This is a genomic window from Vulcanococcus sp. Clear-D1, assembly GCF_014654725.1.
In the GTDB taxonomy this organism is placed as follows: Bacteria; Cyanobacteriota; Cyanobacteriia; order PCC-6307; family Cyanobiaceae; genus Vulcanococcus.
Genome location: NZ_JACVZV010000038.1, coordinates 1 through 54,502 on the forward strand (window position 1 = coordinate 1; position 54,502 = coordinate 54,502).

59 protein-coding genes, 1 tRNA gene and 1 pseudogene (1 of these 61 cut by a window edge) are annotated in these 54,502 nt (G+C 65.3%); 19 read left to right on the forward strand and 42 right to left on the reverse strand.

The features are described 5' to 3' along the window. The 3 genes from H9532_RS14715 to H9532_RS14725 form a co-directional block, all read right to left on the reverse strand. A partial coding sequence (locus H9532_RS14715; RefSeq protein ID WP_296369902.1) for a DUF1156 domain-containing protein occupies window positions 1-271 on the reverse strand: 271 nt, incomplete at its 3' end. Then, window positions 268-696, reverse strand: a complete 429-nt coding sequence (locus H9532_RS14720) for a type II toxin-antitoxin system VapC family toxin (RefSeq protein WP_296369904.1) — start codon at window positions 694-696, stop codon at window positions 268-270. The genes H9532_RS14720 and H9532_RS14715, both read right to left, overlap by 4 nt. An 11-nt stretch (window positions 697-707) precedes the next feature. After that, window positions 708-965, reverse strand: coding sequence for a plasmid stabilization protein (locus H9532_RS14725; protein WP_296369906.1), 258 nt, complete (start codon window positions 963-965; stop codon window positions 708-710). A 100-nt stretch (window positions 966-1,065) separates the two neighbouring features. Here H9532_RS14725 and H9532_RS14730 point away from each other — a divergent pair, with 100 nt between their 5' ends. Continuing rightward, window positions 1,066-1,299, forward strand: a complete 234-nt coding sequence (locus H9532_RS14730; RefSeq protein WP_296369908.1) for an addiction module protein — start codon at window positions 1,066-1,068, stop codon at window positions 1,297-1,299. After that, window positions 1,280-1,582, forward strand: a complete 303-nt coding sequence (locus H9532_RS14735; protein ID WP_296369910.1) for a type II toxin-antitoxin system RelE/ParE family toxin — start codon at window positions 1,280-1,282, stop codon at window positions 1,580-1,582. Before H9532_RS14730 ends, H9532_RS14735 begins: the two co-directional genes overlap by 20 nt. An 11-nt stretch (window positions 1,583-1,593) precedes the next feature. Here the strand turns inward: H9532_RS14735 and H9532_RS14740 are convergent, their stop codons facing one another. The 3 genes from H9532_RS14740 to H9532_RS14750 all read right to left on the reverse strand — a co-directional run bounded on the left by H9532_RS14740 (window position 1,594) and on the right by H9532_RS14750 (window position 6,152). After that, window positions 1,594-2,466: a DUF3883 domain-containing protein gene (locus tag H9532_RS14740; protein WP_296369912.1), complete on the reverse strand. Its 873-nt coding sequence runs from the start codon at window positions 2,464-2,466 to the stop codon at window positions 1,594-1,596. 44 nt (window positions 2,467-2,510) lie between these two features. Then, entirely contained in the window at window positions 2,511-5,120 is a 2,610-nt protein-coding gene (locus H9532_RS14745; protein WP_296369914.1) for a helicase-related protein, read from the reverse strand. Between the two features lie 156 nt (window positions 5,121-5,276). Next, complete coding sequence (locus H9532_RS14750; protein ID WP_296369916.1) at window positions 5,277-6,152, reverse strand: hypothetical protein; 876 nt, start codon at window positions 6,150-6,152, stop codon at window positions 5,277-5,279. Window position 6,153: 1 nt separating this feature from the next. Here H9532_RS14750 and H9532_RS14755 point away from each other — a divergent pair, with 1 nt between their 5' ends. Beyond that, window positions 6,154-8,463: an AAA family ATPase gene (locus H9532_RS14755; protein ID WP_296369918.1), complete on the forward strand. Its 2,310-nt coding sequence runs from the start codon at window positions 6,154-6,156 to the stop codon at window positions 8,461-8,463. A gap of 19 nt (window positions 8,464-8,482) precedes the next feature. Here H9532_RS14755 and H9532_RS14760 read toward each other — a convergent pair whose 3' ends face one another. The 4 genes from H9532_RS14760 to H9532_RS14775 all read right to left on the reverse strand — a co-directional run bounded on the left by H9532_RS14760 (window position 8,483) and on the right by H9532_RS14775 (window position 11,475). Further along, window positions 8,483-9,115 carry a hypothetical protein gene (locus H9532_RS14760; protein WP_296369920.1) on the reverse strand — a complete coding sequence of 211 codons (633 nt, stop codon included), beginning with the start codon at window positions 9,113-9,115 and terminating at the stop codon, window positions 8,483-8,485. Window positions 9,116-9,668: 553 nt separating this feature from the next. Further along, entirely contained in the window at window positions 9,669-10,034 is a 366-nt protein-coding gene (locus tag H9532_RS14765) for an AbrB family transcriptional regulator (RefSeq protein ID WP_296369925.1), read from the reverse strand. 169 nt (window positions 10,035-10,203) lie between these two features. After that, the gene (locus tag H9532_RS14770) at window positions 10,204-10,371 is read right to left on the reverse strand and encodes a hypothetical protein (protein WP_296369926.1); all 168 of its coding nucleotides are present in this window, start codon (window positions 10,369-10,371) and stop codon (window positions 10,204-10,206) included. A 42-nt stretch (window positions 10,372-10,413) separates the two neighbouring features. After that, on the reverse strand, window positions 10,414-11,475 hold the full coding sequence (locus H9532_RS14775; RefSeq protein ID WP_296369927.1) for a glycoside hydrolase family protein: 1,062 nt from the start codon (window positions 11,473-11,475) through the stop codon (window positions 10,414-10,416). Window positions 11,476-11,546: 71 nt separating this feature from the next. Here H9532_RS14775 and H9532_RS14780 point away from each other — a divergent pair, with 71 nt between their 5' ends. After that, window positions 11,547-11,897: a hypothetical protein gene (locus H9532_RS14780; protein ID WP_296369928.1), complete on the forward strand. Its 351-nt coding sequence runs from the start codon at window positions 11,547-11,549 to the stop codon at window positions 11,895-11,897. A gap of 9 nt (window positions 11,898-11,906) precedes the next feature. Here the strand turns inward: H9532_RS14780 and H9532_RS14785 are convergent, their stop codons facing one another. From H9532_RS14785 to H9532_RS14795, 3 genes are all read right to left on the reverse strand, one after another. Next, on the reverse strand, window positions 11,907-12,167 hold the full coding sequence (locus tag H9532_RS14785; protein ID WP_214340527.1) for a helix-turn-helix domain-containing protein: 261 nt from the start codon (window positions 12,165-12,167) through the stop codon (window positions 11,907-11,909). A 247-nt stretch (window positions 12,168-12,414) separates the two neighbouring features. Continuing rightward, window positions 12,415-12,488: transfer RNA gene (locus H9532_RS14790), tRNA-Pro, on the reverse strand. Window positions 12,489-12,500: 12 nt separating this feature from the next. Further along, the gene (locus H9532_RS14795; protein WP_296369942.1) at window positions 12,501-12,746 is read right to left on the reverse strand and encodes a hypothetical protein; all 246 of its coding nucleotides are present in this window, start codon (window positions 12,744-12,746) and stop codon (window positions 12,501-12,503) included. Between the two features lie 94 nt (window positions 12,747-12,840). Between H9532_RS14795 and H9532_RS14800 the strand changes: the two genes are divergently transcribed. Continuing rightward, window positions 12,841-13,509 (forward strand): M23 family metallopeptidase, encoded by a 669-nt coding sequence (locus H9532_RS14800; protein ID WP_296370165.1) that lies wholly within the window; start codon window positions 12,841-12,843, stop codon window positions 13,507-13,509. Further along, window positions 13,506-14,096 carry an alpha-ketoglutarate-dependent dioxygenase AlkB gene (locus H9532_RS14805; RefSeq protein WP_296369945.1) on the forward strand — a complete coding sequence of 197 codons (591 nt, stop codon included), beginning with the start codon at window positions 13,506-13,508 and terminating at the stop codon, window positions 14,094-14,096. The genes H9532_RS14800 and H9532_RS14805 overlap by 4 nt, the downstream gene beginning before the upstream one ends. A gap of 1 nt (window position 14,097) precedes the next feature. Here the strand turns inward: H9532_RS14805 and H9532_RS14810 are convergent, their stop codons facing one another. Next, window positions 14,098-14,496, reverse strand: coding sequence for a Rid family detoxifying hydrolase (locus tag H9532_RS14810; RefSeq protein WP_296369947.1), 399 nt, complete (start codon window positions 14,494-14,496; stop codon window positions 14,098-14,100). Window positions 14,497-14,539: 43 nt separating this feature from the next. Here H9532_RS14810 and H9532_RS14815 point away from each other — a divergent pair, with 43 nt between their 5' ends. Then, complete coding sequence (locus H9532_RS14815; protein WP_296369949.1) at window positions 14,540-15,667, forward strand: ABC transporter ATP-binding protein; 1,128 nt, start codon at window positions 14,540-14,542, stop codon at window positions 15,665-15,667. 4 nt (window positions 15,668-15,671) lie between these two features. On the opposite strand, the gene gloB is transcribed toward H9532_RS14815, so the two are convergent. Beyond that, window positions 15,672-16,445, reverse strand: a complete 774-nt coding sequence (gene gloB, locus H9532_RS14820) for a hydroxyacylglutathione hydrolase (RefSeq protein WP_296369951.1) — start codon at window positions 16,443-16,445, stop codon at window positions 15,672-15,674. Between the two features lie 29 nt (window positions 16,446-16,474). Here gloB and hisG point away from each other — a divergent pair, with 29 nt between their 5' ends. Both hisG and H9532_RS14830 read left to right on the forward strand, forming a co-directional pair. Next, window positions 16,475-17,122, forward strand: a complete 648-nt coding sequence (hisG, locus tag H9532_RS14825) for an ATP phosphoribosyltransferase (protein WP_296369953.1) — start codon at window positions 16,475-16,477, stop codon at window positions 17,120-17,122. Next, on the forward strand, window positions 17,122-18,921 hold the full coding sequence (locus H9532_RS14830) for an ABC transporter ATP-binding protein (RefSeq protein WP_296369955.1): 1,800 nt from the start codon (window positions 17,122-17,124) through the stop codon (window positions 18,919-18,921). The genes hisG and H9532_RS14830 overlap by 1 nt, the downstream gene beginning before the upstream one ends. On the opposite strand, the gene H9532_RS14835 is transcribed toward H9532_RS14830, so the two are convergent. Further along, complete coding sequence (locus H9532_RS14835) at window positions 18,873-19,694, reverse strand: alpha/beta hydrolase (RefSeq protein WP_296369957.1); 822 nt, start codon at window positions 19,692-19,694, stop codon at window positions 18,873-18,875. The genes H9532_RS14830 and H9532_RS14835 overlap by 49 nt on opposite strands. Window positions 19,695-19,727: 33 nt before the next feature. Between H9532_RS14835 and H9532_RS14840 the strand changes: the two genes are divergently transcribed. After that, window positions 19,728-20,222, forward strand: a complete 495-nt coding sequence (locus H9532_RS14840) for a GNAT family N-acetyltransferase (RefSeq protein WP_296369959.1) — start codon at window positions 19,728-19,730, stop codon at window positions 20,220-20,222. 11 nt (window positions 20,223-20,233) lie between these two features. Here H9532_RS14840 and H9532_RS14845 read toward each other — a convergent pair whose 3' ends face one another. Genes H9532_RS14845 through H9532_RS14865 form a run of 5 tightly spaced genes read right to left on the reverse strand, consistent with a single transcriptional unit; the run spans window position 20,234 to window position 25,895 of the window. Then, window positions 20,234-22,423, reverse strand: coding sequence for an EAL domain-containing protein (locus H9532_RS14845; RefSeq protein ID WP_296369962.1), 2,190 nt, complete (start codon window positions 22,421-22,423; stop codon window positions 20,234-20,236). A gap of 19 nt (window positions 22,424-22,442) precedes the next feature. Then, entirely contained in the window at window positions 22,443-23,168 is a 726-nt protein-coding gene (locus tag H9532_RS14850) for a TIGR04283 family arsenosugar biosynthesis glycosyltransferase (RefSeq protein WP_296369963.1), read from the reverse strand. Then, on the reverse strand, window positions 23,165-24,082 hold the full coding sequence (locus tag H9532_RS14855) for a bestrophin family ion channel (protein WP_296369966.1): 918 nt from the start codon (window positions 24,080-24,082) through the stop codon (window positions 23,165-23,167). Before H9532_RS14855 ends, H9532_RS14850 begins: the two co-directional genes overlap by 4 nt. Before the next feature lie 24 nt (window positions 24,083-24,106). Then, complete coding sequence (locus H9532_RS14860) at window positions 24,107-24,772, reverse strand: TIGR04282 family arsenosugar biosynthesis glycosyltransferase (RefSeq protein ID WP_296369968.1); 666 nt, start codon at window positions 24,770-24,772, stop codon at window positions 24,107-24,109. A 4-nt stretch (window positions 24,773-24,776) separates the two neighbouring features. Continuing rightward, the gene (locus tag H9532_RS14865) at window positions 24,777-25,895 is read right to left on the reverse strand and encodes a trypsin-like peptidase domain-containing protein (protein WP_296369969.1); all 1,119 of its coding nucleotides are present in this window, start codon (window positions 25,893-25,895) and stop codon (window positions 24,777-24,779) included. Window positions 25,896-25,949: 54 nt separating this feature from the next. On the opposite strand from H9532_RS14865, the gene dnaA reads away from it, so the two are divergent. Further along, window positions 25,950-27,386, forward strand: coding sequence for a chromosomal replication initiator protein DnaA (gene dnaA / locus H9532_RS14870; RefSeq protein ID WP_296370167.1), 1,437 nt, complete (start codon window positions 25,950-25,952; stop codon window positions 27,384-27,386). Between the two features lie 30 nt (window positions 27,387-27,416). On the opposite strand, the gene cbbX is transcribed toward dnaA, so the two are convergent. From cbbX to H9532_RS14905, 7 genes are read right to left on the reverse strand one after another with little or no spacing between them, the layout of a single operon-like run. Continuing rightward, window positions 27,417-28,367, reverse strand: coding sequence for a CbbX protein (cbbX, locus tag H9532_RS14875; RefSeq protein ID WP_296369971.1), 951 nt, complete (start codon window positions 28,365-28,367; stop codon window positions 27,417-27,419). After that, complete coding sequence (locus tag H9532_RS14880; RefSeq protein ID WP_296369973.1) at window positions 28,354-28,608, reverse strand: 4a-hydroxytetrahydrobiopterin dehydratase; 255 nt, start codon at window positions 28,606-28,608, stop codon at window positions 28,354-28,356. Before H9532_RS14880 ends, cbbX begins: the two co-directional genes overlap by 14 nt. A 10-nt stretch (window positions 28,609-28,618) precedes the next feature. After that, the gene (locus H9532_RS14885; RefSeq protein ID WP_296369976.1) at window positions 28,619-29,785 is read right to left on the reverse strand and encodes a CO2 hydration protein; all 1,167 of its coding nucleotides are present in this window, start codon (window positions 29,783-29,785) and stop codon (window positions 28,619-28,621) included. A 1-nt stretch (window position 29,786) separates the two neighbouring features. After that, window positions 29,787-31,295, reverse strand: coding sequence for an NADH-quinone oxidoreductase subunit M (locus H9532_RS14890; protein ID WP_296369978.1), 1,509 nt, complete (start codon window positions 31,293-31,295; stop codon window positions 29,787-29,789). A gap of 4 nt (window positions 31,296-31,299) precedes the next feature. After that, entirely contained in the window at window positions 31,300-33,162 is a 1,863-nt protein-coding gene (locus H9532_RS14895; protein WP_296369980.1) for an NAD(P)H-quinone oxidoreductase subunit F, read from the reverse strand. 38 nt (window positions 33,163-33,200) lie between these two features. Next, a complete protein-coding gene (locus tag H9532_RS14900) occupies window positions 33,201-33,710 on the reverse strand; it encodes a ferritin-like domain-containing protein (protein WP_366664577.1) in 510 nt (169 codons plus the stop codon). Window positions 33,711-33,715: 5 nt separating this feature from the next. Further along, a complete protein-coding gene (locus H9532_RS14905; RefSeq protein ID WP_296369983.1) occupies window positions 33,716-34,285 on the reverse strand; it encodes a BMC domain-containing protein in 570 nt (189 codons plus the stop codon). Between H9532_RS14905 and H9532_RS14910 the strand changes: the two genes are divergently transcribed. Beyond that, entirely contained in the window at window positions 34,206-34,409 is a 204-nt protein-coding gene (locus H9532_RS14910) for a hypothetical protein (protein ID WP_296370173.1), read from the forward strand. The genes H9532_RS14905 and H9532_RS14910 overlap by 80 nt on opposite strands. A 61-nt stretch (window positions 34,410-34,470) precedes the next feature. Here the strand turns inward: H9532_RS14910 and H9532_RS14915 are convergent, their stop codons facing one another. From H9532_RS14915 to H9532_RS14955, 9 genes and pseudogenes are all read right to left on the reverse strand, one after another. Continuing rightward, the gene (locus H9532_RS14915) at window positions 34,471-34,722 is read right to left on the reverse strand and encodes a carboxysome peptide B (RefSeq protein WP_296369985.1); all 252 of its coding nucleotides are present in this window, start codon (window positions 34,720-34,722) and stop codon (window positions 34,471-34,473) included. Continuing rightward, complete coding sequence (locus H9532_RS14920; RefSeq protein WP_296369988.1) at window positions 34,722-35,036, reverse strand: carboxysome peptide A; 315 nt, start codon at window positions 35,034-35,036, stop codon at window positions 34,722-34,724. Before H9532_RS14920 ends, H9532_RS14915 begins: the two co-directional genes overlap by 1 nt. 1 nt (window position 35,037) lies before the next feature. Continuing rightward, window positions 35,038-36,768 carry a carboxysome shell carbonic anhydrase gene (locus H9532_RS14925; protein ID WP_296369990.1) on the reverse strand — a complete coding sequence of 577 codons (1,731 nt, stop codon included), beginning with the start codon at window positions 36,766-36,768 and terminating at the stop codon, window positions 35,038-35,040. A gap of 13 nt (window positions 36,769-36,781) precedes the next feature. Next, window positions 36,782-39,145: a CsoS2 family carboxysome shell protein gene (locus H9532_RS14930; RefSeq protein WP_296369992.1), complete on the reverse strand. Its 2,364-nt coding sequence runs from the start codon at window positions 39,143-39,145 to the stop codon at window positions 36,782-36,784. 161 nt (window positions 39,146-39,306) lie between these two features. Next, on the reverse strand, window positions 39,307-39,648 hold the full coding sequence (locus tag H9532_RS14935; RefSeq protein ID WP_296369994.1) for a ribulose bisphosphate carboxylase small subunit: 342 nt from the start codon (window positions 39,646-39,648) through the stop codon (window positions 39,307-39,309). Window positions 39,649-39,729: 81 nt separating this feature from the next. Next, complete coding sequence (locus H9532_RS14940; RefSeq protein WP_029552865.1) at window positions 39,730-41,142, reverse strand: form I ribulose bisphosphate carboxylase large subunit; 1,413 nt, start codon at window positions 41,140-41,142, stop codon at window positions 39,730-39,732. A gap of 71 nt (window positions 41,143-41,213) precedes the next feature. Continuing rightward, window positions 41,214-41,528, reverse strand: coding sequence for a BMC domain-containing protein (locus tag H9532_RS14945; protein ID WP_094587519.1), 315 nt, complete (start codon window positions 41,526-41,528; stop codon window positions 41,214-41,216). 251 nt (window positions 41,529-41,779) lie between these two features. Further along, window positions 41,780-42,061, reverse strand: coding sequence for a transcriptional regulator (locus tag H9532_RS14950; protein WP_296369999.1), 282 nt, complete (start codon window positions 42,059-42,061; stop codon window positions 41,780-41,782). Continuing rightward, window positions 42,058-43,043, reverse strand: a pseudogene (locus H9532_RS14955) (sodium-dependent bicarbonate transport family permease). The gene H9532_RS14950 and the pseudogene H9532_RS14955 overlap by 4 nt, the downstream one beginning before the upstream one ends. Before the next feature lie 232 nt (window positions 43,044-43,275). Here H9532_RS14955 and rdgB point away from each other — a divergent pair. Beyond that, on the forward strand, window positions 43,276-43,872 hold the full coding sequence (rdgB, locus tag H9532_RS14960) for an RdgB/HAM1 family non-canonical purine NTP pyrophosphatase (RefSeq protein WP_296370001.1): 597 nt from the start codon (window positions 43,276-43,278) through the stop codon (window positions 43,870-43,872). A gap of 2 nt (window positions 43,873-43,874) precedes the next feature. Here rdgB and H9532_RS14965 read toward each other — a convergent pair whose 3' ends face one another. Continuing rightward, window positions 43,875-44,609 carry a BMC domain-containing protein gene (locus H9532_RS14965; protein ID WP_296370169.1) on the reverse strand — a complete coding sequence of 245 codons (735 nt, stop codon included), beginning with the start codon at window positions 44,607-44,609 and terminating at the stop codon, window positions 43,875-43,877. 173 nt (window positions 44,610-44,782) lie between these two features. Between H9532_RS14965 and H9532_RS14970 the strand changes: the two genes are divergently transcribed. After that, window positions 44,783-45,205 carry a hypothetical protein gene (locus H9532_RS14970; RefSeq protein ID WP_296370171.1) on the forward strand — a complete coding sequence of 141 codons (423 nt, stop codon included), beginning with the start codon at window positions 44,783-44,785 and terminating at the stop codon, window positions 45,203-45,205. Between the two features lie 5 nt (window positions 45,206-45,210). Here H9532_RS14970 and H9532_RS14975 read toward each other — a convergent pair whose 3' ends face one another. After that, complete coding sequence (locus H9532_RS14975) at window positions 45,211-45,594, reverse strand: hypothetical protein (RefSeq protein WP_296370003.1); 384 nt, start codon at window positions 45,592-45,594, stop codon at window positions 45,211-45,213. Between the two features lie 109 nt (window positions 45,595-45,703). Here H9532_RS14975 and H9532_RS14980 point away from each other — a divergent pair, with 109 nt between their 5' ends. The 5 genes from H9532_RS14980 (at window position 45,704) to H9532_RS15000 (ending at window position 52,763) form a co-directional block, all read left to right on the forward strand. After that, window positions 45,704-47,563, forward strand: coding sequence for an APC family permease (locus tag H9532_RS14980; RefSeq protein WP_296370005.1), 1,860 nt, complete (start codon window positions 45,704-45,706; stop codon window positions 47,561-47,563). A 116-nt stretch (window positions 47,564-47,679) separates the two neighbouring features. Beyond that, a complete protein-coding gene (locus tag H9532_RS14985) occupies window positions 47,680-49,551 on the forward strand; it encodes an NAD(P)H-quinone oxidoreductase subunit F (RefSeq protein WP_296370007.1) in 1,872 nt (623 codons plus the stop codon). A gap of 10 nt (window positions 49,552-49,561) precedes the next feature. Beyond that, on the forward strand, window positions 49,562-51,061 hold the full coding sequence (locus H9532_RS14990; protein WP_296370009.1) for an NADH-quinone oxidoreductase subunit M: 1,500 nt from the start codon (window positions 49,562-49,564) through the stop codon (window positions 51,059-51,061). Next, window positions 51,058-52,362, forward strand: coding sequence for a CO2 hydration protein (locus H9532_RS14995; RefSeq protein WP_296370011.1), 1,305 nt, complete (start codon window positions 51,058-51,060; stop codon window positions 52,360-52,362). Before H9532_RS14990 ends, H9532_RS14995 begins: the two co-directional genes overlap by 4 nt. Then, complete coding sequence (locus tag H9532_RS15000) at window positions 52,362-52,763, forward strand: fasciclin domain-containing protein (protein ID WP_296370013.1); 402 nt, start codon at window positions 52,362-52,364, stop codon at window positions 52,761-52,763. The genes H9532_RS14995 and H9532_RS15000 overlap by 1 nt, the downstream gene beginning before the upstream one ends. 2 nt (window positions 52,764-52,765) lie before the next feature. On the opposite strand, the gene H9532_RS15005 is transcribed toward H9532_RS15000, so the two are convergent. The 3 genes from H9532_RS15005 to H9532_RS15015 all read right to left on the reverse strand — a co-directional run. Continuing rightward, on the reverse strand, window positions 52,766-53,008 hold the full coding sequence (locus H9532_RS15005) for a hypothetical protein (protein ID WP_296370014.1): 243 nt from the start codon (window positions 53,006-53,008) through the stop codon (window positions 52,766-52,768). A 64-nt stretch (window positions 53,009-53,072) separates the two neighbouring features. Next, a complete protein-coding gene (gene bioA, locus H9532_RS15010; RefSeq protein ID WP_296370016.1) occupies window positions 53,073-54,344 on the reverse strand; it encodes an adenosylmethionine--8-amino-7-oxononanoate transaminase in 1,272 nt (423 codons plus the stop codon). 11 nt (window positions 54,345-54,355) lie between these two features. After that, window positions 54,356-54,502, reverse strand: the 3' portion of a protein-coding gene (locus H9532_RS15015) for a sigma-70 family RNA polymerase sigma factor (protein ID WP_296370018.1). The gene runs 825 nt beyond the window's last position; the window shows 147 of its 972 coding nt (coding positions 826-972); its start codon lies beyond the right edge, outside the window; the stop codon is at window positions 54,356-54,358.

Below are 54,502 nucleotides of genomic sequence, written 5' to 3' on the forward strand. Positions count from 1 at the left end.
CGACTGAGACCCGTTCTGTCGCAGCGGGTCTCGCACTTGTGTCGGTCAGCCAGGTTGGGAACTCTTCCGGCACTGCCGATGGGTCGTCCACCATCTGGCAGAAGATCACTGCTCGTGCTGCCGCCAGTGGCCGCCTGGCCCACCACAAATGCAAGGTGCTCGGGTGCCCATGGCGAATGCTCTTCTCCCGTGCCGATGCCGCATTGATCGCTTCCAGCGGGATGGCGACCTCGATCAGCTTCTTGCGGCGTTTGACGGGGTAGTCGCTCATGGGATGGTCCAGGGATTGATCAGCTGCAGGCCGAGATCGGCGAAATCAGGGGTATTGCGGGTGGCCAGCGGTGCTGCGTGGGCCAGGGCGATGGCGGCGATCACGGCATCGGCGGTGGCGATCGGCCGGGCCAGTCGTTCGCGGTGGCTTACCAGCTCGCCATACCAATGGGCGGCCTCGCTGGTGAAGGCCCACACCCGGCCTGCAAACAGTTCGGCCGCCAGTGCATCCCAGCTCTCGCGCAGCGCCTGCTTGCGGCGTCCATCCGGCAGGCGCGCCAGGCCATGCAGGATCTCCGCTTCGTTCATGGCGGTGATCGCTGCGCCCTCGGGATCGAGGCTGTTGGCCCAGGCCAGTACCTGTTGATCCGGCTGCGGACGCATCAGCTCGGAGATCACGTTGGTGTCGAGAACGATCACCGGCATCGCCTTGGCTCTCAGCGTGGCTCGAACTCAGCTGCTGCGGGGCTTGAGCTGCGTTCCGGCAGATCGAGCTCCAGGCCACCCAGTTCAGCGAAATGGGCATGGATGCGGCTGCCCAGGCGCTCCACCTGAACCTCAGCCTGGCTGGATTCGATCGCTGTTCGCAGGATGGTGCGCGCTTCCTCTTCCATGGATCGGCCATGGCGGGCGGCCTGCACGCGCAGCTGCGCCTTGGTGCGCTCGTCGAGATTGCGGATGGTGAGGGTGGCCATCGGAGTTGCCTGCCTGCAATGCCAGCAATGCAGTCAACGCTAGCCCTTGCGGGCCTGGCTGATCTGCCTAAGGTTTTGGTGTGGTCTGTTTGGGAGAGCCATGCCCGTTGAGCTGCCCCTCGCCCAGATGACGCACGACGAAAAACTCCAGGCCATGGAACTGCTCTGGGCGGAGCTGTCCAAGACGCCAGAACAGTTGACCTCTCCTGCTTGGCACCGCGACGTGCTCCGCAGTCGACGCGGGCAGGTGCAGCAGGGCCAGGCCAGGTTCCAGAGCTGGGGCACGGCCATGGATGAACTGAGGGCTGAGCTGCGTGGACATCAGGCTCCTTGAGGGCGCCAAGGAAGACCTCCGCAATGGCTGGCTGTTCTATGAACGCCAGGCTCCAGGCCTGGGCGATCGCTTTCTGGATGCCGTCGAGGCTGATGTTCGTCTTCTTCCCACCTACGCCGGGATCCACCTGGAGGTGGATGGCTTCCACCGGATGCTGATTAAACGGTTTCCATTCGCCCTCTACTACCTGATCGAGGCGGCCACGATCGACATCTACGCGATCCTTGATTGCCGCCGCGATCCCAGTTGGACTGCGCAGCGGCTGACTGACTCGCGCGCCTAGACAACGCTTCATCAATGCGGTGCCCTCCCTGCGGCGAGCAGCTGCTGCAGGTTCTTGGTGATCTGCGTGTCGCCAAAGCCCGGCAGCCCCCAGTCCACCCCGCTCACGTACACCGGTGCAGCGGCCTGATCACCAGCCACGCTCACCAGGGCGAGCCGGAAGCGGTGCGGGGCGTTGCGGCCGGTGTTCACCTCATTGATCGTGAGCGTCACCGTGTCGGCCCCATCGGCGCGGCCCTTCACCTCAATGAAGAAGAGGTTGCCGTCGGCATCGATTGATTCGATGTCGTAGCCCCGGCCTCGCTCGGCGCTCACATCTTTGGGCATGCGGCCCAGGGCTTTCTCGGCGTCGAACACGGCGTTCATCGCCAGTAGTTCCACCCGTTTGCGCGCCGCTGCATCCACGCCCTGCGGATCGCTCTTCCCCTGCTGCGCCAAGAGCCAGCCCGCCGGGATCACCAGGGAGCCGCCTTTGAGGTTGGGCACCTTGGCGGTGATCTGCGCTTCCGCCTGGAGTTGGGCCAGCCGTTTTTCGAGCCGGCTGGTGAGCACCTCGGCGCGGTCTTTGGCCACCTTGGCCGGTAGCCGCACCTGTTTGCCCGCCTGTTCCTGCAGCTTCAGTTCTTCGTAGCGGCGGCTCCAGTGGTTGATCTCCCGCTGCATGCGCGCCTTGATCTCCCGCTCGGCCTTGGCGATCCGCTCCAGACGTTCCGCCGACACTTCTTCCAGATGCCTGGGCACCAGCGTGGTCATTGCGTGTTGGAGCACCAGCGCATCCCAGTCCTGCGACAGCCAGCTCTCCTGCAGCAACGGCGCCACCAGCTCCTGCTCGCCATCGCGCAGAGGGCGGTAGTCGAGGTATGGAGCCGAACCTGCAGGGCTCACCACACCCGAGCGGCTGATCTCCAGGAACTGCAGACGATTCGAGATCAGTTGCTGTTGGCCGGCGCGGGTCTTGCGCCCGTCTGCAGGCCATGCTCCAGGCAGAACAGCAGGCGCGGTTCGCTGCCCAGATCGCGCTCATCGATGAGCACTGCTCCCTGGCCGAGCACCGAGCCATCGCGCTCCAACACCAGCGAGATGCAGGCCTCCAGCAGGGGGTGGCCCGGACTCACCAATTCAGCACGTGGACTGTCGGCCACGTGCTCCTTTTCAAAGCAGATCCGCTCGTAGCGGCCCTGCACGGGCACCCCCACCCCGATCTGTTGGTTCCGGTCGAGGAGCAGTGGCGGCACGTAGGTGATCTCGTAGCGCCCTTTCTCCCGGGGATTCACCTTGCCGCCCAAGCGCCGGAAGGCCTCAATGAAGAAGTCGTGCACGTAGTGCGGGTGGATGCGGCGCGCCATGGCCCGCTCCATCTGCTGCCGCAACTGCTCCACCGTGGCGGCATCCATGCCCTGGCGCACCAAGGCCCGCTGCGCCAGCAGATCCTCCAGGTGGCGCTGATCCACGGCCCCCTCGATCTCCAGCTCCAGCTGGGCTTTCACATCGGGGCGCTCGTTGTAGCGGACGGCATCCATCAACAACTCCCGCAGCGAACGGCCCGAGAACAGTTGGCCGAGCACGTCGAACACCTTGTCGCCTAAGGCTTCACGGGCAGCTTCGAGCTTGCGCAGCAGCTGGATGTAGACGTCGCCCTCGCGGGTGTCTTTAGCCAGGAGGTTCCACAGATGGCACACCTCCTTCTGGCCGATCCGGTGGATGCGGCCAAAGCGCTGCTCCAGCCGGTTGGGGTTCCAGGGCAGGTCGTAATTCACCATCAGGTGTGCCCGCTGCAGGTTCACGCCCTCCCCAGCGGCGTCGTTCGCCAGGAGCACCACCACCTCGGGGTCGTTCATGAAGGCGTGCACGATCTGGCGGCGCCGATCGCGCGCCACACCGCCATGGATCTCCACCACCGCCTCCGGCCGGCCCAGCCGGTCGCGGATCTTGGCGGCCAGATCCATCAGCGTGTCTTTGAACTCGGTGAACAGCACCAACTTGCGCCGCGCTCCATTGGCCTGCTTCATCAGCGGGTCATCGAGGATCCGATCGAGCTCCTGCCATTTGGCATCGGTGCGCTGATCCACCACCTTCTTGCTCAGCTGCTCCAACTCCTTGAGCGTTTGGATCTCGAACTCCAGTTCCGCCAGGGTCTGGGCTGAGGTGGCGTTATCGGTGAAGGCGTCTTCTGTGTTTTCGATCTCGCCGGCGGTGTCTTCTTCGTAGAGGTCGTCGATGTCGTCGTCGCTGAGCCCGCCGGGTTGAAACTTGGCGTCCAGCCCCAGGCGCGCTTCGGCCCCGCGCCCCTCCAGCAACAACCGCTCTTCCTTGAGCCGGCTCTCCAGGCGTTCGCGCCGGCGTTCCAGCGAGCGATGGATCGCAAACGGACTGCTCGCCAGACGCCGCTGCAGGGTCATCAAGGCAAAGCCCACATTCACCCGCTTCTTGCCGCCGCCTTGTTCGTTGGCATTGCGGTCGGCGCGGTTCATCTCCTCGCGCACGTATTCGGTGACCCGCTCATAGAGCACCTTCTCCGCATCGGAGAGCTCGTATTCGGCGGTGTAACTCTTGCGCTCTGGGAATAGCTTCGTGCCCGCGAAGGTGTAGAGGTCTTCCTTCACCAGGCGGCGCATCAGGTCGGTGGGATCGCTGCGGTGCACCGCATCGCGCTGGTGGCCGGCAAAGCGGTCTTCATCCAGCAAGGCCATGAACAGCTGGAAGTCCTCCTCCTTGCCGTTGTGCGGCGTGGCCGTCATCAACAGCAGGTTGCGGGCGTGGTTCCCCACCCGCTGGCCCATGTCGTAGCGCTTGGTGCGTTTCACCTCACTGCCGAAGTAGTGGGCGCTCATGCGGTGGGATTCGTCGCACACCACCAGGTCCCACTCCGGCGCCTGCTCCAGGCGCGTCTGCAGCTCCTCATCGCGCGAGAGCATGTCCATCCGGGCGATCAGCAGCGGCCGCTGCTCAAACGGGTTGCCCAGCCCCGTGGCGTTGATCAGGTCGCGGGTGAGCAGCTCGAACTGCAGCTCGAATTTCTCCTTGAGCTCGTCTTGCCACTGCTCAGTGAGCGAACCCGGCGCCACGATCAAGCAGCGCTCCATCTCACCCCGGATCAGCAGTTCCTTGATCAGGAGGCCGGCCATGATCGTTTTGCCGGCGCCGGGGTCATCCGCCAGCAGGAAGCGCATCGGCTGCCTGGGGAGCATGTGCTCGTAGACCGCGCTGATCTGGTGGGGCAGCGGATCAATCGTGCTGCTACTCACCGCCACATAGGGGTCGAACAGGTAGGCCAGACGGATGCGCTCGGCCTCGCTCACCAGACGGAACAGGTCACCGTTGCCGGCAAAGCTCCACTTGCGGCCCCCGCCCGCCAGCTCCAGATCCGCTTCGTTGGAGCGAAACACGAGCTGCTCGCCCAGGGCACCGTCCTGGCCGCGATACACCACCTTGCAGGCCATGTCGCCGAGCATCTCGGCGCTCACGATCCGCACCGCCTCACGGCCCATCAGGCCCTGCACCAGCGCGTCGGGTTTGAGGTCTTCCAGGCGGGCGGTCATGACTGCAGCGGCCTCCACGGGGACACCTGCGGGGCCTGGCCCCAGCTAGGTCCTGCAGCGGTCAACCACTCCCTGCGCATCACAGCCAGCGCCGTTCCACCAGTGTGGTTCACCCTGCCGCATCCGTCAGCGATGACGCCGCCCTGACTACAGCAATCAGTTCGCGTTTTCATGCGGATCCTGCATGGTTTCGCTGGCCTTGATGCGTGTGCGCAGTCGGCGGACAAGTTGCTGCACTGCGTTATGGCTTCCGCTGGCCTCAGGCAGGAGCAGCCAGAGCTGTTCGATCAGGGGTGGCTGCTCCTGCAACGGCACCAAGCCGTGGTCGTTCAGCCAGGTCTCCCCCACCAGGGCCGGGATCACCGGCAGGGCCAGCCGCCGGTCCGTTGCGCGTTTCAGCCAAGCCGCCGTGTTCTGACAAGCGGCCGGTTGTTTCTCGATGGCGAAGCCCGCCCACTCGAGCGTCTGGTGCAGGAGCGGAGCAGCCGCACAGCTCGGCAGCAACACTCGGCGCGTCAGTGGCGTGATCGCGATCAGCTGCAACGCCAACACACCCAGCGGCTTGGCCTTGATTCCCACCCAGCGCGGTGCCTGGCCGGAGAGCACTGGCTGATCGAAGCCATAGGAGCTCACGATGGCGCCATCCAGCAGACCGTGGCGGATCAGGTCCACCCACTGCTCAGCGCTGCGGAAGCGCGTCGGCACCTGTTGCACCGTTGGCAGAGTGCTGATCAGGGGGTGATGGAGCAGGTCGCAACCGATCCGCACCACGTCATCCATCAAGCGGTGCGCCCGGTACGCCAGCCGCAGATGTTGCAGGCAGTCGTTATGGCCATGGCGGCAAACCGGTTGCCCTTGTCTGGGCGTTAACCGCAACTCCCGCTGTATCAGCCGCAGGCTGCGGCAGACGGTGCTCTGGTGCATGGCCAGAGCTGCACCGGCCTTGGCCTGGGAGCCGGCCAGCTCAAGCAGGTCCAACACATGGAGATCCTGCAGCAAAGAAGGTGGGGCGTAGAGGCCTGGTGAGGTCAAGGTGGCGAAGGCCGGGCTGGATGCAGCGTCAGCGCTGCAGGGCTTGAACCAGCTGTTTTTCGTGCGAAAGAGTGGAGCGATCTCCTGCTTCCGCCGCATGGCGCCGCTGCGCTGCCACCTGCTGATCGGCCAGCCCGCCAGCGGCAAAACCACGCTGGCCAAGGCCCTGGCGCCCTTGCTGACAGGCCCGGGTGATCCCGCTGCCCTGGTGCTCTCCACCGATGTGATCCGCGCGGAAGTGTTTGGCGACGCCTCCGTGCAGGGCCCTTGGGTCGACATCCAGCAACGGCTGCACCAACGCATCCGTGAGGCGGTGGCAGCCCAGATCCCGGTGATCGTGGATGCCACCCACGCGCGGCGGGCCTGGCGGCTGGCGATCACCCAAGCCCTGGAGTTACCCGCGTCCTTGGAGTGGATCGGCTGGTGGCTCTACACCGATCTACCCACCTCACTGGCCTGGAACGCCAAGCGAGAGCGGCCGGTACCGGTGCCTGTGATTCAGGAGATGGCAGCCGCCCTGGCGGATCCGCACTTTGGGCCCTCCAGAGCCGAGGGCTTTGCTGCGATCTGCGCTGTGGTGCCAACGCACCACCAGGAGCTCACAGCGGTGCTCCAAGCGGAATTGGCGGGGCTGGAGCGGCGCATCCGCTCGGCCACGAATCGTGAACGCAAGCTGCAACGCCACGGTTATTCGCGGCTGCTGGATCTGGAGCGGTTGCTTTATCTGATCCGGCTGTTGAGCCGTTGGCCGGACCTCTCCGCCGCCGATCCAGCCAGCGCCGCGGAGCTGGAGGCGATCCTCTCCCCACTGCCTGAGGGTGATCTGGCAACGCGGGCGGCAGCGTTCCTGGGGCGGTTGCATGGCGAGTGCTACGCCGACGCGAACGCTTTGCGCGCTGATCTGGACTGGCTGGACGCCAATGGGTTCTGCAGCGCACGACCCACCGCAGCGCCGATTCAATTGGCGCCTGGTTCTCAGCTCTCCCACCGTCAGGCACCGGTGCATGGAGGGCTGCCTCCATTGGGGGATGGGCCGGTGTTCTTGCGGGTCATAACCCTGTTGCGTCACCTGTTGCAACAGCCGTTTGATCGCGCTCCCGAGCCCGGGGTGTCTCTGCATGAGCATCTGATTGCGGCGACTGCGGCCATCCCAGGCGGCTACCTGCCTGGTGAAACAGCAACCCTGCGCAAAGACCTGGAGAAGCTGCTCACCCCCTATGGCTTCCGGACGCGCAACGACAACGTGCGCCATGGCTACAGCCTGGGTACGGCCTTGCTCTCACCGCCACGACTGCTGGAGTTGCACAACGTGGTGCGTCAGGCGGCGGGGCGTTTGGCGGATCCATCGGCTCAAGATCTGCTGAGGGAGCTCGATCAGCGGCTCGATTGGGCAGGCATCGATCGGGATGATGTGACGCCGGTGCGCAGCTATGCGCGTCATGCCCTGGTTGATAGCGCCCTGGTGCGCCGCGACTCTCTCGCTGTACCTCAGCAGGCCGAACAGATCGAGACCGCCATCGTTGAGCATCGCCGCGTGCAGTTGCAGCGATTTGACGGGATGGGCTCCTTTGCCGATAGCCCGCAAGGTGAGCTGCGGGTGTGGCCGCTGCAGCTGATCTTCCACAACGTGGGCTGGTACCTGCTGTTTGAGGAGGACCACATCGGCGAGGAGCAGGGCCTTATCCGCAGCGAACGGCTCGATCGCCTGAGGATGAGCGCTCAGGGGAGTCGTGGTGATCTGCGCCGCAGCGCTGAGCAGCACCGGGAAGCATTGCAACGACTGGAGGACTTGTTGCGGCTCAGTGGTGGGATCTATTTCGGCGACAGCCTGGAGCAACAACTGGCCTTGATCACGGGATCACCCCAGCGCCGCCAGGCCGCACTGGTCACGTTGAGGTTCTGCTGCGCGCCCTGGGCGTTCGCGTTTATCCGCGAAGGGTTGCAGCGCTATCCGATCGAGCACACCCGCTTTTCCAAGCCATTACCGACAGACACGTGGTGGCATCACCCCAATGCGCCGCATGTTTTGGAGCCTGGGCCATCCGAGGCCATGCATCCCTATCCGGTGGAGCTGGACTTGCCGCCTTGGACGGTGAGCCAGGACGTGGACCTCCGCAACTGGTTGTTTGCCTTTGGCGGTGGGATTCGCATTGAGCAGCCCGATGCCCTGCGGCAGGAGCTTCTGGCTCGCTGTCAGGCGGCCATCGCAGCAAACCAAACCCCAGGATCCACACCACTGCCGCCGGTTACAACCAGTCAGGCAGCTGTGATGGCGGGACGCCTTTCAACGAAGCGCCGACAGCGCGATTGAGGTTTTCAAACGGATACGCTCAATCCACGGCCCGTAGCCTGGCTTTCTCGGATGGCACCATGGCTGGGTATTTGTTGGCCCAGATCTGGACCGCTGGATTGGCTGTCAAATAAGCATTCCAGCTGCAGTCATAGGGCTTAAGCACGCGGGCACAATCCAAAGCCGCGATCCGTGCCTTCTCGCTGGCTTCTGCTTTGATCTGCTCGAGACGTGCCTGCAGATCCTTGTTGACTTCGCCAACACTCAGGCCAGTCATCCCCATCATTTCCATCATGAACTGATTGGCTGGAACATTGTTCTTGAAGCCAATGGATGTGGACTGAATATTGCCGGTTTCGTCGACATAGCTGATCGTGTATTGGTAGTCATGTTTTTTGGCGGCAAAGCCAATCAGGCCAGGCAGGCCAAAGACCACAAGCCCGGCAACGCCCATACCGACATCTGTTTTGCTGCCTGATCCCCCCTGCGACCACGACAGCACCTGATCCTTCTGAATCACAACGCCAGGGGCTGAAATCTGGCCATTGGCCATGGTGACAGTGCATTCAGAGTTTCCTGAACACAGCGCCTGATACACCCCGGCCATACTGGGTGTGGCAGAGATGACTAGGGCGCTAGCGGCTATGGCCAGCCGGATGGATGGATAACGCATGGTTCAACATTGTGATCAATCTGCTCTATGACGCCGTTACTCGCAATGCGGTAGATCTCTCAGAAGTGATGCGAGATCCGCATCGTTGTGTCGCTTGATTGAGCGCTGTTTGTTCTGGCTACGCTCGGTGCAGCTTGGATCAACTGACTGTTAGCCATGCCAAGGTCCCGCAGGCACCAACGCAAGCATCGCGTGCAAGCGTTGCTATTGAGCTCTGCCTTGATTGTCGCAACTCTCGCTAGCAAAAGCGTTCTTGCTCAACAGCCCGTTCAACCCCTCCCGAAAGTGGGAGGGTGCCCGCTGGGCTACTACGCCTCCGGGAGCTACTGCGTGCCTTCCAGGAGCAGCAACACACATGGCGCACTTGAAAAGACAGGCGGCAGCTGTCCGCTAGGTTTTTACAGCTCTGGCGCTTACTGCGTGAGTAGTCCAAGCAACAACCGCGAAGCGATCCAGAAGCAGGGCAGCAGTTGTCCTCTGGGCTGGTACAGCTCGGGCAGTTACTGCGTGAAGAGCCGCTGATCAACAGCGGCTCCCTTCCACCCTCAGGAGATCACTCCTCCTCGTCCACACCGCCAGCGGGAAGGAGGCGCACCTGCTTGCGACCGAGCTTGATTTCAAACTCATCGCCGGGCTTGAGGTCGAGCATGGCGGTGTAGGCCTTGCCGATCAAGAGATTGCCGTTGCCCTGCACCGTGGCGGTGTAGCTGAGCTTGCGGCCACCTTTGCCACGACCCACGCCGTCGTTGCCGAGGCTCAGGCCTTTGGCCTCCAGCAGGGCTTCATAGAAGGCGGTGAAGTTGAGGCGCTCGCCGCCATCCTTTTTGGTGCTCACGTAGCCGCAGCTGCGAACCAGATCCGATTTGGAGACGTCGCCCAGCTCTTTCACTTTGGCGAGCAGGTCAGAACCCGTGAGCATGGTGTGGAAGGAGATTTATGCATGGATAGTAACGAATGCAGCGATGGTTCTGCATGTTCGGCCCGGTTTTTGGGCCACAAAAAAGGGAGGCCTCCTCAGACCTCCTTGGACAAGTAGTTGTCATCTTCTGCCTGGCTTGGTTGACACACCCCTCGTGGGGTTGATGCCATCAAAGGCTCAGCAGTAAGCGCTCCAGTCTGACAACCTGATAACGGTTGGCTTCTGTCGGGAGAGCGTTGTACATCGCCCAGCACTGGCGCAGCTGCGCTTCCAGTCCCAGGCGCACATGGTGATCGTTGTGTAGGGGGATGGCTGTCATGGCTGGGGTGTAGTTCATGGAACTCGGAGCAACTGCAGAAAGTGTTCCCCGCTGCCCTGATCAAGTCCCCGTGTTGATCTGAATCCACCAGCCGGTTCCGGCTCCCTCCACCATCCAGCGGCGACCCCAGTTGCGCTCGGAGTACCGCTGGGCAGCTCCGCTGCCAATGGACGTGTTCACGTAGCCGCCGTTCACCAGATCGGCTTCTCCGTTGGGGTCATGCATCAGGACCTGGCGCTTGGCTGGATCCCAGCCGATCACCAGGCTCCAGTGCCCGCCGCCTGTGGGCGTAGAGACAGGGCCTCTGTGTAACCAACCCACCGGGCAAGGGAGTCCCCGTTCGAGTTGCTCAATTAGGTGTTCGATGGAGCCATCCGTTCGGAAGCGTGCCTGCAGCCCAAGGGTTTGCAGCGCCTTCACCTGGGCGCTGGCATCGGTGGTGTCGCCATGGCGCTGCACCAACGCCAGGTATTGATCGTCCGGCTGGCCGGGGCCCTGGATGGCATCGGGTTTGAGGAAGGCAGCGGCCATGGCGCAGCTGGAGGAAAAGCACATGCGGCTGCCCTGGCTGGTGGCGCTGTCGTTTTGGCTGAGGTAAGGAACAGGAAGCTGGATGAGGCCAGAGGCGCTGGCTGGGTTGGCTTGAGCAGCAGTTGAGCGCGCTGCTGTCTCCTCGAGTCTTTGAGCGTGTTGCACTTCCGCAGCCCGGCGCCGCTTGAGCCCTTCCACCGGCCCGTTTGGCCCTTTGCACCAGCGCGGGAACTCCTGCGTGATCACCACGGCAGGAGATTCGCCTGCCAGGCAGCGGCGCCGCAGGGTTGAGCCTTCCATAGCCCCAGCCCCCACGTTGAAACAGAAGCTGATCAGGGCATCGCGCTGACGGGGCGAGAGCGTGACGCCGTTCAGGAGGCGATCCACAGCAGCTGCAGCCTCGGCCACGTCTTGCTTGAGCCAGGTCTCGGCCTGCTCCTGCGTGATCGTTAGCCCCGGCACCACCTCCGCGCCGGTGTGGCCGTAGCCGATGCTCCAGGGAGCACCGCCACTGGCGGGGTCGGGATAGGCGTTCAGGCGGCAGCCCTCCCAGGTTTTGAGCAGGGTCCAGCCCTCAGGGGTGAGTGGCATTGAGGCGAGGCAGAGAACGCTTGAGGGTTCCGGCGGCCTCGGAACCCTTTCAAGCAGTTCGAACGCGCTCGATGGATTCCCGCCGGCTGGTGGTCTGGATCTCCACCGGGATCCTGGGGTTCCAGGGCGCCACGTTGGCGTTTGATCTGCTCAATTGCACCGCCCTCAGCTGGCTGTACGTCCGGATGAATGGGTTGCCGGCGCTGGAGCGGCGGGTGGATGGGCCAGGCAGCTCCGGCGGTGTTGTGGATCCCGATGCGCCAAAGCAACCCTCGGGCGCTTCCACACCCGAGCACCCCGTGGCGTTGTTCTGTGCCCGGCCCCAAGGCCGCGTTGATGACGCGGTGAATCAGGGGCTCAGCATCCTGGCGGGTTTGGCTCTGGGGAGCTCCGTTGGTGGGAGGGGCCAGGGCCAGCCCTGAGGGCCGTCTTCAGCGGCGCTTGAGGTTCTCTCGGGAGCATTGGGGCGCCCGCTCGAGCTGCTGCCAAGGACGTGCACAGGCGTGGTTCATGGCCTCCTCGCACCGCTCCAGGTGGTAGAGCAGCGGGCTGTTGGGCGAGGGGAACTTGCGGCGGAAGTGCTCGCCCGGCTTGAGCAGGCCGGCGGAGCGCCAGCGATGCAGGGTCCGCTCGCTCACGCCCAGGCAGTCAGCGGCCTGACGCTGCACGGACCAGTGGGGGGTATGGGTCATCGGTGTGGATGCGAAGGACAGGAACTCCTGGGATCGGAGATCTGCGATCGATCCATCAGCGGATCCGGCGAAAGGGGATGGATGCGTTCAGGGATGACGCAGCTCTGTATCGCCGCCGTTGAGGCTTGCTCGCACTGGAGGCTACGGGGGGGCGGCCCTGACAACCCCTGACACTCTCCGCCTGAATGGGACGGATTTTTGAGCCCGTTTTGAGCCCGCTGCTCGGGCTTTGTTGGTCAGAAGTCAATCGGGGCGACAGGATTCGAACCTGCGACCTAGTGCTCCCAAAGCACCCGCGCTACCAAGCTGCGCCACGCCCCGTCGTGTCGGAGCTTACCCGTCGCCCTCGCCGGTGGCAGGGCTCCACCACACCGTGCAGCGGTAGCGGGCTGAGAGGGCGCGCACCATCGTGGTGCACTGCGTCCGGGTCACGCTGTTGCCGGCTGGCATCGAGCTGGTTGCGATCGCAATCGCTGCCTGCTCGCTCATGATCGAACCGGCTGTGGCGGAGCCGGCTAGTGCGGGCGTGCTCTGCAGCAAGCCGAACGCAGCCACGGCAGACAGGGCGGCGAAGCGCATTGGCTCGGGAAGCTCTGGCCTTTTTCTAGGGGCCCGGTACAACGCGTGCAACCTGGGACGGGGCTGCTTGAACGCTCGGCGGTTATTGCTGGTTGTGCTGGCCTTCTGCGCCTCCTTGGGCTTGGCGGTGCAGGCGGAACCACGGCTGGATGCCTCACTAGACCAGGCGATCCCGCCTCGGCCTTCGCAGGTTCCCGCTGAAACACCGGTGGCCGATGTTGTGCTGGCCAGCGTTGCGCCAGCCCAGCTCTCGCAAGAGGCTGCCTGGCCCCTGCGTGCCGGCGAACCCCTGCGCCTGGTGTACCCACTGGCGATCCAGGCTGAGGAGGTCGACCCCTACGGCTGGCGCTACTCGGACAGTCGCCAGGCCTGGCGCATGCATGCCGGGCAAGACCTAGTCGCCCCAGAGGGAACCCCGGTGCTGGCGATGCTCCCTGGCCATGTGGTGCTGGTGGAGGAGCTCGATGGCTATGGCCTCACCGTGGTGCTCGATCACGGCCGCGGTTGGCAGACCCTGTATGCCCATCTGTTGTCGGCCTCGGTGCAGCCGGGAGACTTTCTTCCCGCTGCTAGCCCCATGGGCCAGGTTGGTCAGAGCGGTCGTGCCAGCGGACCACACCTGCATGTGGAGCTGCGACGCCGCGATGGCGATCGGATGTTGGCGCTGGATCCAACGCCCTTGATCGATCAGGCCACACGCCTGCTGCCCCAGGCTCCACCGCCGTTGCAGCAGGCTCAGGGTCTGCCGTTCCCCTCGCCTTGATCCGGATCGAGCGCTCCGGCCTGCAGCTGCGTCATGGTGTGGCTTGGCTCCAGCAGCAAGGCATCCAGACCCCGCAGCTGCGCCAGGCCTTAAGTCTCGGCCTGGCCTGGGAGCAGCCGCTGGTCATCGTGTATGGCAAGCAGCACCGCACGCCGCGGCTCACCTGCTGGGTGGCTGATCCCGGTTGCGCCTACCGCTACAGCGGCCTGCAGCAAGCGATCCACCCCTGGACGGCCGAGCTTGAGATCCTGCGTCAGCTGTTGCTGGATCAGCTGGGGGTGCGCTTCAACAGCCTGCTGCTCAATCGCTACCGCGATGGTGCTGATCGGATGGGTTGGCACGCTGATGACGAACCCGAGCTCGACGATCTGGCCCCGATCGTCTCCCTCAGCCTGGGGGCGGCCCGCGATCTGCGCTTTCGGCCCCGACATGGCAGTGAGGCCGCCTTTGCGGTGCGCCTTGGCGATGGCGACCTCTTGGTGATGGATCCGCCCAGCCAGCGCCATTGGCAGCACGCGCTGCCGCCGCGGGCGCGGGTGAGGCAGGAGCGGATCAACCTCACCTTTCGGGTGATCAGGCCAACTTGAATCAGCCGAGCACGGCGATGCAATCGATCTCCACCCGGGCATCCTTCGGCAGCGCCGCCACTTCCACGCAGGCCCGCGCCGGCGACACGCCGGCTCCGAACACCTCGGCATAGAGGGCATTCACTTTGGTGAAATCGCCGAGGTCAGCCAGAAACACGGTGGTGCGCACCACCTGTTGGGGGGTGCAGCCCGCTTCGCTCAGCACCGCCTTGAGGTTGCTGAGCACCTGGCGGGTTTCCGCTTCCACATCGCCATTGCCCACCATCGCTCCGGTGGCCGGATCCAGGGCGATCTGACCGCTGCAATAGAGCACCCCCCCAGCCTTCACGGCCTGGTTGTAAGGGCCCACCGGCGCCGGAGCAGCGCTCGTGGTCACGGCTTCGATCGTGGGGCTGGTCATGCTGGAGGGAAGATGGGCGCTGAGCCTATGGCCAGAGCGCCTGATGCGAATCGAGCTGTCCAACCCTGAGTTGCCGCTGCGGCCCCAGGTGGAGCTCGATGGGCTGTGGCATCGCTACCGCGGTGCGGCTTCCACGGGCGATTGGACCCTGCGCGACATCCAGTTCCAGCTGCGCCCCGGAGAACTGGTGGGCCTGCTCGGGCCATCCGGTTGCGGCAAAACCACGCTGCTGCGGCTGATTGCAGGCTTTGAGCAACCCGATCGCGGTGTGGTACGCATCGGCGGGCAGGAGGTGGCAGGCCCTCACCGTTGGTTGCCGCCGGAGCGGCGTGGCGTGGGCATGGTGTTTCAGGACTACGCCCTGTTCCCCCACCTCGATGCCTGGCGCAATGCTTGCTTCGGTTTGCGCCGGGGGCAGGACAGCAGCCGCGCCGCCTGGTTGCTGGAGTTGCTGGGGCTGAAAGGGCTGGAGCATCGCTATCCGCACGAACTCTCCGGAGGGCAGCGCCAGCGCCTGGCCCTGGCTCGGGCCCTCGCTCCCGGCTGTTCGCTGGTGCTGCTGGATGAACCCTTCTCCAACCTGGATGTGGAGGTGCGCCTGCGGCTGCGGGCCGAGCTCCCCGGTGTGTTGGCCCGCTGCGGCGCCAGCGGTGTGATCGTGACCCACGACCCGGAGGAAGCTCTGGCCATCTGTGATCGGGTGGCGGTGCTCGAATCCGGCCATCTGCACCAGTGCGCCAGCCCCCAGGAACTGGTGGCAGCGCCGGCCACCGCCTTTGTGGGTCGCTTCGTGCTGCAGAGCAACCTGCTCCCCGCCAGCTGGCAGGGCAGCACCCTCACCACGGCCTTCGGCGCTCTGGAGGCACCGGCCGGCGTGCAGCTTCCCTCCCCCTCCGAGGCCGACGATCTGCAGGTGTTGGTGAGCCCCCGGGGCATCCTGCTCACCCCGGATGACAACGCTGAGGCCTGGGTGCTGGGCCGTGAATTTCTTGGCCGCGAATGGCTCTACCAGGTGCAATGCGGCCAGGGGCGACTGCGCCTGCGCTTGCCGCTCGAGCACGACTACAACCGCGGGCAGCGCTGCCGGCTGCGGCTGCGGGCGGGTGAGCCGGTGCGGTTGTTCCCCGCGGGTGTGGATCTGGTGGCTGCTGCCGCTACCGCCCCCCTCTGATCGATCAGCCCTTCCAGAGGTCCTTGCTGCCGCGCAGCTTGCGCAGGGTGTCGGCATCAGCCGCCCGCACAAACAGGTTGGTGGCCCGCTCGAGGCCGATGCTGCTGGGAATGGTGGGTTCATTCCTGGCCCTGAGCGCTTCCACAACAGCCAGCCGCTCCTGAATCGCGACATCACCAGGGCATTGCACTGCTGCCCAGCGCAGGTTGCCGGCGGTGTATTCGTGGGCGCACCACACCTTTGTGGCTTCTGGCAGCGCAGTGAGTGCTTGCAGCGAGGCATGCATCTGTTGCGGTGTGCCTTCAAACAGACGGCCGCATCCCGCGGCAAAGAGCGTGTCGCCGCAGAACAGATGGCCGCCGTCATCCCCGGCTGGCGGCAGATAGAAGGCGATGTGATGGGCGGTGTGACCCGGCACGGCCAGCACCGCAACGCTGCGGCCCAGGAGCTCCAGCTGATCTCCCCCCTGCACCGCCAGCGTCTGCAGCGGAATGCGGGCTTGATCGGCGCCACTGGCAATTATGGCCGCCTTGGGCCAGCGCTGCAGCAAGCCTGGTGTGCCGCCGATGTGGTCGTGGTGGTGATGGGTGTGCAGGATCGCGCTGAGCTCCAGCCCGCGCTGCTCGAGCCAGCTGATCACCGGTTCGGCCACGGCCGGATCCACCACCACCGCCTGCCCGCGGCTGGCGCCATGCAGCACAAAGACATAGTTGTCGCTCAGCACCGGAATCAGCGACACCCGCTGGGCGATCGGGGCCGTGGTGAGGGCCTGTTGCATCGTTAAAGTCCCGGTTCAGGCTGACTCCCATGATCACCGTCGCGCTGGCCAAGGGAGCCCTCCTCAAGGATTCCGTGGCGCGCTTTGCCGCTGCCGGGCTCGATTTCGCCGCCGTGCTGGAGCCGGGCAATCGCCAGTTGATGGTGCCGAGCGCCTGCGGCCGGGCCCGGGCCCTCTTGGTGCGCAACGCAGACGTGCCGGTGTACGTGGCCTACGGCCAAGCCCAGCTCGGGGTGGTGGGCTACGACGTGCTGCGCGAACACCAGCTGCCGGTGGCCCATCTGGTGGATCTTGGCTTCGGCGGCTGCCGCATGAGCGTGGCCGTGAAGGCCACCAGCCCCTACCGCCGTGCCGCCGATCTCCCGGCCCACTGCCGCATCGCGAGCAAGTTCACCCGTTGCGCCGAGGAGTATTTCGAAGCCCTTGATCTGCCGGTGGAGCTCATCCATCTGGCGGGTTCGGTGGAGCTCGGGCCGATCACCGGCATGAGTGAAGCGATTGTGGATCTTGTGGCCACCGGCCGCACCTTGGTGGAGAACGGCTTGATCGCCATCGAAGATCTGTTCCACTCCACGGCTCGTCTGGTGGGCCACCCCCTCTCACTCCGCCTGGATGGCGGTGAGCTGCAGGGGATCGTGGATCAGATCGCGGCGGTGTCCAGCCGGCCTGCCACCTGATGGCTGATCGCGACCGTCAACGCTTACTGCGCCTGCTGCCCTACCTGGGCCGCGACCGCAAGCGCCTCTTGCTCACGCTGGTCCTGTTGATCCCGGTGGCCGGAGCGGCAGCTGTGCAGCCGCTGCTGGTGGGACAGGCGATTTCAGCCCTGCGCCAGGAGCCGGTGCTCGCTTGGCTGGAGCCGATGCCTCTGGCGCAGCAGTTGCGCACCCTGGTGTTGCTGCTGCTGGTGGCCGTGCTCGTGCGGCTTGGCTTGCAGGGCCTGCAGAGCTTCAACGTGCAGGCGGTCGGCCAGCGGCTCACGGCCCGCATCCGCAACGATCTGTTCGCCCACGCGCTCGATCTCTCGCTCCGCTTTCACGACCACACGCCGGTGGGCAAGCTGCTCACCCGCCTCACCAGCGATGTGGATGCTCTGGCGGAGGTGTTTGGCAGCGGCGCGGTGGGTCTGCTGGCCGATCTGGTCACTCTGCTGGTGATCGCCGCCACGATGATTGCGATCGAACCTCGGCTGGGGGTGTTGCTGCTGGCCTCGCAGGTGCCGGTCACGCTCACCATGCTTTGGCTGCAGCGCCGCTACCGCAAGGCCAACTACCGCGTGCGCGAAGAGCTGAGCCAGCTCAATGCGGATTTGCAAGAAAACCTGCAGGGGCTTGAGGTGGTGCAGATGTTCCGCCGCGAGGCCTACAACTCCGCCCGCTTCGGCACAACCACTGCGGCTTACCGCCAGGCGGTGAACGGAACGATCTTCTACGACTCAGCCATCTCCGCCCTGATCGAGTGGGTGTCCCTCGGGGCGATTGCCCTGGTGCTGGCCCTGGGGGGCTGGATGGTCACGGCAGGGGCCATGGGCCTGGGCACCCTCACCACCTTCATTCTTTATTCCCAGCGTTTGTTTGACCCGCTGCGGCAGTTGGCTGAGCGCTTCACCCAGATCCAGGGCGGCCTCACCGCGGTGGAGCGCATCGGCGAACTGATGGAAGAGCCGATTGAGATCCAGGAACTGCCCCAGGAGCAGCGCTCTGCGGCGGCTGTGGTGAGCGGCCGTGAGCGCAGCAGCGCCGGCGAAGTGGTGTTCGAGAACGTGTCGTTCGCCTACCGGGCCGATGATCCGATCCTCACCAACCTCTCTTTCCGCATCGCACCGGGTGAGCATGTGGCTCTGGTGGGCCCCACCGGTTCCGGCAAGAGCACGGTGATCCGCCTGCTCTGCCGCCTTTACGAACCGCAGCAGGGCCGGATCCTGCTCGATGGCATCGATATCCGCGAACTGCCCATCCCCACCCTGCGCCAGCGGCTGGGTGTGGTGTTACAGGACACCTTCCTGTTCAGCGGCAACGTGGCCGACAACCTGCGCCTCGATGCTGCGATCAGCGACATTGACCTGCAGCGTCTCTGCCAGGAGCTCGGCCTTGAACCGTTGCTGCAGCGTCTCCCTCAGGGGCTTGATACGGAGCTGCGCGAACGGGGTGGCAATCTCTCGTCCGGCGAACGCCAACTGCTCGCGGTGGCGCGCGTGGCCATCCGCGATCCCTCCGTGCTGGTGATGGATGAGGCCACCGCCTTCCTCGATCCTTCCACCGAAGCCACCCTGCAGCGCGATCTGGATCGGCTGCTGCGCGATCGCACAGCCATCGTGATCGCCCACCGCCTGGCCACCGTGGAAGCGGCCGATCGCATCCTGGTGCTGCAGCGGGGCCGGCTGATCGAGCAGGGCAGCCACATCGCCTTGCGGGCTGCCGGTGGTCTTTACGCGCAGCTCGCCGAACTCCAGGAGCGCGGGCTGGCCAGGCTCTGAGCCTCCGCCGACCGGCGCGGCCAACCCTGCTCCTGCAACCACGCGCTGATCAAGGCGGCCAGGGTGGCCGGCGCTGTGCGCATCGGTAGGTGCCCTTCCCCCTCCAGTACCTCCAGTTGATGGTCGGAGCTGTAACCCGCCAGATGGCGCACGTAGCGGGGCTCCATCACGGTGTCGCGGCTGCCCACCACCCAGAGGCTGGGCACCTGCAGCTGCGCCACCAGGCCCGGCAGCTGGCGCACGGCACCGCGTTGCATGCTCGAGGCCAGTAGCCCGCGGGCGGCGCGCAGCTCCGCCACCAGCGGGCTGCGAATGGCCTCCGTGCCGGGCAGCTGCGCCAGCCAGCCCGGCCGCCATCGCAGGAAGGCGGCGCCACCGCGGCGCACCATGCGAAACGGCCGCGGCTGAAACACACCGCCACCCGAGGCCACCTGCACGACCCCTGCCAGTTGCGAGCCCAGATGGGGTGCGGCATGCACCACGAGGCTCCCGCCCAGGGAATGGCCCACCAACACCAGCGGGCGCTCAGCGGCCTGCTCGCGAGCAGCCTCGGCTAACCAGCGGCCATAGCTCGCCAGGCTGGGTTGCAGGCCCCGCGGCCTCGGCTGGCCACCGAAGCCCGGCAGGTCTGGCGTCCAACACTCCCAGTCGGGGCTGAGCGCTTCGGTGAGGGGCTGCCATAGGCGGCCCGAGAGCAGCCAGCCGTGCACACACACCAGCAGGGGAGAGCGCTCCAGGGGGCTTCCGGTGGTTGAAGGGTCTCCAGCCTGCATCAGCTTTGGCCAGAGTGGGAGAGGATCAGGCCAATGCTTAGCTCTCCCCCCACCGAGCTTGATGTCCTCTACGGGCAGGGCTACCGGCTGTGCCCCACGCCGAACCCACAGCTGAGCCTGGTGCTGAGCACCCAGAGGGACATCGATCTCTACGAATTGGAGCAGCTCTGTGATGCGGTGGGCTGGAGCCGTCGCCCCCTGCGGCGTGTGCGCAAGGCTTTGGACAACAGCCTGCTGGTGGTGGGCCTTTGGCGGCACGATCCACGGCTACCCCGCTTGGTGGGTTTTGCGCGCTGCACCGGTGATGGGGTGATCGAGGCCACCGTCTGGGACGTGGCGGTTCACCCCCTCTATCAAGGCGTGGGGCTGGGCAAGCAGCTGATGACCTACGTGATCGATCTGCTGCGCGCTCAGCAGGTGGAGCGGGTGACTCTGTTTGCCGACCCTGGCGTGGTGCAGTTCTATGGCGCCCAGGGTTGGCAGCTGGAGCCGCAGCAGCGCCGCTGCGCGTTTTGGTATGCCCCCTGAGGCTCCGCGCTTCAGCCGTTGTTGAGGCTGCGGAACAGGTAGCCCTGGAAGAACCGCACGCCGCGTTGCTGCCAATAGGCGAGCTGTTCGTTGGTTTCGATGCCCTCGAGAATCAGACCGCAGTTGTTGAGTTCGCCATAGCGCACCAGAAAGCTCACCAGCGCATCCACGTTGGCGTCATGGAGCCGTTGGCTGTAGCTGAGGTCGAGCTTGAGAAAGTCGGGCTTGAACTGAAATAGATAGGCGATGGAGGCATAGCCCACGCCGAAGTCGTCGATGGCGATGCGAACGCCGAAATCCCGGAGCTGTTGCAGGCGCTGCTCCCACAGCTCCGGCCGATTCACCAGGGCGGTTTCGGTCACTTCCAACACGAGCCGGCGCCGCAGTGCCTCCGGCAGTGAACGCAACTGGGCGAATAAGGCCTTGATGTGTTGATCCGATCCGAAGCTCACTGCGGAGATGTTCACACCCAGCCCCTCATCGGCGTGCTGAGGCTCGCGCAGCAGGGCGATGGCGCGCCGCAGCATCAGTTGATCGAGCAAGTGGATGTTCTGGTTCCGCTCCAGGGCCAGCACCAACTCCTGAACACTGATCGAGCCCTCGAGCTCCTGGGGCAGTCGGAACAGCATTTCGCTGTAGGCCGGCTTCCAGCCTTCGCCCGCACCCTCGAGTACAGGCTCCAGCGCATAGCGATGGTCCTGCAGGGTTTCGAACGAGCGATTGAGGTGAAAGTCGCGGCTTTGCTGGCGCCGCAATTCCCGAGCGGAATCGGCCACGCCCTCCGGCATGTGGCGGATCCCGCTGCTGCTCTCGCTCAGGGAGAGCACGAGGGCCAGATCGGCGAGTTGCTGCGTGACGTCGTTGCTGTCCAGTCGGGTGAGGATCCCGCCCACCGCCAACTGCATCACATCTGCCATCGCCAGCTGGAGCTCCTGCAGCTGCTGCTCGATCTGGTGATGTTCCTCACGGGCCTCGCTGCTCAGTGGCTCGATCACCTGCAGCAGGGTGTTGTTCTCGCCCAGTGCCAGGTGGCGTGTGGGCTCCAGTTGCTGTAGCCGTTCCCCCAACCAGGCCAGAGCCTGGTTCTGGGCTTCGCTGCGCTGCCGGATCGCATCGCGGAAGAGCATCACCTTCACCTGCAGCGCCACGATCCAGAGCTCGTTGCTCAGGCTCTGTGCCTGCTCCCCCTGCGCTTGCTCAGCCTGCAACTGGCTGATGGTCTGCAGCAGTTCGCTGCGGCTCAGGAGTGGCCCCGGCAGCTCCTGGCGCAGCAGGCGCAGTTGGTTTCTCCTGGCGCGCTCCAGCTGAACATCGCGCTGGCGCAACTGCCGCAGGCTCAGCAGGCTTCCGCCTGCCGCCACCGCCACCAGGGCGTTCACGCCGATCCAGCCCGGAAGGATGCCCTGCGCGGCAAACCAGCCTTGCTGCCAGGCCGGTATGGCGGGCTTGAGAGTGAGCACCTGATGGGCTGGCAGCAATTCGCTCACTGCCGCCGCAGCGATGCCCGCTTGCCCGCGGGCGCTGCTCAAGCTGGCATTGATGCGGCTGAAGGCCTGATTCACCGCGGCGTTGTAACTGGGACGCTCGATGCGGCTGAAGTGCAGCAGCCACCCCCGTTCTGGCCCCGCACTGCCGCTGCGGCGGATCGCTGTGCCGGCTCCCAGCACGGAGTGTTCTGCGGCCGGGCAGTAGAAGCCGAAGGCCCGATCGCCCTGGCCGGCCCGGCTGCGGGCCGCTAGTTGTTTGAGGTGTCCCTGCAGGCAGCGGCTCAGCTCCGCCGAGAGGCCCGATTCGATGGCGCTGCCCCGGGCCAGTAAGGGGCGCTGCTCGGCATCCACCAGCAGCAGGCCCTGGCCGTCCTGAATGATCGAGGAGTTCTCGAGCTCGCGGTTCTCGAAGCTGGGATCGTCGCCTCCGGCATAGGCATAGAGCGGATCCCAGTGCCCCCAATCGAGCACGGTGATCTTGTGGCTGTTCACCCGCAGCTCGAGCAGGCCCTGATCCGTTTGCCCCTGGCGGCTTTGGCGCTGTTGCAGCAGTTGCCAGCGCTGCTGGGCCAGCACCCCAGCCAGCGACGCGCTGCACACCACCCAGATCAGCAGTGCGCTCTTGATCCGCCGGGGGTGATCACGGCGTTGGCACTGCCATTCGCGGCGGACGCTGCGCAGCCAGCGGTTGGGCCTCACTAGGGACGCCCCCATCGTTTTGCCCAGCCACGGCTCAGCCGCATTCTGGCGAGATCAGCGGCTTCGCACCATCGCTGCCGTAGTAGCGATGAGCCAGGTGCTGAGGGCTGATCCCCCGCCGCCAGGCCTGCCGCAGTCGGGCATTGCGCCAGGCCGTACCGAGCACACCATGGCGTTGCCAGCGCCGGCCATTCACCTGCAGGGGGCATCCCAACCGGCGGATCGGAGCCAGGTGCTGGAGCCGTTGGATCAACAGCAGATCCTCCATCAACGGCAGCGGTGGGATGCCGCCGGCACGCTCCAGCAGGGCGCGGGGCAGCAGTAAACCCTGATCGCCATAGGGCAGTCGCCGCAGCTGGCTGCGCAGCCGCACCGCCCACTCGAGCAGTCGCAGGGCCACGCCTGGCCCCTCCACCGCCAGATCGAAAGCCCAGACCGCCTCGGGTGCCGCCATCGCCCGCCGCAGTGCCTCGGACCACCCCGGTTGCAGGCGGGCATCGGCGTGCAACAGCAACAGCCAGGGAGCCGTGGTGGCCGCCACGCCCCGCTGCAGTTGCCATCCACGGCTTGCCTGGGCGTGCATCACCTGAGCGCCGCCCAGGCGTGCCAGCTGGGGCGTGCCATCACGGCTGCCGCCATCCACCACCACCAGCTCCGCCATCACATCTGCGGGACAGGCCGCCAGATCGGCCAGCAGCAGGGGCAAGCGCGCGGCTTCGTTGAAGCTGGGCACCACCACCGCAAGGTGCGCCCCGCTCATGACCAGAGGCTGGGGTCGTTGCTGATCGGCAGCTCGGCGAGGGGGTGGTGGGAATCCAGCAGATCGGCGCTGATCGTGCGGCACACCACATCCATCGGCACGCAGAAACTGCTGCCGTCTTGATCGAAGGGCCCTTCCACGTAGGCACCGATGCGCTCAGCACTCACAAAGCCCAGAAACAGCAGCAGGCCGGTGAAGGCGGAGCCGCGGCTGGAGAAGGTGCCAAACAGCGTGTAGCCGTACAGCCAGCAGATCAAGCGGATGAACACGTCGTAGGTGGGCGGCAGGGGGGTGTTGCGGATGCGCTGCAACGCGCCCATGGCATTGGTGAACTGCTCCATGCTTCGCATCAGGGCATCGCGCCCCCAGTCGTTCACCGCCTCCTGCTGATACAGCCGGCCGATCAGGTCAGCCCGGAGCGTCATGGTGTCGCGAACGCTCACGCCATCCGGCAGGCCGAGGCCGCGGCTGAGCTCCTTCACCCGCATGCGGGCATCGGGGCGCCAGAAGCCCCGCAACTCGAAGTTGAGCAGCCAGCACTGCAGCACCTGCAAGCCCACCAGCTGCTGTTGCTGGGGCCGCAGCCGGCTCTCCCCACCGAGCAGGGTTTGCAGGCTGTCACGCCAGTGGCGGCTGCTGTTGGTGATCGAGCCCCAGAGGATGCGTGCTTCCCACCAACGGTTGATGGCCTGGGTGTTGCGGAAGGCCACGAAGATCGACACCGCAATGCCGAGCATCGATAGACCGGAGTCGTCGATCAGGCGCACCCTGCTGGCGCCGGCGAGGCGCTCCACCAGCAGGGCCAGGCCGCAGAGAACGGCCATCAACAGCAGATCCCAGCGCATCCGCAACACCAGTTGGCCCGCCACCCGCAGGGCATTGCGGTGGGCCAGCTTCGGGGGCGGTGAGCTCATCGGCGGGTTGGGCGGGTGGTCGCATCATCGATCGCGCGTCAGCAGCAACCAGGGCTCCAGGGCTGAGCGGCCATCGAGGTCGCTCTGCTGCCGCAGCAGGGCCAACGTGAGCCCTCGCTGGGCTGCGCGCGCCAGGCTGAGGCTCAGCACCTGATCGCTGCTCCAGGGAATGCCGCTGAACAGGGCTGCACCGCTGCGCAGAAAGCCCTGGCGCGTCATGCCGATGAGCCAGTAGCCGCCATCAGCGGCGGGACCGAGTACCAGATCGTGCTGGTCGAGCAGGGCAAAGGCCTGCTCCAGATCGGCGCTCTGCAGATCCGGCAGATCGCTGCCGATCAGCACCAGCTGCTCGAAACCTTCCCTGAAGCCCTGCTGCAGCTGGCGATGCATGCGGCAGCCCAGGTTGCCGCCTCGCTGCAGAGCCAACCGCAGCGGAGCGGCTAGCGAGCGCTGGAGCTGATGCCCCCAGCGGCGTAGCGCCCGTGGCCCCAGGCCTGAGGCGGAGAGCAACAGCTCTGCATGGATTCGGTTGGCGGCGGCGGCGGCCGTGTGAAGCGTGTGCCAGCTCAGCCGGCGCTGCATCGCAGCCGCCAAACGGCTGGAGCCGCAGCTGGACGCCAGGCGTTGTTTGCAACGGCCTGGAGCGGGCCAGCGTGCCAGCACCACCAGCTGGCCGCGCGCGATCGGCATCGGATCAGTTCTGGCGCGGCAGCTCCGCTGGTTTCACCTGCAGGTTGAGCTGCTGCTCACCGCGCTGCACCTGAACGGTGAGCGGCTCGCCCACCCGGCCCTGATCCACCGCCACCTGCACCTCAGAAGGGTTATCCACCTCGGTTTTGCCTACCCGTTCGATCAGGTCGCAGGAGCGCAGGCCACCTTGCGCGGCGGGACTGCCCGGCATCACCTCCACCACCACCACAGCATTGGTTTCCGGCAGGCGGCATTCGGCGTTGGTGGCATTCACCTCACGGGCCAGTTGTGGGGTGAGCGATTGCAGGCGCACACCGATGTAGGGGTGGGAGGCGCGGCCGCTCTCCAGGATCTGGGCGGCGATCTGGCGGCCGAGATTGATCGGGATCGCGAAGCTCAGGCCGGCGCCAGGGGCCTGGCGAATGGCGGTGTTGATGCCGATCACCTGACCGCGCTCGTTGATCAGGGGGCCACCGCTGTTGCCCGGGTTCACGGCGGCATCGGTCTGCAGGTAGGGCACCCGCTGGCCTTCGCCCACCGCATTGGTGCGCTGCACGGCGCTGATGATGCCGGCGGTCACGGTGTTGTCGAGGCCGAGGGGGTTCCCGATGGCGATCGCCCATTCACCGGGGCGCACCTTGGCTGAATCACCAAGGGGAGCCACCGGCAAGCCGGCCGCCGCCACCTTCACCACGGCCACATCGGTCACCGGATCGCTGCCCAGCACCTTGCCGCGGAAGCTGCGGCCATCGGGCAGGGTCACCCCCACCTCACTGGCCCCTTCCACCACGTGGGCATTGGTGAGGATCACCCCATCGGAGCGGGTGATGAAGCCCGATCCCTGGCCCTGTTGTTGCTGAATCGAGGGCCCGCCGCCGAACAGCCCGCCGAGTGGATTCACCACCCGCCGCACCGTGTCGATGCGCACCACCGCCGGGCCCACCTTGTCGACGGCGTTGACGATGAAGTTGTTGCCTGGCTGCAGCGCCGCACTCGGGGGCGCGTCGCTCACTCGGGTGGGGTCGCCGCCGCGGCGGCCCGGCAGTCCGCCGCTGCAGGCGCTGAGCAGGCCTGCCAGCAGGAGCGCGCTGAGCAGGGATGGGCGGCTTGTGAGGCGCATCATCGGCAACGGTCCCGTCTGGGCACTGCCCCTATATTCGTGGCCCGGCGGGGTTCAGTGGCGGTGCAGCAAGGGGAAACGCTGTGGCGTCAGGTGCAGGAAGCGCTTCAGGGCAACCTTTCCAAACCCACCTTCGAAACCTGGATCAGGCCGGCCCGCTGCGCCGGCTTCAACGGCACTGAACTGCACCTGATCGCGCCGAATGCCTTTGCCTGTGGCTGGCTGCGCAAGAACTACCTGGTCACGATTGCGGCTGTGGCCAGCGAGATCGCCGGGCGCACGATCAGCGTGCAGGTGGAGGCCGGCACCGATCCAGATCTGGCTCAGGGGTTGAACGGCAATGGCTTAATGGCGGCTGTCGCCCCAGGTGAAGCCAGCCCGGTGGGGGAGTCGTCGCTGCCGGCGGTTTCTGCAGCTGCCGCACAGCGGCTTCCCACCGGTGAGGCGCCCCGCAAGCTCGCCCCCGGCCTCAACCCCCGCTACGTGTTCAACCGCTTCGTGGTGGGGCCCAACAGCCGCATGGCCCATGCGGCGGCTTTGGCCGTAGCCGAGGCGCCGGGCCGGGAATTCAACCCGCTCTTCATCTGCGGCGGTGTGGGTCTGGGCAAGACCCATCTGATGCAGGCGATCGGCCATTACCGGCTCGAGATCGATCCTGAGGCCCGCGTGGCCTATGTGAGCACCGAAACCTTCACCAATGATCTGATCCAGGCCATCCGCAAGGACGGCATGCAGAAATTCCGCGATCGCTACCGCGCCGCGGATCTGATCCTGGTGGACGACATTCAGTTCATCGAAGGCAAGGAATACACCCAGGAGGAGTTCTTCCACACCTTCAACGCGCTGCACGAAGCCGGGCGCCAGATCGTGATCGCCAGCGACAGGCCCCCCTCCCAGATCCCGCGTCTGCAGGAGCGCCTGATCTCGCGCTTCTCGATGGGCCTGATCGCCGATATCCAGGCTCCAGATCTGGAAACCCGCATGGCGATCCTGCACAAGAAGGCGGAACACGAGCGGGTGAACCTGCCGCGCGATCTGATCCAGTATCTGGCTGGCCGTTTCACCTCCAACATCCGTGAACTGGAGGGTGCGCTGACGCGGGCGGTGGCCTTTGCTTCGATCACCGGCCTGCCGATGACGGTCGAATCGGTGGCGCCGATGCTGGATCCAGCTGGTGTGGAAGTGGAGGTGACCCCGGCTCAGGTGCTCAGCAAGGTGGCGGAGGTGTTTGGTGTGAGCGTGGAGGAGATGAAGAGCCCCAGCCGTAAGCGGGCCGTAAGCCAGGCGCGGCAGGTGGGGATGTATCTGATGCGCCAGGGCACCAACCTCTCGCTGCCTCGCATCGGTGATGAATTCGGGGGCAAGGATCACTCCACCGTGATGTATGCCGTGGAGCAGATCGATAAGAAGCTCAATGCTGATCCGCAGCTCGGTCGGCAGGTGCAGCAGGTGCGCGATCTGCTGCAGATCGATTCACGCCGCCGCACGAAATAGAGCGGCGCCGCGGCTTGTTCCCGCCAATCCTCAGCCGGTGATCGGCTCGCTGGGATCAAGCCCTTCCACTTGGCCGGAGAACACCCGGCTGGCGGTGATGTCGTCGGCTTCGATCGTCATCAGATCCAGCTTGGTGAGTGCGCTGCTGTTCATGCGGTTGAACAGTCGGTTGGCCTGGCGCATGCGGGCGCGATCGATGGCGTTGCGGATCGATCGCGCGTTGGCGAAGAAGGGCAGTTGCATCCGCCGCTGGATGTAGTCGGCGAAGGCGGTTAGGGCTTCGTTGCTGAAGCGGTAGTTTTCCTCCGCCAGGATTAGCCGCGCGATCGCCAGCAGTTCCTCAGCGCTGTAGTCGGGGAAATCAATGTGGTTGGCCACCCGCGAGGAGAGGCCGGGATTGCTCTGATAGAACACATCCATTCGCTCCTTGTAACCGGCGAAGATCACCACGAGATCGTCGCGGTTGTTCTCCATCACCTGCAGCAGGATCTCGATCGCCTCGGCGCCGTAATCGCGCTCGTTCTCCGGGCGATAGAGGTAGTAGGCCTCATCGATGAACAGCACCCCGCCCATGGCCTTCTTGAGCATCTCGCGGGTTTTGGGAGCTGTGTGGCCGATGTACTGCCCCACCAGATCGTCGCGGGTGGCGGTCACCACATGGCCTTTGCGCACGTAGCCGAGGCGGTGCAGGATCTGCGACATCCGCGCTGCCACGGTGGTTTTGCCCGTGCCCGGCCGCCCGGTGAACGACATGTGCAGGCTTGGGGCAGTGGTGGACAGCCCCACCTGCTTACGGGCCCGATCCACCACCAGTAAGGCGGCGATCTCACGGATGCGTGTTTTCACCGGCCGCAGACCGATCAACTCCTGATCGAGCTGCTCGAGCACATCCTGCACCTGAGCCCCCTCATAGGCGGCCTGCAGGTTCACCGGGGTGTCGTCGGGAGCGGCGCCGGTGGGCTGTTGCTCAGACGAGGCCATCGATCGCGGCGGCGAAGGCGTGGTCAGCCTCGCCGATGGCCGCCTCTTCACCCTCGGCTCGCAGGGTGATGTTCACGTATGTACGCCCGAAGCTGATGTCCGGATAGCGGCCTTGCGTTTCACAGAAGTCGTTGAGGCGATCGAGGAACGCGCGGTTGCTGGCGTAGTCCTCGAATTCAACCCGGCGCTCCAGCCACTCCACACGATCGGGCTTGGGCCGGGGGTTCCACTGGTGATCCATGGACTCGAACTTACGACTTCAGGCCGCCAGGCAACGATGCAGCGAGGCAATCCGTGCGGGCGATGCCCAGTCGCTGGGCCCAGGCCTCGGCGTAGGCGGCGTTGGCGGCCTGGGCGGCGGTATCACTGCTTGTGAGTGGGTGAGGCATGGTGCCGTTGATGGCTGCGTTGGTGACACAGAACATCGATTTCTGGAAGCTCATGCAGATCTTCACGCGCACATCGCCCTCGCCCCGGGTGCGCTCGAGATACCACTGATGCAGCTTCTCCGGTAAGTGGCGGTACATGTCCTGCATCAGCAGGCTGGGGGGGATGCCGGCGCCCATGCTCGGCAGCGGATCGGCGTACAGCGCCCCGTAGGTGAACTTGGCCTGATCCGGCGAGATCTGCTGGGCCTGGGCGTTGAAGCTCACGGTGCCCAGGAACGGCATGCCCCGCAGGAACACCGCCTCCACATAGGGCACGGCCACATCCACGAGGAAGGTGAGGCCTGCTTGCGGTGGCAGCACCCAGAAGCGCTCGCCATCGATCTCCACGCTGTATTCGATCGGATTGGCGGCCGCGGCCACCAGGCCGTCTTTGATGAAGTCCACCACTTGGGGAATGCTGCACACCCGGCCCTCGCGCTCGGCGGCGGCAAGATCGAGGAACAGATCGCTCATCACGCGCCAGAACTGGCCGAGGGCGTGGGTGGTGGCGGCTGAACGGATCAGCTCCGGCAGGAACCCTGGGAACAGGGGGTTGAGCAGCGCCAGCAGTGGATCGCGGCGCCGCTTGGCGGCGATGATCCGGCGGCAGTTGTCGGCAAACTCCGCCGAATCGAGATAGGCATCCATGCCACCGGTGGCATGCCAGAACATCGCCTTCTGGCAGTACTCCGCGTATTCGAAATTGATGCGGTCGTGGTTGAGATGACGCCAGATCTTGGCCGGGTTGAGATCGCCGTCGAGGAACTTGAAAATCGGGAACGGATTGAGAAACTGCTCTTCCGCTTGGTAGATCAGGTTGATGCTGTAGGCATCGAGCACCTCGCCATAGCTCTCGAGCACGCCCACCACTTCCAGCACGTGATCTGGCGTGTCGGTGAGCAGGGTCTCCCCCGCGAGCAGGCGGCGCTTCACCTCCGCCTGATCGATCGCGAGGTTGGATTGAACCAGATCCTGGGAAATGACTGGCATCTCAGCCCACTCCTGCCGTGAGGTTGGCCAGGGCCGTGCTGGCCACTTCGCTCAGGCTGCCCAGGCTGCTGGGTACCAGGCCAAGGAACACGATGCTGGCGGCCAGGGCCAGGGCCGGAATCGTTTCGCGGGGCGCCACGGAGCTCAGCTGCACATCCAGGCGTGCATCGGCCGCGGCATCACCGCTGGGCGGTGTGATCGCCAGCCGTCCGAAGAAGGCCCGGTTCACCAGCAGCAGGAAGTACACCGCCGTGAGGCCTGAGCCCACCATCGAGAGCAATGTGGCCAAGGGGAACGCGGTGATGCTGCCGCGGAACACCAGAAACTCGGAGATGAAGCCGGCCATGCCCGGCAGCCCGGCACTGGCCATCACGGCCACGATCATCAGTGAACCCGTGAGCGGAAGGCCCCGCTCGGGGTTGAGCAGGCCGCGCAGCACCTCGAGATCGCGGGTGCCGGTTTTGCGATACACGATGCCCACCAGCAGGAACAGCAGGGCCGAGATCAGGCCATGGCTCACCATCTGGAACACCGCGCCCAGCAGGCTCACCGGCGTGTCTGCGGCGGCGGCCAGCAGCACGTAACCCATGTGGCCCACGGAGCTGTAGGCCACCATCCGCTTCATGTCGGTTTGGGCGATGGCGGCGAGGGAGCCGTACAGCACCGACACCGCGGCCCAGATCGCCAGGGCCGGAGCCAAGCGTGCCCAGGCTTCGGGAAACAGCTGCAGGCCAAAGCGCAACAGGCCATAGGTGCCGAGCTTGAGCAGCACACCGGCCAGCAGCACCGACACCGGCGTGGAGGCCTGGGTGTGGGCATCGGGCAGCCAGTTGTGTAGAGGAACCAGCGGGATCTTGATGCCGAAGCCGATCAGGATCGCCCCCAACAGCCACAGCTGCCCGCCCATGGCGAGCCGCTCACTGAGCACGGGTGTGAGGCTGAAATCCACGGTGCCGGTGAGCAGCGCCAACCCCAGAAAGGCGCCCAGGATCAGCATCCCGGAAACAGCGGTGAAAATCAGAAATTTGGTGGCGGCATAGGCCCTGTTCACACCGCCCCACACCGAAATCAACAGCCAGAGGGGGATCAGCTCGAGCTCATAGAAGAGGAAAAACAGCAGCAGGTTGTCGGCCAGGAAAGCCCCATTCACCGCACCGCTGATCAGCAGGAGCATGGCGAAGTAGAGCCGCGGGCGCTTGCTGATGTCGCGGGTGATCACCGCCGACACCAAGGTGAGCGCCCCGTTGATCAACACCAGCGGCAGGGAGAGGCCGTCGACGCCCAAGGCGTAATCGAGGCCGATGCCGGGCACCCAGCTGTGGTGCTCTTGCAGCTGCAGCCCCGGTGCCGCGGGATCGAACTGGGCAGCGGTCACCAGGCTCAGGATCAACTGCGCCACCAGGATCACGATCGTGATCTGGCGCAGCCGCCCCGGGGATGGGCTACCGGGCCAGACCATCAGGGCCAGGCAGCCCAGGAAGGGAATCAGCAGAAGGGAGGAGAGCAGCATGGCGTCAGTTCGTGCCCTTCACCACTTGCAGGGCAGTGATGCAGAGCACCACCGCCACCAGCACCGTGAGCACATAGCTCTGCAGCTGCCCGCTCACCGTGAGCTTGAGGCTGTTGGCGCTCGCCATCGACAGACGGCCGATGCCATCCACGCCGCCCTTGATCACCTGAATGTCGAACCAGCGGGTGAGGCGTGCCACCGAGGCCACCAGATTCACAATCGTGCGGCGGTAGATCTCAGGGGTATAGAAGTCATAGGCGAGCAGGTCTTGCACCACGCGCACCACAGGCTGGCGTGAGCGCGACCAGAAGGCATCCAGCGGCGTGAGCGAGCCCAGCAAGACGCCTACCAGGCCACTGCCCACCACCGCTGCGGCAACCGGAAGGGAGAAGGCGCCAATGCCCGGCACCGGATCGATGCGCTGCATGATCGCCGGCAACAGCAGCACGATCACCGTGAGGCTCACCATCGGCAGGGCCATCAACCAGTTGGACTCAGGGGTGCGCTTGGTTTTGGGCAGGGCAGGGCCCAGGAACACGGAGCGAAACACCCGAGCCACGTTGGCCGCAGCGAGCACGTTGGTGATCAGGAAGATGGCGGCAAAGGCCGGTGCCAGCTGCCGGAAGTTTTCCACCAGCAGGCCGTAGCACCAGAAGCCGCCCAACGGCACTAAACCCACAACCCCGGCGCTGCCGACGAGGAAGGCTGTGGCCGTGGCCGGCATGCGTGTGCCGATGCCGCCCAGCTCCGTGAGGTCTTGGCAATTGGTGGTGGCGATGATGCTGCCCACACTCATGAACTGCAGGGCTCGCGCCAGGCCGTGGGCGAATAGAAGCAGCAGTGCCAGCCCCGGTTGTTGCAGGGCAATGGCGATGAACACCAGCCCCAGATAGGAGGTTGTGGAGTAACTGAAGGCCCGTTTGAGATCCACCTGGGCGATCGCCACCAGGCCACCGCCAATGGCACTGATGCTGCCCACCACGAGCAGCACATCGGTCGCGATAGGGGAGAGGGCCACCACGGGCATCAGCTTCAGCAGCACGATCGCGCCGCAGGTCACCACCACGGAGTTGCGCAGGATCGATGCCGGATTCGGACCCTCCATGGCTTCATCGAGCCAGAGGTGCATCGGGAACTGGGCGCACTTGCCCATCGGGCCAGCGATCAGCCCAAGCCCCAGCAGGGTGCCGGCCAGGGGGGTGATCAGGTTCTGCTGGCGGGCCTCGGCTGCCCAGACATAGAGGTCGGAGAATTCCATCGAACCGGCCCAGGCGGAAACGGCCACCACACCCATCAGCAGCAGCACATCACCGACGCGCTTGGTGAGGAAGGCATCCCGTGCGGCCGTGACAACCAGCGGCTGGGCGTACCAGAAGCCCACCAGCAAATAGGTGGAGAGGGTGAGCATTTCCAGAAGGAAATAGCTCATGAACAAATTGCTGCTCAGCACCACGCCACTCATGGCGCCTTCAAAGAAGCCCACCAGGGCGTAGAAGCGCGCCAGCGACCACTCCTTATCGAGATAGCCGAGGGCAAACACCTGGCACACCAGGCTCATGGTGGTCACCAACTCCAGCGCTGCCAGGTTGGTGAGCGAGAGATCAAAGCCGATCCGCAGATTCAGATCGGCCGCTTGAAACCAGGGAAAGTCGAGGTGCTGCGGGCCCAGGGCCACCACCTCGGAAATGGCCAGGCTGCCGTGCAGCACCGCCAGCAGGGTGACCAGCAGGTTGAGATACGCCGCAGGCCGAGGCCCGTTGCGTTTGATCCAGCCGGTAGCCCACGGAAGCGACAGGAGCATCCCGCTGAAGCCGTAGAGCGGCACCAGCCAGATCAGTTGCAGCGGAAGCGGGAGAGCGTCGCTCAAAAAGCGGTGACCTGTGGGGGGCGGACTCTAAACAGGGTTCAGAAGCTGGCCCGGGCGCGGGGATCGCGGCGGGTGGCAGTGCTGGCGCCATAGCGGGCGTAGCCGCGGCGGCGGCGACCACCGAGCTGTTGCAGCCAGGCTTCCAGGTCGCTGCTGTGATGCTGTTCGTCCTCCAGCAGGGCCTGGAAGAAGGCACCGTTGGCCTCGTCGTTGATCACCCGGCAGAAGCGAGTGGCTTCGTCGTAGTGATCCACGAGCTGCTGTTCCAGATCCGCGTTCTGCTCCAGCAGCCCCACCAGGTCGGGGGCGTGGGTGACCGGCTGCAACTGGGAAGCGGCAGGTGCCACCCCGAGTTGCAGCATGTGCTGCACGATCCGTTCCGCGTGTTGCATCTCCTCCACCGTTTCCTCGCGGAAACGTTCGGCAGAGGACTCATCGCCCCAGAGCCCCACGAGGGACGCCTGAGTCATGTACTGCTGCACGGCAGTGAGCTCAAGGCTCAGGGCGCGGCCCAGATAGCCCAGGACGCGCGGATGGGCGGCGTCCATGCTCATCAGGCGCGGCGGTTGTTGGTGCTGGTCAGAACGGGCTCCACTTCGGTGTGGGGGCGGGCAATGATGTGGGCCGCCACGAGGCCATCACCCACGCGCTCACAGGCATCAGCGCCGGCGCGCACTGCAGCGTTGACAGCACCGGTTTCGCCGCGGACGAGCACGGTCACATAGCCACCACCCACGAATTCACGGGCGATCAGGCTCACTTCGGCGGCCTTGGTCATGGCGTCAGCAGCCTCGATGGCCGGCACCAAACCGCGGGTTTCGATCATGCCGAGGGCGATGCCCTGAACGGAAGAGGCCATGGGAGAGAGGCTGCTGGGGGAAGACGAACGGTTGTTGCCACCACCGCCGGCGGTGGAACCACCACCACGGCTGGTGGTGGCGGCGGGTTTGCTGGCGGCCGTCCTCGTGGGAGTCGAGGAGCGGGTGCTGGTGGCGGCTTTGCTGCTGGCCACGGCGGTGGTTGCCACGGTTTGAGCGGTCACGGTGACCGCCGGAGTGGCGGCTGCCGCGGGTTGGGCGGCCGGAGCTGGCGTGGAAGCCGGTGCCGCCGGGATGGCCGTCACCGGCGTGGTCGTGCTGGCAGCTGGTTTGGCAGCTGCCGGCTTACCGGAGGCCGAGGTGGAGGTGGCTCGGGATCTGGGAGTGGCCATGGCGGTGATGGGCAGTGCCCGTGAACGGTCGCGGTGAAACGGAGTGGGCCCGTGTCGTTCGGAGAACAGCAGCGGGAGGAACGGAGCTGAGCTGTTCCTTAACCGTCAGGCGACCAGTGGTCGATGATTCCGCCGATCGTGAGATCGGTGAACAAGTCGGCATTGCCGGTCGCGTGGCGTGCGGCGGAGCCACTGGCGGTGAACACCCAGTTGCCTGGGGAGGCGCCCACAGGGTCGCAGGCGACGCTGAGCTTGCCTTTGGGTGTGCGCAGGATGCGCAGGTTCTGGTGGGCGAAGCCCTCTACACGGTTGGTGCAGACCAGCGACCCCATCACCTGCATGATCTCCATTACTTGGCCCCTCCACTGCCGCTAGGAGCAGAGGGATTGGCGGGCTTGCCCGCAGCCATCTCCTTGGCTGCATCGGGATCCCAGTGGTCGATGATCCCCACGATCGTGAGATCGCTGGGGTACGACTTGCTGCCGGCGGCTTCGCGGGCAGCGGAACTGCCCACGCAGATCACCCAGTCGCCGGGGATGGCGCCCACGGCATCCACAGCCACCTTCTGGGTGCTGCCATCGAGCACCACTTGCAGGTGCTTGTGTTGGAAATCGGCGATGCGGTTGGTGGACACCAACGGCTTCACCACCTTGCAGATCAACATCTCAGTGCCCCCCTCCGGTGTTGAACGTGATTGAGGAACTTACGGTTTCAGCCGGCATATGCCGGTCACGGTCGCGCACGGTGAGCAGGGTGTGCAGCAGACCCTGCGCGCAGAGATCGCTGTAGCGCGCCTCGATGGCGCTCTTCACCCGTTCGCAGTGCGTGATGGCCCGCTCGCGGGCACCGGGAACGGCGCCGTGGTAGTCGAAGCGGAGCACCACGGGGATGGGCAGTCCGCGCGACACATTCAGACCTTTGAAGATCTTCACGCCCACATCGAGATCGGGAGCACCCTCTTCCACCGTGTCCATGTAGGCGAAATAGGTGAGGTTGCGCAGGTGCACTTCCTTGAAGCCGATGCCAACACCGATGAACCGCTCGGCATGACCGAAGTCGCTGTAGCTGCTGCCGTGGTATTGGCGCACGTAGTCGATCTGAGAGAGGTTGTGCTCGATCAGGCGAGCGATCAGCTGCACCATCCCGGCGTCCGGGGTTGAGGCCGCTGCGCTGTGAACCATCTCTTCGATGCGCTGCCGGCCCTGATCGGCATTGAGGCTGCGGGTTGCCTCGTAGACGTCATGGGCATCAAGCCAGCTGTCGAGGTTGGTGCTGCCATCACGACCGGGCACGTGAACACGGATTGCGTCGGTGTCGGTGTCCATCCCCACCAGCAGCAGATCCACCGAAGCACCACAGCAGAAGCTGTTTTCAACCGCTTGCTGGAAATCCTTGAGCCGTTGAAGGCCCTGGGCGGCTGCGGCCTTGTCGTCGCTGCCGTGGGCGGCGCAGCCTTCGTGGCAGGGATCTTTGGAGCTGAAGTGATACACCACCACCTTGAGGTAGCGGGTGTCGTCGTGGGCGGGATTGGGTAGCCCTTCGCGGTAGCGGCGATGCTCGGTTTTGACCCAGCGATCCACCGTGTTCTCCACGTCGAACATCGCGCCCGCATGGGAGCGGCGACGCACGGAGCTGAATGGCAACCTCAGGGCATAGGCGATGGCATGGGCCAGTCGACCATCGGCGCAGGGGGTGATGTCGAGCAGATGGAAGCCGCACTCCAGCAGGAACGCGTTGAAAGCTTCGGCATCCGCACTGCCGGCCTGGGCTGCCAGAGGATCGTCGTTGAAGAACGCGAGGCTGGTTTGCTCGTAGGCCTCAAACACGCACCACGCGAACAGGGTGCGCATGTCGAGCTGGCTGGTCCAGGCGGTTTCGAGCACCGGTTGGGGCAGCTCATGACCCAGTTCCGCCAGGGCCAGGCGTTGAGCCTGGGCAATGAAATCGGGCTCATGCTGCAACGCGGAGATGCGCTTGAGCACCGGAACAACCCGATCGAAGGCGCCGAGGGTGCGCTCCTCGTAGGCGCGCAAAGCGGCGTTGGCTTGACCGTTGCTCAACGGATGCAAACCGCCGCCCACGGAACGCTGGGCTGAGCGAACGCTGGCCGGCTTGATCACCACCTGGGTGGCGACAGGGCGCACCCGGCGAGCTGAACTAGCCACTGCCTGCACCGCATTGGCAGCTGCCGAAGCCTTGCGGCTGCTGCGAGAGTTACCGGTACGGGCGCGGCTGGCCAGCTCACGCTGGCGCAGCACCTTGCTCAGCGATGACGCGGGGTTGAGCTCAGCAGGGGTCTGGCCGGCTGGAGCTTGTGCGTCCCCATTGCTGCCGAAGCGGCGTCGGGGAGCCGTGGGGCTCAAGGCCCGCTCGGTGTTGCCGGTTCTCCGACGCATCTGCTTTTACCTCTCAGCCCCGGGCTCCGCCGGACACCGTGATCAGAGAACCCTGATCGGTGCTGCCGCTGGACCCAGTGATCTTGCTGTTGGGAGGGGGAACCTCCTGGTTCCGCTTGTTCTGCAGACCGGGCATACCGCTCATCGGACCCACGCGGGTGGGGTTGCGGCGGCGTGCCGAGCTGCCTTCGGTGCCGGTGACCCGCTCACCACGGTCCCAGTCATCGCCGGTGACCTTGGTGCCCGAACCCTCGCCGGTGACCCGGGAGGTGGGGCGCAGATCCTCATCCATGCTCACGGGAGCGGCGGCGGCTGCGGCCAGACGCTGGCTCGAGCGCCGGTCGAAGCGGAACTGCTCGGTTCCGGTGACCTTGCCACCGGCCATGTCAAAAGGGCCGGTGATTCTCCCGCCTTGCTCATAGGTGCTGCCGGTCACGGTCCCGGTGGTTTCGCGCTGAACTTGGGCGGCGCGAGCGGGCGACTGCACGCTGAACTGCTGCCAGGCGGCCTGGTTCAGGGGTTGGGGGAAATCGGCATCGTTGCGGGGTGCGGTGCCACAGGCGGCGGCCTGTTGATCCGCGCCCACATAGGGGGTGCCGGTGACGTCTTCGCAAGCGCCGCGCTCAGCGCCGGTCATCACACCGCCGATCCCGGGCTGGATGCCGGTCATGCGGTTGGCGTTGCGCACGGCGGTGCGCTCGCGGGTGGCACGCACGGCCTGGGCGTTGCAGAAGTCTCCAGCCTGTTCAAGGCCGGCATAGGGGGTGCCGGTGACCACCTTGCAGGTCCCGGGCTCATCGCCAGTGACATTGGAGGAACGGCCGGTGCGGGTGCCGCTCACCACCTGGTTGCGGTTGGTGACGCTGAAGCCCACCTTGGCGGCCTCGGGGGCAGGGCGGGTGCCGCAGAAGCCTTCGAACTGCTGGCTGCCGATGTATTCGTCGCCGGTCACGTTGCGGCAGCTGCCGGGCTCATCGCCGGTGACGCGCTCGCTGCGGCCCACGGCGGTGCCGGTGATACCGGTGCCGCGCAGGGTGCTGAAGGTGTTCACCTTGGTGGGTGCCTGACCGGCGGCGGGTGCCTCGGCGCCGAGGTATTGGTCGCCGGTGAGCTGGCGGCCGGAACCGGGCTCATCGCCGGTGACCTTTTCGCTGCGGCCCACCATCACGCCGCTCACGGCCTGACCGCCGAGGGTCTGGCTGCGACCCACCTTGCGCACGGACGGTGTGGTGGTGCCGCAGTAGGCCGCTGACTGATTGGCGGAGATGTATTCAGTGCCGGTGATCGACTTGCAGGTGCCGGGCTCATCGCCAGTCACCTTCTCGCTGCGGCCAACCTCGTTGCCGGTGACGCGATTGCCGTGGCTGGTCGCGGTGACGCGCACCTTGGCGGGCTGAATCGGTGCTGCGGGCTGGGTGCCACAGAAGGTTTGGAACACCTCAGCGCCGAGGTACTCGGTGCCGGTGATGGTGCGGCAGGTGGCGGATTCGTTGCCGGTGGTCTTCACCGAGCGGTTCGCCTGGGTCCCGGTGATGGTCTGTCCGGCGAGGGTTTCGCTCACGCCAACCTTCCAAGAGGCATCAGCCGCTGCGGCTTGCTTCGAGCCGTGGCGATTGGGGCCGCTGGGACGGGTACCGCTGTTGCGTGCTGTGCCGGCGGAACCGGTCTTGCTCTTAAGTTCGCGCACCTTCTGGGAGAGCTCGCGGGCGCTCAGATCGGGATTGATCTGGCGGGCCACAGCGGCAGGCCCGGTCTTGCTGGTGCTGCTGGCTGACTTGCCCCGCTTCGACAGTGCCTCGCGGCGGGCCAGCACCAGCGCACGGCTGGGATTGTGCTGTGCGGATACCTTGCGGGACGCAGGGCGGTTGCTGCTGTTGCTGCCGTTGGATGAGGCGCGGCTGCTCAGCGACAGGCTGGCGGCTTGGCTTCTTGCATTGGTTTCAGCAGCGTGCTCCTGGCACTTGCACTTGTGCTGGTCTGCTGCCGGGGCGGGAGCAGAAGCCTTGGGGGCCTCCTTGGCAACGTCGGTGCGGGTGCGATCCCTCGATTGAGAGGCACGTTTGCCGTTGCGGCTGAGGGCTTCACGACGGGCCAGCACCAGGTCGCGGCTGGGGTTGCTGACGCGCTTGGGGGTGCTGCTGCTACGCGCTGCGGCAGCACTCGGGGTTCCAAGGCTACGGGTCGGGGCCGGGGTGGGCGACGCAGCGGGCATAGCCACGGGTGCCGGGGGGGCGGCCTGGGTGCGGCTGGGGCGTGCATCAGCTGCAGTACGCACGCGTCCACCGCTCGCGTTCATGCGGCTGGCGGCTTTTTTGCCTCCATCGGTGAGGGCCTTACGGCGCTCCAGGGCTGCTTCGCGACTCGATTTGGTGGCCATGTCCGCCCGGCGTATGGAATGACTGGGTATGCGGCACTCCTGCCCTGTTGATGCACAGGCCTGCAGGGAGTTGCACAAAACGATCTGATCGTTGCGTCAACGACCAGCTCAAAAAAGGTGTGGTCCCGGATCAACCGGGACCAACGTTGTCAGGCGCTGAATCAGCGGCCTTCGAACACCACGAAGCAAGAGCCTTGGCTCTGGGTGTAGGCGTCGTAGCCCACGAGGCGCACGTGGTGGTCGGGGTATGCGCGGTGGCAAGCTTCGAGCTCGCTCACGATCACGCTCAGGTCCTTCTCACCGAAGAAGGGCAGTTTCCAATACGACCAATAGGTGGCCATGGAACGGCTGGGGTGCACGTGCTCGACGAGCGGGCTCCAACCCTGGGCAATGATGTACGCGATTTGGTCGTAGATCTCGTCCTGGGTCATCGGCGGGAGGAAGCCGAAGGTCTCCAGGGTGGCGACTGTTTGGTAGTCACCCACGGTGCTCTTGAAAGGCATGGGGTTCCTTGAGATGGATGGAATGAAAGCTCGGGTGGGAAACAACGTGAGGCTGTTTCCCGAATCCCGTTAGCGATTGGCTCAGTTGACGTCGAGCTTGTCGACGGTGTCGAACTCGAACTTGATTTCCTTCCAGGTCTCGAGAGCGATGGCCAGCTCGGGGCTGTGCTTCGCGGCTTCCAGAAGGATGTCGCGACCTTCGCGCTCGATTTCGCGACCGGCGTTGCGTGCCTTGACGCAGGCCTCGAGGGCCACACGGTTGGCAGCAGCACCAGCAGCAGAACCCCAGGGGTGACCGTGGGTACCACCACCGAACTGGAGCACGGAATCGTCGCCGAAGATGCTCACCAGCGCGGGCATGTGCCACACGTGGATACCGCCGGAGGCCACGGCGAACACGCCGCCCATGGAACCCCAATCTTGGTCGAAGAAGTTACCGCGGCTGCGATCTTCGGGAACGAAGGATTCGCGCAGCTGGTCGATGTAGCCGAGGGTGGACTGACGGTCGCCCTCGAGCTTGCCCACAACGGTACCGGTGTGGAGCTGGTCACCACCGGAGAGGCGCAGGCACTTGGCCAGCACACGGAAGTGGATGCCGTGCTTGGGGTGACGGTCGATCACCGCGTGCATGGCGCGGTGGATGTGCAGCAGCATGCCGTTCTTCCGGCACCACTTCGCAAGACCGGTGTTGGCCGTGAAGCCACCGGTGATGTAGTCGTGCATGATGATCGGCTGGCCGAGTTCCTTGGCGAACTCAGCGCGCTCGTACATCTCCTCGGGGGTCGCTGCCGTGCAGTTGAGGTAGTGACCCTTCTTCTCGCCGGTTTCTTGCTCGGCGAGCTTTACAGCTTCGGCAACGAACTCGAAACGGTTCTGCCAACGCTGGAAAGGCTGCGAGTTGATGTTCTCGTCGTCCTTGGTGAAGTCGAGACCACCGCGGAGGCACTCATACACCACACGGCCGTAGTTCTTGCCGCTCAGGCCGAGCTTCGGCTTGATGGTGCAACCCAGCAGAGGACGGCCGTACTTGTTCATACGGTCGCGCTCGACCTGGATGCCGTTCGGCGGACCCATGCAGGTCTTGATGAACGCCAAGGGGAAGCGGATGTCTTCCAGGCGCAGGTGACGCAGCGCCTTGAAGCCGAACACGTTGCCGACCAGGGAGGTCAGAACGTTGGTGATGGAGCCTTCCTCGAACAGGTCGAGGGGATAGGCGATGAACGCATAGAAGGATTCCTTGTCGCCAGGAACGTCTTCGATGCGGTAGCAACGGCCCTTGTAGAAGTCGAGGTCGGTGAGGAGCTCGGACCACACAGTGGACCAGGTGCCGGTGGAGGATTCAGCGGCCACAGCGGCAGCCACTTCCTCGCGGGGAACGCCTTCCTGGCCGGTGCACTTAAAGCACGCGAGCAGGTCGGAATCGAGGGGAACGTAATCAGGAGTCCAATACGTGTCGCGGTACTCCTTAACCCCAGCGTCGTACTTCTTAGCCATGGAGAATCTCCGGGTGGGTCGAGGGAAATGAGTCAGAGGTGTGAACGGCCCTCAAGGGCGCGGTTCAGTCCTCAGTCCTTCGAACCAACGAAGCCGGCGCTGCTGTTCAGAGCAGGCTCCACTTCACGGTGGGGACGGGCAATGATGTGAGCGGCAACCAGGCCATCACCCACGCGCTCGCAGGCATCAGCGCCGGCGCGAACGGCTGCGTTCACAGCGCCGGTTTCGCCACGCACGAGCACGGTCACATAACCGCCGCCCACGAATTCACGGCCAATCAGGCGCACTTCGGCGGCCTTGGTCATGGCGTCAGCGGCTTCGATCGCGGGGACCAGACCCCGGGTCTCGATCATGCCGAGGGCGATGCCCATGGTTTCGTTTGCCATTACCTGCTCCTGGAGGAGGGGTGGAATGTTCGCCTGCAACCTTGCTCGCCAGCCGAACCTCCCGTCAAGCCATTTGGGTTCTCTTCACGATCACCGTCTTCATTGCTACTGATAAGGGCGCCTGATCAGTGCATCACAAAACTTTGGAGATGCTTCTCGCCTGACCGGCCTGCGTGGGGCAAACCGTTGTTCTGCACACGGTTTTCCCTTGTTCGTGCTCTCCCGAAATCGCGATGACCCGCCAGGGACTCTCAGAGGGGTTCCGCATCGGAGACAAAGCCAACGCCGCCGTAGTAACTCAGCAGTGGCCGCAGGGAGCTGCGCAGGGGCTCGAGCAATTCCGGCGCGCAGAACACGATCACGTGGGCGTTCGCCCCAAGACCGCTGAATTCCATGTTGTCGGAAACGGCCCCCCGTGGGCCCCGCCCCGTGACGTGGCGCATCACCGTGTATCCGCTGCAGCCGGCCTGATCGATCGCCTGGAGCACCGGATCGAGTTCGCGCTCGCTCAGGATCAGATCCACCCGCTTCATGGCAGCAGCCGATTCACCAGGGCCATGTAGAGAGGTATACCCACCACGATGTTGAAGGGAAAGGTGAGGCCAGGGCTGTGGAGATATAGAAGCTGGGGTTGGCTTCCGGCACCGTCATGCGCATCGCTGCGGGCACAGCGATGTAGGAGGCGCTGGCACAGAGCACCACAAACAGCAGCGCGTTGCCGGCTTCTAGCCCCAGCCCCCGGGCGATCAGGCTGCCCAGCACGGCGTTGAACAGGGGCATCCCCAGGGAGAACGCGATCAGAAAAGTGCCGGCCTGCCGCAGATCCCGCAGCCGCTGTGCGGCCACGATGCCCATATCCAAGAGGAAGAAGCTCAGCGCGCCGTAAAAGAGCTTGTCGGTGAAGGGCAGCATCTTCTCGGCTCCCTGGGGGTTGTTGGCCGCTGTGAGCACGCCCACCACCAGGCTTCCCACCAGGAGAAACACCGATCCGTTCAGCAGGGCTTCCTTGAGCACAGCCCCCCAGCGCATCCCCTGGCCCGCTTCGGCTCGCGCCGGACCAGCCAGTTTCACCAGCAGCAGGCCCACGATGATCGCGGGCGATTCCATCAAGGCCAGGGCAGCCACCATGAAGCCGTCGTGGTGCAGGCCCAGCGTGTCGAGAAAGCTCTCCGCGGTGATGAAGGTCACCGCGCTGATGGAGCCGTAGGTGGCTGCAATCGCGGCGGCGTTGAAGCCATCGAGCTTCCAGCGCAGCAGCGCAAAGCTGTACACCGGCACCAGCAGCGACATCAAAACCGCCGCGGTGATGGTGAGCAGAACCGGCCCGCCCACGCCGGAGTGCTGCAACTCGAGCCCTCCCTTGAAGCCAATGGCCAAGAGGAGATACAGGGAGAACAGCTTGGGCAGCGGCGCCGGAATCTCCAGATCCGAGCCCAGCAGCACGGCCAGCACTCCCAGGAAAAAGAACAGAACCGGTGGGGTGAGCAGGTTCTGCAGGATCAGGCTCGTGTCCACCGCCGCGCTGCTGCAGAGCTTCACGCTAGGCGGCGGGTTGGCCACTGTTCGCGCACGCACACAAGCTTGCCGCGGGCGGTTGTGGCTGGTGGAAACCGTTCTTACGGTTGAGGGGAGGCAGGAACCCCTGGAGCTTTTTCGGGGGGTGGAATGTTCAACCCGTCCCTGCCTCCCCCAATTTGCAGGTGCCTCGCCAGGCCACAATGGGCCCCCAGACCTGGCTCAGGCCTTGATGCGCCCCTCCTCCACCCGGCCGTTGCTGGTGATCGCCAGCGGCAACGCCTACAAGGTGGCCGAGATCAGCTCCATGCTCGATGCCGTGGATCTGGAGGTGTGCCGGCAGCCCGACGGCCTCGAGATCGAGGAAACCGGCAGCACCTATCTGGAGAACGCCCGGCTGAAAGCCACGGAGGTGGCCAGGCTCACGGGGCAGTGGTCTCTGGCGGATGATTCCGGTTTGGAGGTAGATGCCTTGGGCGGCGCTCCAGGGCTCTATTCGGCCCGCTACGCCCCCACCGATCACGAGCGCATCCACCGGCTGCTGCAGGAGCTAGGAACAACCCCCTACCGCAGCGCCAGTTTCAACAGCGCCATGGTGCTGGCTGATCCCACCGGCCAGGTAGTGCTAGAGGCCGAGGGGATCTGCCGCGGGGAGATCCTCACTACGCCCGAAGGCCATGGCGGGGGCTACGACCCAATCTTCTGGGTGCGCGAAGCCGGCATGACCTACGCCCAGATGGGCCAGCACCTCAAAGACAAGCTCGGTTCACGCGGCAAGGCTGCCCGCGCCCTGGCTCCGCGGCTCAAGCAGCTGCTGGGACTGGGCTGAGGTCAGCGGGCCCGGCGGTTGATCTGCTCCACTGAGCGCATCGCTGCAGCGGCGGCTTCGTTCACATCCCCTTCCCAGCCGGCCAGGGTGAGACGGCCGAAGGCGCCCACGGCCTTTACATCCACCACGGTGATGTTGCTCGCCTTCTCGGCTTCGTTGGCGGCCAGAAGCACATAACCGGCAGGCTCGGTTTCAAGGATGTACATGCTCATCCCGGCCTGAATCATCGAACCGCGGCGGTTCTGGCGGTTGATCAGCACCGCATGGTCTGGGGTGATGGCGCGAATCACTTCGGTCCAGGTGACGCTGCAGCGGCTGCGTTGCTCCACGCTGCTGCCGATCGCCTCGAGCACCACATCCCCGGAATGGAGAACGTTGCTCTGATCGCGGTGATAGAGAGCCAGGGAGCCGAAGGCCCGTTCCACGATCATCTGGCCGAGGCGCACGGTGCTCGCCTTGAGGGCGATGTCGGTGACGCGGTGCACCGCCATGCCGGGCGACACCTCCAGCCACAGACAGGCATCGCCGGGGATCGGCAGGAAGCCCTGACTCACCGTTCCCATGTAGGCCGCCAGTTGCGGCTGCAGGGAATCGAGAAACACATAAGTACGCAGCTCGATCGACTCGACAGCGCTGGCCTGGCTCACCAGCCGCGCCTCGCTGTCGGTGGTGATCACACAGCTGGCGGCTGAGGGATGCAGCTCGTCGAGGGGCGTACCGCTGCCGCTGAACCCCACGTTGGTACCGGTGATCTGCACACCGGAGGAGCGTCGCCTTGGGATCCGCTGCGGCAAGGCGAAGGCTGCTCTCAAATGCGGCGCGATCTTACCGCCCGGAACCAACCGTGATCCCGCTCCCTTGCGCGCCGCGTTGCAGCCGGTACCGTCCGGCCATGTCCGCAGAAGAGCCCGTGGCCGCTAAGCGTTCCGCCTCCGCCGCTTCCGCCAAGCCGATCCACGATGGCGCCGACCTCAACGCTGAGCAGGCCCTGGCTCTGGTGGGGATGGGCCTGATGCAGAAGATGGCCGCCAGCGGCGAGCTGCCCTGGATGTGGAACGAGGCCGAGGATGGTGGCAATTGCGATGTGGCGGCTTTGCGCCAGCGGTTGGAGCTCACCCAGCTGGCTCTGCAGACTGGTGCACCACTGAGCACCGCCGAGGTGACTTACCTCATGGGTGCCCGGCCCGGCAGCGCCGAGGTGGAGCGCGGCGGCTTGCGGGCCCGCCGGGTGAGTCGCAATGTATGGAAGCTGAGTGAAGCCCGTGGCAGCGAGCGCCGGGGTGAAGTGGCCCAGTTCAGCAGCTTCAACGACGGCCGCCGCCGGTTTGCCTGATGCCTTCAGGGCAGTTCGCCGCCTTTGCTGATCTCCCGGTCCCAGGCGGCGATCAGATGCTCCTTGAGCAGGGTGGCTTGCCCAAGGGCTAGATCGAGCCCACCCCACCAGTTCACCAAGGCCACAGGGATCGGCATGGCATTGCAGTCGAGCTCAAACGACTGAATGGTGTCATCGCCGTCGACCAGCACGGTGATTGAAAACTCCAGCAGGCCCTGCGGCCAGGGATGCAGTGTCACGGTGGTGATATCGCCCAGGGCATAGCAGCCCACGTCGATCGTCCACCACGGTCCGCCAGGCACCTCCCGCGGGTAGCGCTCGGGGTGGTCGATCTTGGGCCAGCCTCGCAGCACCAATTGCTGAAGTAGCTCGTGGAGGGTGGCGCGCATCGGCCCTCCCTCCGCAGCGTTGGTCCTGTCATGGCACCGGCGGCAGCTTGCCGGCAAGGGGACAACACCAGCGCATCGGTGCATCCTGGGGGCAGATCTCACCCATCCGTTGCTGTTCAACGTTGCCAGACGGCTACTGGGCAAACCCCTGCCCCGCAGCCAGTCGGATTCCGAGAAGCTGCCCAGCTTCGAGGCGCTGCCAATCCTCAGCTCCGATGCGCTTTCCTCGGTGGCTTACGCCACGGAAGCAGCCCTCGGCGTGCTGATCCTGGCGGGCAGCCAGGCCCTGGAGCTCTCGCTGCCGATCACCGGCGCCATCGTGCTGCTGATCGGGATCGTGGTGCTCTCCTATCGGCAAACGATCGAGGCTTATCCGCAGGGTGGCGGCTCCTATGTGGTGGCACGGGAGAACCTCGGCACCTGGCCCAGCCTGATCGCGGCGGCCTCTCTGCTGGTGGATTACACCCTCACCGCCGCCGTGAGCCTGATGGCCGGCACTCAAGCCTTGTCGTCGTTGCTGCCGGGGCTGCTGCCCTACGAAACGCCCCTGGCCGTGCTGCTGTTGGTGTTGGTGGGCTGGGCCAACCTGCGGGGTGTGAAGGAAGCCGGCCGCGCCTTCGCCATCCCCACCTATGCCTTTGTGGTGATGGTGGTGCTGCTGGCCCTCTTCGGCCTGCAAAACCTGGTGTTTGCCCATGGCTTCACCCCTGACGCACCACCGCTGGTGCGGGCGGCGGAACCGCTCGGCTTGTTTCTGATCCTGCGGGCCTTCAGCTCCGGCTGTTCGGCGATGACCGGGATCGAAGCCATTGCCAACGGCGTGAAGGTGTTCCGCGAGCCGGCCGCCAAGCGTGCCCAGCGCACGATGCTCGTGATGGGGGTGATGCTCGCCCTGATGTTCCTGGCCGTGAGTGGCTTGGGCTGGCTCTATGGGGTGGCCCCCAATCCGGATCGCACCGTGTTGGCGCAGATCGGCATCCGGGTGTTTGGTGAAGGAAGCCCCCTCTTTTGGGCTCTTCAGATCAGCACCCTGCTGATCCTGGCGTTGGCGGCCAATACGGCATTTGCCGGCTTCCCCCGCCTGGCAGCGATGCTGGCGCAGGATCGCTTTCTGCCTCGGCAGATGGCCTGGATCGGCGATCGCTTGGTGTTCCAGAACGGCATTTTCGTGCTGCTGGTGGCTGCCGCGCTGGTGATCGTGGTGTGCGAGGGCGACACCACCGTGGCGGTGAATCTTTATGCCCTCGGCGTGTTCAGTGCCTTCACCCTCTCGCAGGCGGGGATGGTGGTGCGTTGGTGGCGGCTGCGCGGCCCCGGCTGGCTGGGGCGCCTGCTGATGAATGCGCTCGGATCGCTCACCACCTTTGTGGTGCTGATCGTGATCGTGGTGAGCAAATTCGATGAGGGGGCTTGGACCGTGGTGATCGCCATCCCCCTGCTGGTGTGGATGCTCGCCCGCATTCGCCACCGCTATGACAGCGTTTACCGCGCGATCAGCCTCAATCCCGGCGACGATCGCAGCCTGCGTCTGCCGTCTCGCCGTGATCCGGTGGGCAACACCAGCCTGGTGTGGGTGCCTTCGCTCAGTCGCCCCAGCCTGGAGGCCCTCCGTTATGCCACCACCGTGTCGGATCGGGTGGTGGCGGTGTGGGTGTTGGCGGAGGGCGATGACCCTGCGCTGATCCGTGAGCAGTGGCAGCAGTGCGTGGGCGATCCCGAGCCCCAGGGTCTGGAGCTGGTGCTGCTGGACAGCCCCTTTGCCTCGCTGGTGGATCCCTTTACGGAGTTTGTGGCCCTGGAAGAGCAGCGCTATCCCGGCAGCACCTTCACGATCGTGATGCCGATGGCCATTCCCCGCTACCGCTTCGATGGTCTGCTGCTCAATCAGAGGGGCCTGAACATGCGCCGCTCGCTCGATGCACGCCGCAATCGCGTGTTCACCCTGGTGCGCTATTACCTGCCGGCCTGATGCCGGTGGCCACTGATTAGTAGCGCTTGCGGGTGTGATTCATAACGCCTTTGGGACACCGCACCCATCGGCACCGTGCCACTCACTAACTTGCCGGGACCTTGTTCGTCCCTCCAGTGTCCTGGCTTGGAACGGTCTGGCTGGTGCCCCTCTACCCATTGGTAGGGGCCCTGTTCAGCCTGCTGTGGTCACCCGGGTTGATCTCCCGCACGGGGCCCCGCCCTTCGGGTTATGTGAACCTGCTGATGGTGTCGATCGCCTTCGGCCACAGCCTGGCGGCCTTGCTCAGCCTGAGCAGCAACTCGGCGGCTGGTCAGGCGGCGATCTATGCCCCCCCGAGCTTCCACTGGACCTGGCTGCAAACCGCCGGCCTGACCATCGGGTTCGATGGTCTGGTGACAGAACCGGGTCTGATCGCCATGACGGTGATCACGGGTCTGCACGTGTTGGTGCAGATCTTCTCGATCGGCTACCTGGAGATGGACTGGGGCTGGCCCCGCTTCTTCGGTGCCCTGAGCTTCTTCGAGGCCGGCCTGTGCGGCCTGGTGCTCACCGATTCGGTGTTTTTCAGCTACGTGTTGCTGGAGCTGCTCACCGTGGGTACCTACGTGATCGTGGGCACCTGGTACAACCAGTCGCTGGTGGTGAAGGGGGCCCGCGATGCCTTCCTCACCAAGCGCATCGGCGACCTGATCCTGCTGGCGGGTGTGATTGCCCTGCTGCCGCTCACGGGCACCTGGAACTTCCACGGGCTGCAGGGCTGGGCCGCTGATCTCACCAACAACGCTCAGCCCCTGCCCCCCGGCTTCCAGCTGATCCTGCTGGCCCTGATCGCCGGCCCGATGGGCAAGTGCGCCCAGATTCCGCTGCACCTCTGGCTCGATGAGGCGATGGAGAGCCCTCTGCCCTCCACCGTGCTGCGCAACTCCGTGGTGGTGATCGGCGGTGCCTGGGTGCTGCTGCGCCTGGAGCCGCTGATCGCCCTGAGCCCCCTGGTGCAGGGCGTGCTGGTGGTGGTGGGCGGCACCACGGCGCTGGTGGCCTCCCTGATCGCCCTGGGCCAGATCGATGTGAAGCGCGCCCTCAGCTTCCTGGTGAGTAGCTGGCTGGGTCTGCTGTTTGTGGCGGTGGGCCTCGGCGGCATCGGCGCGGCCGACCACCTGCTGCTGGTGTATCCCCTGCCGATGGCTCTGATGCTGATGTCGGTGGGCACGATCGTGATCAGCAATGTCACCCAAGACCTCACCCAGCTGGGCGGCCTCTGGAGCCGCCGCCCGCTGATGGGGATCGCCTTCCTCGCCGGCGCCGCCGGGCTGATGGGGCTACCTCCCTTTGGTGGTTTCGCCGCCCTGCGGGAATTGCTTGAGCTGGCGGCCAACAGCCAGCTCCCGTTGGTGCTCTCTGGGCTGGTGTTGATCACCAATGCCCTGCTCAGCGCAGCGCTGATGCGGGTGTTTGGCCTGATTTGGGGCGGCCGTCCCACCCCGTTCACCGCCCGCTCCCCGGAGGTGCTGTGGTTGATGGTGCTGCCCACGATGCTGTTGCTGGGCCTGGTGCTGCACATCCCCCAGCTGCTGGTGCACCTGGGCGTTTACAAGCTCTCGCCCGTGCCGGGTTGGGGCCCGATGGGCTGGCCGCTGCTGCTCTCCACCCTGGTCGGCGCCGGCACCTCTGCCTGGTTCTATCTGCGCCCCCATCCCCTGGCCGAGCTCCCCTCCGGTCTGGGCGGCCTGCAGCACTGGCTGGCGGAAGATATGCACACCGAGGCCTTCTATCACCGCACCGTGGTGGCGTTGGTGGTGGGTCTGGCACGGTTCAGCGCCTGGAGCGATCGCCAGCTGGTGGATGGCTTCTCCAGCGGCACCGGTGGTGTGGCCATGGAAGGGGCCCGTCGCCTCAGCTACACCACCAGCGGTCGCTCCCAGACCTATGCCCTTTCGCTCGTGCTCGGCGTGCTGTTGATGGCCGCCTGGCTCCTGTCCCGCTGACGTGAACGCCATGGACCTGTTGCTTCTGCTGTTGATTCCCCTGCTGGCAGGCCTGTTGCTGCCCCTCTTGCCCGCTGGCTCCCCCTGGGTGCGCCGCGGTGCCCTGGCGGCTGCACTGCTGCAGCTGCTGGATGGGCTGTGGCTCTGGCAGCATCCGCCGGCTGCGCTCTCGGCGAATTGGTTGCCCCGGCTGGGCCTGCGGCTCGAGCTGGGCCTCGATGGGCTCACCATGCCGCTGGTGCTGCTGGCGGCCCTGCTCACCGCCATGGCCGTGATGGCCAGCCCGGTGGATCAGAGCCGCCCGCGCCTGTTTTTCGCCTTGATGCTGGCCACCAACGTGGGGCTGATCGGTGCCTTCCTGGCCCGCAACGCTCTGCTGTTCTTGCTGGCCTATGAGCTGATCCTGATCCCCACCACCTTGCTGGTGGCCACCTGGGGTGGTGAGCGCCGCGCCGGCGCCGCGATCCGCTTCCTCACCTATGGCGCCGTGTCGGGGGTTGCCCTCCTGGCAGCCGTGCTGGCTCTGGGCTGGCTGCAGCCCGGTGGCTTGAACTTCAGCTACACCGCCCTGGCGGATCACAACCTCACGGCGCTGCAGCAGCGCTGGATCCTGGCGCTGGTGCTGCTGGCCTTCGGCCTGAAGCTGCCGGTGGTGCCCCTGCACGGCTGGCAGCCAATCACCTACAGCCAGGCCCCCACGCCGGTGGCGATGTTGATGAGCGGTGTGGTGTCGAAGCTCGGCGCCTATGGCCTGCTGCGCTTTGGCCTGGAGTTTCTGCCGGATGCCTGGGCGGCCTGGTCGCCCTGGCTGGCCGCGGTGGGAGCGCTCAGCGCCATCTACGGCTCACTCAATGCGATCGTTCAGCTCGATATGCGCCGTTTGGTGGCCTACAGCTCCCTGGGCCACATGGGCATGCTTCTGTTGGCTTTGGCCGCGGCCACACCGCTGAGCCTGCAGGGCGTGATCGCCCAGATGCTCGCCCACGGTTTGATCATTGCGCTGCTGTTCTGCCTGGTGGGCCTGATCGAGTTGCGCACGGGCACCTGTGCCATTCCCGAACTTTCGGGTCTGCTCAATCCCCAGCGAGGTTTGCCGTTCACCCTCGGCTTGATGCTGCTGGCCCTGCTCGCTGCGGCGGGTGTGCCTGGTTTGGCCGGCTTTGTGGCCGAATTGCTGGTGTTCGAGGGCAGTTGGGTGGCCTTCCCCTGGCCCACGCTGGTGTGTCTGCTGGCTTCCGGTCTCACGGCCGTGTATGCGATCCGTCTGTTCAACCGTGTGGGCTTCGGCCGCCTCGATAACGAGCGGGCCGATTGGGTGAGCACCAGCTGGGGGGAGCGCACGCCAGCTTTGGTGCTTACCGCTCTGGTGCTGGTGGCTGGCCTCTGGCCCTCGATGCTCACCGGTTTCAGCGAAACGGCCACGGCTCCGCTGGCCCTGCGTTCCAGTGATGCCGTCACGGTCATCGCCATGGCTCCCGCCACCGTCAACTCCGCCCAGCTCCCCGCATGACTGCCACTGTCGCCTCGGAGCGCATCAAGGCTCCGTTGATTCCCCCCTCCACCCACCGCTATGCCGATGTGATCCACCGGCTCGAAGCGGGTGGCTCGATGCTGCCAGACACCCCGGAGAACCTCAAACAGATCATCGGCATCTACAAGGCCTACGCCGTGCCGATGGACTTCTATTGGCGCGACTTGCTCTACATCGCTGAGCGGGTGTTCCTCAATCCGCTGCCAGCCTTCAAATACTTCATCTCGCAGGAGTATCTGGATCGCCCCAACAGCTATGCGGGCGATCAATCACAGCTGCGCATCTGGCGCGGTGGCGAGAAGGTGCATCCGGAACTCCTGGAGTTCATGGAGCGCGGCGAAACCGGCCGCATGTCCAAGCTGTTCCATCACCTCTGGCATGACCGGGTGAACATGGAGTTCGCCGAGGCCTGCATGCAGGCGATGCTCTGGCACCAGGGCATGGGCGGCCGCTTCAACGACTACCTCGAGAGCGACGCCTACAAGTCCAACGCTGATCGGGCGATCAAGGCCTATTTCAAGGGCAATCCCCTGATGCTGGGGCTCTATGCACTGTTCCCGGACATGTTCCTGGAGCAGGTGCGTCAGCTCAGCTACACCGCCAACCTCGGCCTCTTCTGGGAGGTGATGGCGCCGGTGTTCTTCGAGATGAGCGACATCTACGACGAGGGCGGCTTCAAGGGGGTGCCCGATGCGATGGATTTCCTCGTGAACGGCATCTTCGCTGTGGCTGGTCGACCGATCTACCACCACCTCTATATCGGCGACGAGTGCTACGAAATCATCCCCAAGAGCGAGGGGTTCACCTGGCTCTATGAGGCTGCGCTGCCCTATGTGGAGGCGGTGTTCTACCGCACAGCACCCTTCCGGGGCACCAAGAGCTATAACGCCCAGGCCGGCCAGGTGCCGGCGGATCAGGCGGATTTCCACTACGGGATCCTCTACGCCGATGTGTTCCCCGTGGGCTCAGCCGGCATTCCTCCCACCCTGCTGATGCAGGACATGCTGCATTTCCTGCCTCCTTATCTCAAGGAGATTTACCGGGAGCACAGACGCGGCGAGGAAGATGAGCTGGTGCAGCTGGGGATCACCTTCCAGCGCTCGATGTACAACGTGACCTCAGCGGTGATTCAGGCGCTGCGCTGCGCTCTGCTCTATCCGCTGGACGACACCAACCCCGAGCACCTGATGGCGAACCGGCGCTTCTTTGAGGCACAGATGGATCGCTTCCTGCGGCCGGAGGCCCGCCTGCCCGACATTCAATCCCAGGACTACCGCTGATGGCTTCGATTCTCGAAACCGCCGCCTCTGTGGGGGTGTTCAACACCCTGCTGGCCGCTGTGGATGCCGCCGGTCTGCGCGAAGCCCTGGAGGGCCCTGGCCCCTTCACCGTGTTTGCCCCGGTGGATGACGCTTTTGCGGCGCTGCCACCCGGCACGGTGCAAACGCTGGTGGATAACCCCCCGCAATTGGCGCGGATCCTTAAATATCACGTGCTTTCAGGTTCCTACAGCCGCGAGCAGCTCGTGGCTGAAGACAATTGGGACAGCCTCGAAGGCGCGCCGATCCCGATCCGCAGCAAGGATCCCTTCGAGGTGAAGAACGCCACCGTGGTGAACGCCGATGTGGTGTGCGACAACGGCGTGGTGCATGTGATCGATCGGGTGATTCTGCCCGGCTGAATTCAGGCGGCGCGCTGATTCTTGCCTTCGAGGTAGCGATCCCAGCTGCCGCGTCCCCGGCTGGGCTGGCGCTCCACTTGATTGTGCAAACGCCGTACCCGCAGGATCCGCTCGCGCTCGAGCTTGCGGTAGTGCTCGATCGTGCGTTGGCGGCCCCGGGCCTCATCGAACAGGATGGCGCTGGCCAGGGCCACCGAGGTGCCGATGATGCCGGCGGCCAGCAGCAGGGCAAAGGTGTCAGGCATGGCCAGATCGCAGGCGTCCGTGGGGCTTTTGTATCGGATACCGGGGCGACGTCAAGGCTTGGTTTCAGCGGCTGAGGGTTTCGAGTGCGGATCGAATGGCGGCGTAGCAGTGCTCCAATTGCGCCGCGCTGATCGAAAGCGGAGGCAGCAGGTACACCACGTTGCCCAAGGGCCGCAGATACACCCCTTGATCGAGGCAATGGCGCTGCAGTTGTTTGCCGATCGGATTGATATAACTCGTGCTCCCGGCATCGAGTTCGAAGGCGGCCACGGTTCCCTGGCAGCGGATCCGCTTCACCAGTGGATGCTGCGCCAGCTCCTCCAGTAGCGGAATGTGGCGTGCATCGAACTGCTGGTAACGCTCGGGGTTGTGCTGCAGCAGATCGAGGCTGGCGAGGGCTGCGGCGCAACCCAGTGGATTAGCTGTGAAGCTGTGGCCGTGGAAGAAGGTTTGTGCCGGCGTTTCACTGATGAAGCCGCGGTACAGCCGCTCACTGGCCATGGTCACGCCCATGGGCAGAAAGCCACCCGTGAGCCCTTTGGAGAGCGCCATCAGATCGGGTTGGAGTCCGGAACGCTGGCAGGCAAACAGGGAGCCGGTGCGCCCGAAGCCGGTCATCACCTCGTCGGCGATGAGCAAAGCGCCCTGGGCCTGCACCCGCTCTTGCACCGCCCGCAGGAAGCTGGGCCGCACTATGTGCATCCCGGCAGCCCCCTGGATCAGGGGCTCCAGAATCACGGCCGCTGTGGGCACCGCCAGGGCCTGCTCCAGCTGCAGCAGCGCCTGGGCTTCCCGCGCTTCCACGCTTTCATCACCCCAGTGGGTGTGCGGCCAGCTGATGCGGGCCACATCAAACAGCAACTCCTCGTAGGGGGCGGTGAAGATCGAGCGATCCCCCACGGCCATGGCCCCGAAGGTGTCGCCGTGATACGCCCCCTCAAAGGCGATCAGCCGGCGGCGATCACTGCCCTGGTTGCGCCACCACTGCCAGGCGATCTTGAGGGCCACCTCCACAGCGGTGGAGCCGTTGTCGGAGAAGAACAGCCGTTCGAGGCCGGTGAGGGCGGCCAGGCGGGTGGCGAGCTGTTCAGCCGGCTGGTGGCTGAAGTTGGCAAAGATCACCTGCTCCAGTTGCAGGGCCTGGCGGCCGATGGCTGCAGCGATCGAGGGTTCCGCGTGGCCATGCAGGGTGACCCACCAGCTGCTGATGCCGTCGATGAGCTGGCGTCCATCCTGCAGTTCGAGCACGCAACCGCGCGCGCTCCGCACTTCGAGGGGAACCGGGCTGGTGGCCACCTGGGTGGTGGGATGCCAGAGGTGGGGGTGCCAGCTCATGGGGTGATGCCTCAGGCCTCTAGGTAGTCGATCACCCGATCGGAGAGGCGGCGGATCGCCGCATTGGCGCGCCGCTCCATGCCGCGGGCCTGGTCGCGGCTGAGCCCCATTTGCCGGGCCACGGCACTGAGGTTCATTGGGCTGGGCTGATCGATGCC

Excerpts from the sequence above, each read along its gene's own strand:
- H9532_RS14720 (WP_296369904.1), bottom strand. The coding sequence starts at position 696 with ATGCCGGTGATCGTTCTCGACACCAACGTGATCTCCGAGCTGATGCGT.
- H9532_RS14725 (WP_296369906.1), bottom strand. The coding sequence starts at position 965 with ATGGCCACCCTCACCATCCGCAATCTCGACGAGCGCACCAAGGCGCAG.
- H9532_RS14730 (WP_296369908.1), top strand. The coding sequence starts at position 1,066 with ATGCCCGTTGAGCTGCCCCTCGCCCAGATGACGCACGACGAAAAACTC.
- H9532_RS14745 (WP_296369914.1), bottom strand. The coding sequence starts at position 5,120 with ATGACCGCCCGCCTGGAAGACCTCAAACCCGACGCGCTGGTGCAGGGC.
- H9532_RS14760 (WP_296369920.1), bottom strand. The coding sequence starts at position 9,115 with ATGCGTTATCCATCCATCCGGCTGGCCATAGCCGCTAGCGCCCTAGTC.
- H9532_RS14765 (WP_296369925.1), bottom strand. The coding sequence starts at position 10,034 with ATGCTCACGGGTTCTGACCTGCTCGCCAAAGTGAAAGAGCTGGGCGAC.
- H9532_RS14770 (WP_296369926.1), bottom strand. The coding sequence starts at position 10,371 with ATGAACTACACCCCAGCCATGACAGCCATCCCCCTACACAACGATCAC.
- H9532_RS14775 (WP_296369927.1), bottom strand. The coding sequence starts at position 11,475 with ATGCCACTCACCCCTGAGGGCTGGACCCTGCTCAAAACCTGGGAGGGC.
- H9532_RS14780 (WP_296369928.1), top strand. The coding sequence starts at position 11,547 with ATGGATTCCCGCCGGCTGGTGGTCTGGATCTCCACCGGGATCCTGGGG.
- H9532_RS14785 (WP_214340527.1), bottom strand. The coding sequence starts at position 12,167 with ATGACCCATACCCCCCACTGGTCCGTGCAGCGTCAGGCCGCTGACTGC.
- H9532_RS14795 (WP_296369942.1), bottom strand. The coding sequence starts at position 12,746 with ATGCGCTTCGCCGCCCTGTCTGCCGTGGCTGCGTTCGGCTTGCTGCAG.
- H9532_RS14810 (WP_296369947.1), bottom strand. The coding sequence starts at position 14,496 with ATGACCAGCCCCACGATCGAAGCCGTGACCACGAGCGCTGCTCCGGCG.
- H9532_RS14815 (WP_296369949.1), top strand. The coding sequence starts at position 14,540 with ATGCGAATCGAGCTGTCCAACCCTGAGTTGCCGCTGCGGCCCCAGGTG.
- gloB (WP_296369951.1), bottom strand. The coding sequence starts at position 16,445 with ATGCAACAGGCCCTCACCACGGCCCCGATCGCCCAGCGGGTGTCGCTG.
- hisG (WP_296369953.1), top strand. The coding sequence starts at position 16,475 with ATGATCACCGTCGCGCTGGCCAAGGGAGCCCTCCTCAAGGATTCCGTG.
- H9532_RS14830 (WP_296369955.1), top strand. The coding sequence starts at position 17,122 with ATGGCTGATCGCGACCGTCAACGCTTACTGCGCCTGCTGCCCTACCTG.
- H9532_RS14835 (WP_296369957.1), bottom strand. The coding sequence starts at position 19,694 with ATGCAGGCTGGAGACCCTTCAACCACCGGAAGCCCCCTGGAGCGCTCT.
- H9532_RS14840 (WP_296369959.1), top strand. The coding sequence starts at position 19,728 with ATGCTTAGCTCTCCCCCCACCGAGCTTGATGTCCTCTACGGGCAGGGC.
- H9532_RS14845 (WP_296369962.1), bottom strand. The coding sequence starts at position 22,423 with ATGGGGGCGTCCCTAGTGAGGCCCAACCGCTGGCTGCGCAGCGTCCGC.
- H9532_RS14850 (WP_296369963.1), bottom strand. The coding sequence starts at position 23,168 with ATGAGCGGGGCGCACCTTGCGGTGGTGGTGCCCAGCTTCAACGAAGCC.
- H9532_RS14855 (WP_296369966.1), bottom strand. The coding sequence starts at position 24,082 with ATGAGCTCACCGCCCCCGAAGCTGGCCCACCGCAATGCCCTGCGGGTG.
- H9532_RS14860 (WP_296369968.1), bottom strand. The coding sequence starts at position 24,772 with ATGCCGATCGCGCGCGGCCAGCTGGTGGTGCTGGCACGCTGGCCCGCT.
- H9532_RS14865 (WP_296369969.1), bottom strand. The coding sequence starts at position 25,895 with ATGATGCGCCTCACAAGCCGCCCATCCCTGCTCAGCGCGCTCCTGCTG.
- cbbX (WP_296369971.1), bottom strand. The coding sequence starts at position 28,367 with ATGGCCTCGTCTGAGCAACAGCCCACCGGCGCCGCTCCCGACGACACC.
- H9532_RS14880 (WP_296369973.1), bottom strand. The coding sequence starts at position 28,608 with ATGGATCACCAGTGGAACCCCCGGCCCAAGCCCGATCGTGTGGAGTGG.
- H9532_RS14885 (WP_296369976.1), bottom strand. The coding sequence starts at position 29,785 with ATGCCAGTCATTTCCCAGGATCTGGTTCAATCCAACCTCGCGATCGAT.
- H9532_RS14890 (WP_296369978.1), bottom strand. The coding sequence starts at position 31,295 with ATGCTGCTCTCCTCCCTTCTGCTGATTCCCTTCCTGGGCTGCCTGGCC.
- H9532_RS14900 (WP_366664577.1), bottom strand. The coding sequence starts at position 33,710 with ATGGACGCCGCCCATCCGCGCGTCCTGGGCTATCTGGGCCGCGCCCTG.
- H9532_RS14915 (WP_296369985.1), bottom strand. The coding sequence starts at position 34,722 with ATGGAGATCATGCAGGTGATGGGGTCGCTGGTCTGCACCAACCGTGTA.
- H9532_RS14920 (WP_296369988.1), bottom strand. The coding sequence starts at position 35,036 with ATGTTGATCTGCAAGGTGGTGAAGCCGTTGGTGTCCACCAACCGCATC.
- H9532_RS14925 (WP_296369990.1), bottom strand. The coding sequence starts at position 36,768 with ATGCGTCGGAGAACCGGCAACACCGAGCGGGCCTTGAGCCCCACGGCT.
- H9532_RS14930 (WP_296369992.1), bottom strand. The coding sequence starts at position 39,145 with ATGGCCACCAAATCGAGTCGCGAAGCAGCCCTGGAGCGCCGTAAGGCC.
- H9532_RS14935 (WP_296369994.1), bottom strand. The coding sequence starts at position 39,648 with ATGCCTTTCAAGAGCACCGTGGGTGACTACCAAACAGTCGCCACCCTG.
- H9532_RS14940 (WP_029552865.1), bottom strand. The coding sequence starts at position 41,142 with ATGGCTAAGAAGTACGACGCTGGGGTTAAGGAGTACCGCGACACGTAT.
- H9532_RS14945 (WP_094587519.1), bottom strand. The coding sequence starts at position 41,528 with ATGGCAAACGAAACCATGGGCATCGCCCTCGGCATGATCGAGACCCGG.
- H9532_RS14950 (WP_296369999.1), bottom strand. The coding sequence starts at position 42,061 with ATGAAGCGGGTGGATCTGATCCTGAGCGAGCGCGAACTCGATCCGGTG.
- rdgB (WP_296370001.1), top strand. The coding sequence starts at position 43,276 with ATGCGCCCCTCCTCCACCCGGCCGTTGCTGGTGATCGCCAGCGGCAAC.
- H9532_RS14975 (WP_296370003.1), bottom strand. The coding sequence starts at position 45,594 with ATGCGCGCCACCCTCCACGAGCTACTTCAGCAATTGGTGCTGCGAGGC.
- H9532_RS14990 (WP_296370009.1), top strand. The coding sequence starts at position 49,562 with ATGGACCTGTTGCTTCTGCTGTTGATTCCCCTGCTGGCAGGCCTGTTG.
- H9532_RS14995 (WP_296370011.1), top strand. The coding sequence starts at position 51,058 with ATGACTGCCACTGTCGCCTCGGAGCGCATCAAGGCTCCGTTGATTCCC.
- H9532_RS15000 (WP_296370013.1), top strand. The coding sequence starts at position 52,362 with ATGGCTTCGATTCTCGAAACCGCCGCCTCTGTGGGGGTGTTCAACACC.
- H9532_RS15005 (WP_296370014.1), bottom strand. The coding sequence starts at position 53,008 with ATGCCTGACACCTTTGCCCTGCTGCTGGCCGCCGGCATCATCGGCACC.
- bioA (WP_296370016.1), bottom strand. The coding sequence starts at position 54,344 with ATGAGCTGGCACCCCCACCTCTGGCATCCCACCACCCAGGTGGCCACC.